Genomic DNA, 57431 nt, shown 5'->3' with positions numbered 1-57431 from the left:
CCCTGAAGCTGGACCTGCCCGGCCTCCAGATCGATCAACCCACCGGTGGCCTGGATGGTTGAACTTTTTCCGGCCCCGGTCGGCCCGAGCAGTCCGAAAATCTCGTTCGGGCGCACCTCAAGATCGATCCCGCGCAGAGCGGGCTTGCCCCGGTAGCTTTTCTTCAGGCCGCGCAGTTTGAGAAACGGCTCGGTCATTGCGCTGCCCCCGTCGTGCGAATTCGGTTTCCGTTGCGCGCATCGAAAAAGACAAGCCCCTCGGTAAACAGCGTGATCGGCTGATCGTCCACCCGGGTCCGGGCCCCGCGCACGACGCCCTGGGCAATCTCCTCGCCAAGGCGGAAGGTGAAGAACCGCTCGCGCCCGACAGAAAAGGTATCATCGACCGGCAGGTCGACGCGCAGCCCGCCCGCCGCATCGGTGATCCGCACATCGCGCGGGCGCACGCCCATGCGGATGGGAACGCCCGCCCGCTGTACTGCCTCAGGCACCGCATCACCTGGCAGCAGCGCCTCGCTGCCACCCAGCCGGAAGCCGCCGGCAACCGGTTCGAGATCGACAAAGTTCATGCTGGGCGAGCCGATGAACTGGCCGGCAAACTCGGTTTCCGGGTCAAAGAAGATCTGATGCGGATCGGCAACCTGCACGATCTCGCCATCGTTCATCAGCACGATCCGGTCGGCAAGCGACATCGCCTCGCGCTGGTCGTGGGTGACATAGATCGTGGTCACGCCAAGCTGGCGTTGCAGATGGCCCAACTCCCAGCGCATCTCCTCGCGGAACTGCTCGTCAATCGCCGAAAGCGGCTCGTCCAACAGCAGCACCGCCGGTTCGCGTACCACGGCCCGGGCCAGCGCAACCTTCTGGGTGGTGCCCGGCGGTAGCGAGGCCGGGTGGCGCTTCAACTCGTTGCCCAACCCGAAAATATCGACCACCCATTCCAGCTTGCGGGCAATCTCGGCACGCGCCATCCCGCGAGCCTTGAGCGGGAAGACGATATTCTCGGCCACGTTCAGATGCGGGTAGAGCGACACGAATTGGAAGACCATGGCGATGTTGCGCTCGCTGGCGCTCATCTCGTTGACCCGCTTGCCATCAAACAGCACGTCGCCGCGCGTCACATTCTGAAGCCCGGCCACCGCGCGTAAAGTCGTGGTCTTTCCGCAGCCCGAGGGGCCGAGATAGACGACGAACTCGCCATCGTTGATCGAGAGGTTCACGTCCTTGACCGCCTTGAAGGCGCCAAACTCGATTGACAGGTTGTTCAGATCCACCCGCGCCATATCAGTATTTCTCCCCCATCTTGTTGAGGTGACGCACCAGGATCAGCGACAGCCCGATAATGATGAACAGCAAGATCACCGCAAGCGCCGACGCCTCTCCGGTATAGAAGTAGTTGAAGGCGGTCTTGGCCACGGCGAACGAGACCGTCTCGGTGCTCGAGCCCGGCCCGCCCCCTGTCAGGGCGAAGAACAGGTCATATTGCTTGAAACTGTCGATCAGGCGCAGGATCAGTGCGATAAACAGCACCGGCGCAGACATCGGCAGCGTGATCCGGAAGAAGACATAGGCCGGGCTTGCGCCATCCACCTCGGCCGCTTCGTAGATCGTGTCGGGAATGCCGCGGAACGCCGCCGTGGCCAGCAGGATGATGAAGGGGGTCCACATCCAGGTATCCGCCGCCGCCGCGGCAAAAAGCGCCGGTGTGGTCTGACCCAGCCAATTGACTTTTTCCAGGCCGGTTGCGGAGATCAGGTAGTTCACGATCCCCCATTCAGAGTTCAGCATATAGCGCCACAAAAAGCCGACCACGACCGGCGAAAGCATCATCGGCATCATCAGCAGGGTGAAAAGCATGTCGCGTCCGCGAAAGGCGCGCTGCAACTGATAGCCCACGAAGATCCCGATCAGCATCTGCATGCTCACGCAGAGGAACACGAATTTGCCGGTGAAGATGAAGCGTTTCCACAGCCCGTCATCATCGAGCAGGTAGGCGTAATTCTCCAAGCCGACATAGTTGAACCCGTGGTTCGTATGGAGCGCCGAAAAATTGTGGAAGCTGTACCAGATCAGCGAAAAGATCGGATAGGCCACCATGAAGAGCAGGATCAGCAGCGTCGGCGAGAGAAAGCCCAGGATCATCAACTTGCCGCTGGATTTGCGCTTGTCACCAATGACGCGCCGCGTGGCCCGCCCGGTCTGCGCCGAAGTCGTATCAATTACCGTCATCGCCTCAGCTCCGTCCCAAGATGCCGAATGTCATGCCCATCAGCAGGTGACGCCGGATGAGGTAGAAGAACACCAGCACCGGCAGGATCAGCACCACTCCCGCGGACATGATCTGCGTCCACTCGATTCCGGTTGCGCCCGAGGCGGCCGAGATCTTCACCGGCAGGGTCTTGGCGTCGGTCGTGGTCAGGATCGATGCGAAGGCAAACTCGTTCCAGGCGAAGATAAAGCAGAACCCCGCGGTTGCCGCGATGCCGCCCCGCACCATCGGCAGCACGAGGTAGATGAAGGCATACATCCGGGAATAGCCGTTCACCTGCGCGATCAGTTCAACCTCTTTCGGCACCCCATCGAAGAAGCCCTTCATGATCCAGGTCGCCAACCCCACATTGGCGAAGATCGCCACGAGGATCAGGCCGGTGCGGGTATCGGCAAGCCCGAGCCGGGCAAACATCAGGTGATAGAACACCAGCACCGCAACCGGCGGCAGCATCCGCGTGGACAGCACGAAGAAAAGAAAATCGCCCTTGCCGCGAAAATCGTAGCGCGAGCAGACATACCCGCCCAGCGTGCCCAGAAACACCGCAAGCAGCGTGCCCACCGAGGAGACGATCACGCTGTTCAGCAGCGCGTCGGCCACCCCGTAGGCCGAGGCCGTGCCCCGCGCCGCACCCACGCCGAAGACGCTTTGGTAGCCCGACAGGTCGATGTCGAAGACCCATTTCGGCGGCATCGCGAACAGATCGGCACGGCTTTTGAAGGAAGAGATCATCAGCCAGAAGATCGGGCCAAGGCTGAAGAAGGCATAGGCCACAAGAAGGGCGATGATGACCCAGCGGGTCGGTTTTACGCGGTGCGCCTGGTTATGTGCCATGGATTCCAACTTTCAGGTGATCTGCCAGCCGCCGCTGTCGGGGCGGCTGGCGGAGGTTTGGCAGGCGGGCCACAAGGTGAGCCCGCACGCCTTGCCTGGTGATCAGGGCGTTCAGTTGACCGGGACGACCTGATCCTGGCCCACCGGGGTGATCTCCTGATCGGGCACTTCCGGAGTGCTGTCGCTGCGGCTGATCTCGTAACCGGCGCGCTGAAGCGTGCGCTCATGCTTCTTGGCGGCGTCGGTCAGCGCTTCTTCGACGGTTTTGCTGCCGGTGATCGCGTTGGAGATCTCTTCCTGCAGCTGATCCAGCAGCACCGGGTATTCCGGCAGGTGCCAGTAATCATTGAGATATTGCAGCGCCGTCGAGAACTGGGCGTTGTAGCTGTTCAGCCCCTGCCAGTCATCGCTTTCAAGCACCGCCTTGAGACCGGTCTGGCAGACCGCGGCATAGCGCTCCTGCTGCTCGGGCTGGAAGTACCATTCCATGAACTTCACCAGTTCGGGGAGCTTCTGCGAGTACTTGTTGATCCCCATGCCCTGGCCGCCCACGGAAAACTGGCGCCGGAACTTGCCATCGCGCCCGATCGCGCCGGGCAGAATGCCGAAAGAGGTGGATTCAGCAAACTTGTTCACTGCCGGATCCGCGTTCGAGCCGTTGAAATAGAACCACTGCATCGCCATGGCCAGCTGGCCCTGCTGGAACGCCGCGTTGACCTCGTCAAAGCCCCAGCTGCCCGATCCGGGCGGTCCATATTCAAACATGTCGACATAGGCCTGAACGCCGTCGATCGAGGCCGGCGAATTCAGATAGCCCAGCACCTCGTAGGTTTCGGGGTTGTAAAGCTCGCCCCCAAAGGACCACAGGAAGGAATTGGATGCGGTGGTGGCAAAGTCATATTCGCGCCCGCCCATCTGGCCCCAGCCATAAAGCCCCTCATCGGGGCGGGTAAAGAACTCGGCAACCTCCTTCGCCTCTTGATAGGTCTCCGGAACCGTCAGATCGCGGCCGTATTTCTCTTTGAACGCCGCCTGCTCTTCCGGGTCGTCAAAGAGATCCTGGCGATACATCAGGCCATAGGCGTCCTGGTTCATGGGCAGGCCATAGAAATCGCCCGAGTTATCCGGATACTCTCCATACTGCGAAAGCGATGCGGCCGGGAATATTTCGGACGAAAGCACGTCCGAACTGTCAAATATATCGTTGATCTTCACCGCGTGGCCGCCGCCGGCAAACTCCGCGGTCGACTGGCTGTCCCACATCGCGAAATCGAATCCGTCTCCCTTGATGGCGAATTCCGAGGCGATCTTGTTGTGCCACTCCGGCCCATAGGGCACCAATGCCGGCACGATGGTGACGGATTCATCGGGATAGTCTTTGGCGATTTCAAGCAAGGCATCGGCACAGGTGCCGGCGTGCCAAACAAACGTGAGTTCGGTCTCGGCCTTGGCTGACGCAGCCCCCAGGCACATCGTCAGCGCCGCAGCCGTCGAATACATTCCTGCTGTCAGTTTCACTTGGTTTTCCTCCTCCGCTGCGCGGTTGCCCTGTTTGATTCGGACCCCCGACCCGCACAGATAACACTTTTACTAGTATATATAGCAATGATTTTGTTATCTCTGCGCTGCGGAAAATATGCTGCATATGCATCGTAAAACTTAGAAAAATTGAAGTTTTCTGTATATATTACCGGCTATTAGAGGCAGCCCGTCAGAAGAACAAGCATCGCTCCAGGATCAAGTCAAACAGGCCGACAGCTGTTCTATCCCGATATTCTCACACTATTTCGAATTTCGTATCACACTTTTTGTTATGAAACTCGAACGCTTTGAGATAAGACTTCTGCCTAGGCCCGCTCCGGGGCAAACGAACAAGCTGGACAGACCCATGAACAAGAGCGCATCCAAGAGCGTTCTGCGCCGCTCCAAAATCCTCGACCTGCTGCTCGGCGGGCGTGAAGTCCCGATCAAGGAGATCGCCGAGAAGCTTGATGTCAGCATCATGACGGTACACCGCGACCTTGCCGAACTTGAGCGCAATGGCGCGATCACGCGGGTTCGGGGAGCGGTTTCGGCGGAACGGTCGGTGATCTTCGAAAGCAGCTACCACTTCCGCAGCCAAAAGCAGATCGACGAAAAGCGCCGCCTGGCCCGCGCCGCGATCAAACATATCGAACCCGGCAACGCCTTGGCATGGGATGACAGTACCACCGCCTATCAGATGACCGAGTTCATCCAGGAGATCACCCCGATCACCGTGCTCACCAACGGGCTCCCCGTCATCGAGCGGCTTTCGAATGAACCCGGCGTCGAGATGATCGCGCTGGGCGGAAAATTCAGCCGAGGCTTCAATGGCTTTTTCGGGCTGCAATGCGAGCAGGCCATCGCAAGCTATGTTGTCGACGTGGCGGTGATGTCCTCCACCACGATCCGCGGCATCTCGCTCTACACGCAGGACGAACAGGTGGTGCGGATGAAGCGCGCCATGCTCAAGATCGCCAAGAAATCGGTCCTGCTCGTCGACTCGAGCAAGTTCCAGTTTTCCGCGCTGAACTACATCGCGGACCTGACCGATTTTGACCACGTCATCATTTCAAAGGATCCCGGCGAAGAGGCCCTGGCCACGCTGCGCTCTGCCGGAATCGATTTCGAACTCGTTTGAAGCCCCAAGAAAGGATCAATCATGCCCGGCAAATCCCGGCGCCTTGCGCGCCTCTTCAGCATCGGCTCCGGCAACCTGTTCTGCATCCCGATCGACCATGGCATGCAGGTTGGCGTCATCGACGGCATCGAGGACCCGGAACGCCTGATTGCCACGCTTGCCGATGGTGGCGTGGGCAGCGTGATCGTGAATCCGGGCATGTTGCGCAAGCACTATAAGTTGCTCGAACGCATCCCCTCGGTCATCCTGCGCATGGACCAGACCACCATGTGGCGCACAGGCGGGCCCTTCGGCTATGACGGCACCCACACCCGCCGGGTCAGCGATGTGCGCGAGGCTGTCGAACTCGGCGCGGACGCGGTGATCACCTATCTTTTCACCTGCGCACGGGATCCGCTGGAAGAGACCCGCTGTTTCGAGATCAACCGCGAGATCGGCGCGCAATGCCGCGAACTCGGCATGCCTCATGTCATCGAAGCGATGGCCTCGAACGGCGGCTTCGCGCGCGCTGACGATCCGGATGTCGTCTCGATGAACTGCCGGATCGCGGGCGAATTCGGGGCCGATATCATCAAAACCGACTGGTGCGGCGCCGAGGGTGTTGGCCGGATCGCGGGTCAGTCCCTTGCGCCGGTCTGCATCGCCGGTGGCGCGCGTTCCGGTTCGGTAGACGATCTTGCCCGGACCGCGAGGGCAGCCATCGAACATGGCGCCCGCGGTGTCTTTTTCGGGCGCAACGTCTTCCAGCGCGAGGATGTTGCCGGCACCTTGGCCGAATTGCGCAAGGCACTGGAATAGGGGTTTCCCCGTCTGCGGCCTTCGATACGCCACGGCTGTTCTGCAAACATGGCGCGGGGGCAGTATTTGGGACGTCAGACTCGCCTTGCGGCGGCAAATGACAATGCCCAAGGCCCCGCGCCTTCATCACACCGTTCGCGTTCGCAGCGTGTCGTCACACATCACCGGCCGGCCGGCCGGCCAGCGCGCAGGCCGGACCGTCGGTTTCGGCGCGCCTGTCAGGGTCTCATCGTTGGTGGTGCCAAAATTGCGCCACCGCGACGGACACCAAGCGTGATCCGACAAACATTCGCGCGGTTCCATGCCCAAATCCTTCGCGTCAACCACGCCGCTTGACGATCCTCCTATGCGCGGCGCAGCATCAAGACCGATGAGCCAGCATTTCAGACCGTGCACGAGTCCGGTCGCACGACTTCATTTGACGTTGAACAAATGCACAAGGTGGCGAAATCGACGCTATTCGGTAACAGATCTGCTTAAAGTCTCAGCAAACGAAGTCTTCGGGCGGCACAAGTCAGACCTGCCTCTGCTACAGCTTGGATATTGATTTGGCCTTGGATTTCAAATGGGTGGCTTACCAGTTGAACATTCAAACCTAGCGGCGACCGCGTCGCCCGCCTCGGAACCCGTCTGTCGCCCGATGGAACCGGTGCTGATGGTTGCGGCCTGTCCGTTTCCCTGCCGGCGCGGCACGCCCATCCGCATCGAGAGACTGGCAGAGACCATTGCCAGATCGGGCCGCGAGGTTCATGTCGTGGCCTATCACTATAGCGGTGAAAACGACGGTGCTCCGTTCTCCGACAACCCCGATGCAGGCCCCGCCTACAAGCTGCACCGGATTGCCAACGTGCCCGGTACCTGGGATCCGGCGCCCGGCCCCGGGCTCGGGAAGATGCTGCTGCTGAACCCCTTGCTGTTCGCCAAGACCCTGAAGGTGGTGCGCAAGCACAATATCCGACTGCTTCATTGTCACCATTACGAAGCGCTTCTCGTCGGGCTTGCCGTGCGCCGGTTCCGGCCGGTCTCGATTGTCTATGATGCGCATACACTTCTGGGCGACGAGCTTTCCTATTATGCCGCGCCGATCTTCGAAGGGACGCTGAACCGGTTTGGCAGTTTGCTGGACCGGGTGCTTCCGAAGCGGGCCGATCATATCATTCCGGTGACAGAGGAAATTCACGACAAGCTGGCGGCCACGAAGGTCGCGGCCCCGATGACGATTGTCGGCAACGGCCTCGAAGAGGCTGCGATAGATTGGTTCCGCCGGCAGACGGGGGCGGTAATTGCGGGACGCGTGGTCTATGCCGGGAACCTCGCCGCCTATCAGGGCATCGATCTGCTGCTCGACGCCTTCGCCCGGGTGGCAGAAACACATGCACATGCCCGCCTGGTCCTGGTGATCCCCCAGCCGCACGAGGCGGTGCTGGAGCAGGCGCGCGCGCGGGGCATCGGCGACCGGGTCACCGCGGTCGATGCAGACCGCGCCGAACTTGCGCACGAGCTCTGCACCGCCGACGTACTGGTGAATCCCAGGATCGAATGTCCGGGCTATCCGCTCAAGCTGCTCAATTACATGGCTGCGGAGCGCCCGATCGTGTCGTTCAAAAGTTCGGGCAAGAACCTGAAAGATGGCATCGATGCCTGTATCGTGCCCGATGGCGATGTGGCGGCCTTTGCCGAGGCCATATCGCGCCTGCTGGGCGACCGGGCCCGCGGCGATACGCTTGGACAGACCGCCCGTGACACCGTGTTTAACCACTATTCATGGGAGGCAATCGCCCAGCGGGTGCATACCGCCTATGATCAGGCCTGCGCGGCGCGTGGCATCGGCGAGCGCGACAATGCGGATGGCTGAGACCGGGGAATATGGCCTGACCGCTGTTGTAATCAACTACAACGGCGGCGAGCGCTTGCTGTCCTGCCTCCAGTCGCTGGTCGACCACGCCCCCTTGGTCGACGAGTTTATCCTGGTGGACAACGGCTCGCAGGATGGCAGCCCTGAAGGTGCGGAACAGATATGTCCAGGTCTTGTGATCATTCGCCTACAGGAAAATCCCGGGCCCGCAACCGCGCGCAACCGGGGCATGAAAGCAGCGCGGAATCGTCGCGTTCTGCTTGTCGATGCGGATACCCAGGTGACGCCGGGTGCCATCGACGAGTTGCTGGCGGCGCAGCAGGCGACCGGGGCGGCGATTGTCTGCCCGCGTCTGGTCTTTGCCCCCGAAAACAAGACGATCCAATGCGACGGCGCCTATCCTCATTTCCTCGGCACCCTGGTTCTCGGCAACGCCAATGCGCGGCGCGACGCGGGCAGCGCCGCACATTCGGTAGACGGGCTGATCAGCACCTTCCTGCTGGTGGATCGCGATGCGGCCCTGTCCGCGGGTGGCTTCAACGAGGCGTTTTTCTTCTATTTCGAAGATCTCGAATTCGGTCTGCGGATGCGCCTTCTGGGCCATACCATCGCCTGCGCGACGCGCGCCGTCGTCTTGCATGACCGAGGCGCGGGTTATACCGGGCTGTCCTTCCGGGGGGCTGGCAACTATCCCAAACAGCGCGCCTATCTGTCGATGCGCAACCGGCTGCTGACAATCGCGATCTGTTTCCACTGGCGCACGATCCTGGTTCTGGCGCCGGCCTTGCTGGCCTATGAATGCGCTACGCTGGGGCTGGTGGTGATACGCGGATGGATCCCGCAATGGGCCCAGGGCTGGGCCTGGATCATCGCCAACCGGCATGAGCTTCGACAGATGCGCAACCAAGTGCAACACCACCGGCGCCTGCGGGACGGCGCGGTTCTGCATGGCAGTCCCCTGCCCTTTGCGGACGGGCTGTTCCGGGGCCGGGTTTCCGGCGCGCTGGTAAGGCTGCTGTCCGGGAGTTTTGCCGCCTATTGGAGGATTGCCCGTGTCGCAGTCCACTGACACCCGCGTGCGGGCACATGGGCGCGCCGGGGCGGAAACGCTGATTGCCCGCGTGACAGGATGGGAACGCGACCTGGTGCTTTCGGTCGCGGCCCAGCTGGTTCAGAAGCTGCCCGGCCTCGTCGCCGCCATCGTGCTTGCGCGCTATTTCGACAAGGATCTGATCGGGCAGTTCTTCTTCTGCGGCGTGGTGGGTGCAATCGCGGCCACCGCCAGCCATCTGGGCACCGACCGCGAATTGCGCCGCTCGTCGGCGCAACGGCCGGGCGAGGCGCTGGCAATGCTGGGACAGGCCCTGCCGCTGCGGGTGGTCGCAACGGTGGCGCTGTGGTTCGGCATAAATGCGGTCGTGGCGTTGGTACAGCCGGAGCTGCTGCTGATCTGCGCGCTCACCACGCTCTACATGCTGGTGGGTGACCTGTTCTTTTCCTTCTCGGCGATTTTCGTCGGCTTCCGCTGGACCGGTCTGCGGCTTGCCGTCGGCGCCATCGGACCGCTGCTGATCGCGCTGTCGTCGCTGGCGGTGATATGGGGCTGGTCGCTTCCGGCGGTGCTGGTGCTCTATGTGGCTGCGAACACGGTGATGGTGGCTGTCGCCATCCGGGTGACCCAGGCCCGGCTGGGCACACCGCGCTTGCAATGGACGTTTGTGGCCGTACGGCCGATGCTGTTCGCCGCCCTGCCCTTTTTCTTCACCGAGATCGTCCTGTTGCTGCAAAGCAGGATCGACATGCTGATGCTGTTCAGCCTCTCCACAACAACATCCGTCGCCGAATACGGAACATCCTATCGCTTGCTTGAAGTCACGCGCACGCTGATCCGGCCGTTGATGATGGTTTTCGTTCCCATCGCGGCGGCGATGGCGGTGACACGGAACCGGCCCGAGCTTGCGCGCCTGACCCGCCGGCTTCTGACCGCGGTCAGCCTTGCCGGGGTTCTGCTGGCCGCGATCTGCATTCCCCTGGCCGCCCCGATCGTGACCACCGTCTGGGGCGAAGACTATCGGTCGAGCGCGGATGTGTTTGCCATTCTGGCGCTTTCGACCGTTCCGCTGTTCATCGGCCTTGCCTGTCTTAACCTCGCCGGGGCGCTGCATCGCGAAAAGGATTGCCTGGGCATCCTGATCGTGACCGCCCTGGCCAATGCGGCGATGAATGCCGTGGTGATCCCGGCCTATGGCGCGCCCGGCGCGGCCTGGACAACCTTTGCCACCGAATGCCTTGCGGCCACCGCGCTGCTGGTGCTGATCCTGCGTGCAATCCGCAGTGGCGAGACGACCGAGGCCGGCGATGGTTGACCCGCGTATCCGCCCTGCGACGAACCGGCCGGACACGCCCGAGGTGTCGGTCATTATTCCCTGCAAGGGCCATCCCGATGCCCTGCTGCACCTGCTGCGCGATCTGAGGGAGCAGCAGACGGATCGCGCATTCGAGGTGATCGTCGTCGACGCCTGGTCGGATGACGCGATCAGGACCGCCGCTCAGTCTCAGGGTGTCGTGGTGGTCCGCAGCGGCAGCGGACACCTGCCCGGCGCGGCGCGCAACCTTGGTGCCGACGCCGCACGCGGCCCCATCCTGGCCTTTATCGATGCCGATTGCAGGCCGGATCCGGACTGGGTTCAGGCCGCGGCCGATGCGCTTGAACACGGCGCCCGGCTTGCGGCGGGTCCGGTTGCGGATCTCGCTCCCTGGCATCCGGTGGCGCGCGCCGACAATCTGCTTCAGTTCGCGGATCTGCCGCGCGCGCGCCCTGCCGGCCCTATGCATATGGCACCCTCCTGCAACCTTTCGATCCGAAAGGAAGATTTCAACCGCCTCGGCGGCTTCCGGCACCGCGACGGGATTGCCACTGGCGAGGATGTCGATTTTTGCGAACGCGCCACGGCGCTGTGGCGGGACGGCATCCAGTTTTCACCGCGCATGGCGGTGCGCCATGCCGGGCGGCGCAGGATGGCCGACATGATCCGGCATCACCGCACCTTCGGCTATTCGCGGGGGCGATTGCGCCTGCTGCTGAGCGACCGCCAGGCCCGCCTGGCACGGATGCGCATCCTCGCGCCCGCCGTCGTCTTGCGGCGGCTTGTCTACATCATCGGCAGGGTGGCGCGGCTGAGCCCGGCCAAGCTGCCGATGACCCTGATCATCAGCCCGTTGCTGTTGATCGGCGCCTTTGCCTGGACGGCAGGGTTCCGCAGCGGGCTGATCGACAGTTCTCCCGCGGGTGCAGACACCCCGGCATCGCCTGGACGCCGATTTGAATGAACGAATGAGACACAGCCAAATGCCCCTGAAGCCCAAGAAACTGATGCTGCTTGCCATCGATGCCTCGCCCGAGGATCGGATGCAGCAATGGATGGATGCCGGTGACCTGCCGAACCTCGCGCGTCTGCGCGCCAAAGGGGCGCAGGGCGCGATTGAATCGACGGCGGATTACATGGCCGGGACGCCTTGGCCGTCCTTCTTCACCGGCACCTACCCTTCCGAGCATGGCTGGATGTTCTACCTGGTGTGGCGGCCCGATCTGATGAAGTTTCTGCGTGCTTCGCCGGAATGGCAACCGGTCGAACCCTTCTACCGGAATTTCCCCCAAGACGGCCCGCGGGTGATCGCCGTGGATGTTCCGATCACTTATGGCCCCAAGCCGTTCAACGGGGTCGAACTGACCGGATGGGGTACCCATGACAAGATCGGGGCGCCCGGCGCATACCCGTTGGGGCTGATCGAACGGATCAAAAGGGAAATTGGTCCGATGCCCATTCCCGATGAATTTGCCGGGGCCCAAAGCGCCAGGGCGCTGCTGAAATTGCGCGATGAACTGATCGCCGCTGCCGATTGGCACAGTCGCGCCTGCAGGCTGCTGATGAAAGAAAACGCATGGGATCTGCTGCTGCTCGCCTTTGGCTCGGTCCACCGGATCGGGCATAAGGCGTGGAACCGCTATGGCGCGACCGGAGAATTGAGCGAACAGGAGGGCAAGGCGCTTGACGATGCGATGCGGCAGGTCGCCATTGCAACCGACAAGGCGCTGGGCGAGATCATCGACGCGGCCGGAGAGGAGGTGAACGTCATCGCCTTTTCGCTGCACGGAATGACGGAAAACTACTCGGTCTACCCGATGATCAGCCGGATGCTCGACCGGATCACTCGGGACGAGAAACGGGACGATCCGGAAACGGTTGCAAAATCCCCCTTCGCGCGCCTGCGCGAGTCCCTCCCTCTGGAACTGCGCTCGCGGATCAAGGCGAAACTGCCTTTTGCCGTGCAGGACGCGATGACCATGTTCTGGCGCACCGATGCGCGCGACTGGTCAAAGACCAAGGCCTTCGCCCTTGCAGGCGACCTCGAGGGGCTGATCCATGTCAATCTCAAGGGCCGCGAGCGCGATGGCATCGTAGAGCCCGGCGCCGAATACGATGCGCTGCTTGGGAAGATCCGGGCGGGGTTCGAAAGCTTCGTGGATATCGAAACCGGCGAACCGCTGGTGCGCGACATCACGCGCGGCTCGGAAATCTGGCCGGAGGGCGTGCAACGCCGAGTGCTGCCGGATCTGGTGATGCGCACCACGGTCAGAAGCGCGCGACAGATCCGCGGTTTCCGATCGGAACAGTACGGCACCGTATATAATCACGATTATGGCGGCTATGTGGATGGACGGCCCGGGCACCATATCGGCGATGGTTGGTTCGTTGCCGCCGGCCCCGACATTCCGGGGCGCGGCGCGCTGCCCAAGATCCACGAATTCGACCTTCTGGCAACGGTTCACACCCTCGTCGGACAGCAAATGCGACCGGAAATGCGCGGCACCCCGGTGCCCGGCCTGGTGCCCAATGACCCGGCGGTGGAAGACTGACGATGCACAACCGCGTTTTGGTGACAGGTGCTGGTGGCTTTATCGGACGACGGCTGGTGTCCGCGCTCTGCGGCTCGGGCATGCAAGTACGCGCCTTGCTGCGGCCCAGCCACGACGCCTCGGAGATGGAGGCGGAAGGGATCGAGATCGTGCGGGGCGACGCCGCGGACGCTGCCCTGATGAAATCCGCCGCCGCGCAGTGCGACGTGATCTATCACCTGGCCGCCGCCCGCGGTTTCAAGAAGCTTTCCGGGCGCAACTTTGCCAAGGAAAACACCGCATTGATCGAGGCCGCCGCCGGCGCCGCGCAGGACAATACCGCGCGCCTCGTCCTGGCCAGTTCGGTGGCCGTCATGCGGGGACGGCCGCCCCTGACCCCTGCGCGCTCCGAGCCGCGACCCACCTCGCATTACGGGGCGTCTCGGATGCTGAATGAAAAAAGGCTTCACGAGGTCTGGCGGAACCGACAGCTGGACTATCGGATCGCCCGCATCGCCGAACGGGTCGCCGGACCGGGGGCGAAGGACTGGCAGAAAATCGTTCGCGCGGTGCGTGATGGTCGCTATCGGCTGCTTGCACGCGGCGGGCAGATCCATAGCTGCGACGTGGACGACGTGGTGGCCGGCCTGCAGCTGTGCGCCGGTGATCGGGCGGAACCGGGCGCGACCTATATTCTCGTCGCCCGCGACCCTGCCGCGTTGAAGGACGTTTTTGCTAACATTGCCGACGAGCTGGGCGTTGCCTTTGCGCCGCGCATGGTCAGCGGCTGGCCCCTGCGGGCCTACAAGCGGATCGGCGATCAGGTCTTTTCGATGTTCGGACTGGAACTGCCCCATGCCTTCACTGCAGGTTTCCACGCCTGGCCCAGCCACTACGATACCGCCGCGACGTCCGAACGCCTGGGGTTCGCCCCGCGCTATGATGTCCTGCAGGCGGTGCGGCGCACCGTGGGCTGGATGCGCGCCGAGGGGGCGGTGTGATGGCGGACCGTTCCTATCAACCGCTTGCAATGATTGCCTTCGACGGGGCCGAGATCACCATGATCGAACGCGGGATATCGCAGGGCTGGCTGCCCAACCTGGCCCGCCTGCTGGATGGCGGCGATTTGCTGCGCATCCGGTCGGAAAGCGACGTGATGGTCGGCGCAGTCTGGCCCGGTTTCTACACGGGCAAATTACCGCCCGAGCACGGGATCTCCGGCGTGCTTCAGTGGCGCGCCGACACGATGCGGCACGAGCGCCCCGACGATCAGGACTGGATCGACACCGCGCCGTTTTACCGCAAGTTCGGGCCGGACGGGCCGCGGGTTCTGGCCATCGATGCCCCGTTTGCGCCCTCGGCGAAACCCTTTGGCGGCACCGAGGTGATCTCGTGGAATGCACATGCAACGCGCGGGCGCCGCGGCACCTGGCCGCAGGATTTGGCGGCCGAGCTGCGAAACCGCCACGGCCGGCCCGAGATGCGCGACGAGATTTACGGCCCGCAGACCGCCGCGGGCTTGTTAAAGCTGCGCGATCAGCTGGTCGCCAGCGCGCGTCAGCAATCCGCCCTGGCCTGCGATCTGGCCCGCAACACCCGGTGGGATTTGTTGCTGCTGGGCTTCGGAGCCGTGCACCGCGCCGGGCACAAGCTGCAGATGCCCGTCATCCTGCGGCGCCCCAGCAATGACTCGGCCCTGTCCGAGGCCTTGCCCGAAGTCTATCGCGCCTGCGACACGGCAATCGGCGAGGTTGTGGCGGCTCTTCCAAAGGATTGCCGGGTGATCCTGTTCTCGCTGAATGGGATGGTGCCCAACACGTCCAAACATTTCCTGTTGCCGGAAATGCTGCGGCGCGTACTGGAGAACGACACCTCCGACACGTCCGACGCCCCTTCCCCCGCGCCCGCCCTGCTGCCTCGGTTGCGCAATGCGATCCCGCTTGAATGGCGCAGCGCCCTGAAGGAACACCTGCCGGTTGCGGTCAAGGATGGCCTGGGGCGGTACTGGCGGCGCGCCGAGGCGACGGATTGGTCGAAAGTGCGCGCCTTCCGCCTGGTCGGAAGCGATTTCGAAGGGCAGATCCGCATCAACCTGCGGGGCCGGGAACGCGAGGGCATCGTTGCGCCCGGCGAAGAGTTCGAGGCGCTGTGCACCCAGATTGCAACCGGCCTGCCCACCTTCGTCGACGCAGCCTCCGGCGCGCAGTTGATCAAGGCCGTTGTGCGATCATCGGACCTGTGGCGAGAGATCCGGGATCGTGCGGATCTGCCGGATCTCCTGGTGCAGTGGTCCGACAGCCCGCCGCTCAGCCTGAACACCATCACGTCGGCCAGGTTCGGCGCGTTTCGCAACTTTTGGCAGAGCATGCCACCCGATGGCCGCTCCGGGCACCATCAACCCGTGGGCTGGGTGTTCTGTGCCGGTCATGGTGCCGCAACCGGTGGCGCTGAGGGATCGGTCCAGGACCTGACCGCGACGGTGTTTGCGCATTTCGGCCTGCCGGCGCCGAACGGTCTGCGCGGCGCCCCGCTCGACGCCCTGCTTGAACCGACAAGGGCGCTCTGATGGGGCGCGCAAAACTGCTCATGATCGCGCTGGACGCGGCAGATCTCGGCCTTCTGGACCAGCTCGTCGACGAGGGCCTGACCCCCGTCTTCGGACAGCTTCGCAGGCAGGGCCGCCTTGGCATGCTGTCTTCCCTTGGGCAATGGCTGCCGGGATCGGTTTGGCCAAGCTTCTACACCTCGACGCCGCCCTCCTTCACGGGGTTTCACCATTACCTGCAATGGTCGCCCGAGGCGATGGCGCTCCGGCGGCCGGATCCCCGGGCTATGGGAGAGCCGTTTTGGCGCGGCCTGACCGCCGACGGCGGCAAGGTCATTGCGCTCGACATGCCCTTTGCCTCCGCCCCGCGGTCCGGCATCGAACTCACGGGATGGGCCACGCTCGACAGCCTCGAACCGCCGCATGCCCATCCTGCCGGGCTGCTTGCCGAGATCGAGGCGCGGCACGGCGCCTCACCCATCGTGGCCGAGATGCATGCGCTGCAATCGGTGCAGGCGGTGCTGAAGCTGAGGGACGAACAAATCCGTATCGCTGAAATGCTGGCCGATATTTCAGAACAGATACTGGCGCGGGAAACCGCCGATCTGTTCCTGCTTACCTTTCCCGGCCTGCATCGGGGCGGCCACTGGCTGTGGGACGAGACCGGCCTGAAATCGCCGCCGCTGGCCTCGGAACGCGCCGAATTCGACCGCGCGCGTCCAGAGGTCTATGCCGCAACGGATCACGCGCTTGGCCGGATTATCGAGGCCGCGGATGCCGACGAGGTGATCCTGTTTTCACTGCACGGCATGGGGCCGAACACCAGCCGGGTGGAAATTCTCGATGATATGCTGCTGCGCATCCTGTCCGACAACGGCGCAGGTAAACGGCCATTGAAATATCTGGAGCGCCTGCGCCGCGCGGTGCCGCCAGCGTTGCGGCACGCGGTGAAAGACAGTTTGCCCACCGCCGCACAGGACAAGCTGACCGGTTTCTGGCGGACCGGAGGCCGCGACTGGCGGCAGACGCCGGCGCTGACCCAGGTGGCCGACCTGACCGGCTATATCCGGCTGAACATCGCCGGCCGCGAGGCCGCGGGCCTGCTGTCCGAGGATCAGGCCGGGGAACTGGCCGAACGGATCACCGAGGGCCTGGGCAGCTTTGTCGATGCGGATACCGGCGAACCGCTTGTCTCACGGGTGGCCCGGATCGCTGATGTGGTTCCCGAAGGGCCCTACCGCCCGATGCTTCCGGATCTGTTGGTGGATTGGAGCGGGACACCCGCCGCCCGTCACCGCGCCGTGGTGTCGGAACGCTTCGGCAAGGTCGACTGGCCCACACCGGGCCGTCATCCAAGCGGCAGATCCGGCAATCACCGGTCAAGCGGGTTCTACCTTGCCTGCGGTCGCGGCCTGTCTGCAGGCGATGCACCGGCCGGCGACATCATGGACCTGGCCCCAACGGTGCTGTCGCGCCTGGGGGCCGCCATCCCCGAACAGATGCAGGGAACCGCACTTCTGGGAGGACGTGATGACGATTGAAACGCCACCGCGCTCCGGTTCCGCTGCCCGGATCGAAACCGACATCTGCATCATCGGCGCAGGGGCCGCCGGGCTTGCCATCGCGCGCGAGATGATCGGCAAGGGCGTAACCGTATCGGTTTTGGCCGGCGGCGCGAAAACCTTCAGCCACCGGGCGCAGTTTCTCTACCACGGCCGGAATGTGGGGCGGGAAAGCTTTGCACCGGGCAAGGCCCGGTTTCGCATGTTCGGCGGCAGCACGACCCGGTGGGCCGGGCAATGCCGCCCGTTCGACCCGGTGGATTTCGAAGCCCGGCCCAACATGCCGGGGACCGGCTGGCCGATCGAGCCCGGCGTGCTGGAGCCCTATTACCGCAGGGCGGCAGCGCTCTGCGATCTCGACGACTGGCGATTTGATCCGCCCGTCTGCCCGGGATTGGCGGTGCCCGACGCTGGCGACGTCGAACCGGTGCGCTATCGGCATGGCCAACAGGTGGATTTCGCCCAGGCCTTGGGCCCGGAACTGGAGGCCTGCGACACTGTCCGGGTGTTCCTGGACACCCATGCCGTCGAGATCGTCGCCATTGGACAACAGGTTTCTCATATCGACGCGCGCAGCACCGGCGGGCACCGCCTGGTGTTCAGTGCCAAGACCTACATCCTCGCCTGTGGCGGCATCGAAAACGCGCGGCTTCTGCTGGCGTCACGCGCGTCCGGCGCAAACGGTCTTGGCAATGCCAATGACCTTGTCGGGCGATACTTCATGGATCACCCCTTCTTTTTCGGTGGCTCGCTGGACCTTGCCGCTGGCATTGGTCCCGAGGCGGTCGGCGCCCTGGAAGGCTATGAGCAGGCCGGTATCGCACAGCGGAGCCACGGCGCGTTTGCACTCAGCGAGCGCCTGCGCAGGGAAACGGGCGTGAACGGCGCGGCGGTCTTCTTCGTCTCGCGCGCGGCGCATAAATCTTCACCCAGGTTCCTGTCGCGTGGCGGCGTCGCGCTCACGCGGGTGGTGGATGTGCTGATGCATCGCGAACTTCCCGACGGGCGCATGCGACGGCACCTGCCGGCACTGCTTCTGCGCCCCGGCGAGGTCGGCGCCAGCGCGCTTGAACGCGTCAGGGGCGCCATCGTCAAACGCCGGACGCTGGCCGCGCGGTTCACGCTCGAAACCGCACCGAACCCCGACAGCCGGGTCCGCCTCGACCCGACGCGGCGGGACCGCTTCGGAATGCCGCAGGTCACGGTGGACTGGCGGTTGCGCGACAGTGACCTGCGCGGGCTCGACCTGCTTCAACGCGGCCTGACCCGGCTGTTTGCAGATGGCAAGGTCGGCCAGCTTAACCTGCATGGCGCGAGGGATGCAGACGGGTATCCGGTCAGCATGGAGGGCGGCAAACACCATATGGGAACAACCCGCATGTCGCATGACCCGCAAACCGGCGTGGTCGACAGCGACTGCCGGATGCACGCGGTGCACAACCTGTATGTCGCGGGAAGTTCCGTTTTCCCCACCGCCGGCTATGTGAATCCGACGCTGACAATCGTCGCCCTTGCCCTCCGTCTGGCCGATCACCTGCTGTCCGCGGATCGGAGCAAACGACCGGTGCAAGATAAGGCACCCACCCGATCTGATCGAAGCCAGACGCTCAAGACGTTTTGACGGTGCCGGCGGACCAATGCGAACCGGAAAACCGACAGGCGGACTGCTTTCATGACACACAGCGCGCGCAGGCAATCTCGCAGAACCAGCGGGCCAATTGTTAGAGGTCAGCCAAGGGGTTGGTCATCCGGCAAAATCTCCGTAAAAGCCCGGCGATCGCAGCCGCCTCGGGCGGCGTTGTGCCGGCGGGTTCGAGCGGCGCACCGCGTGCCGCGCAAATGTTGCCGACGTTTTCTCCTGCGGTCCAGTTATCCGGGCAATATGCAACACCTGCATATTGATCCCTTCAATTCGCATTTGAATTCAGTGCATGTTGCTGCAAGATTTCTCGTTAGGTGCATACGTTCAGAACCTGCCTCGACCATTTTTGTGACGGAACCGAGGCATGGCCAGACGATTAGAGGAACCCAATACTGCAATGAGAGTCGCGATCGCCAGCTTTGAATTCGAAGGCAACAGCCTGTCGCTCCGCGTGGCCCGAAAAGAAGATTTCGCCCGGTTCGGCATCTATCACGGCGAGGATGTCATCAAGGTGGCAACCGGCAAACAGCTCTCGGTGACCGGCGCGCTCGACACGCTGAATGACGCCGGGGTTCAGGTTTTGCCGCTCTTCATGTCACGCTGCGTCTCGGGCGGACATGTGGACGACGCCTTTTACGACGAGGTGATCGAGATCATCGCAGAGGGAATTACCGCGGCGCTGCCGCTTGATGGTGTTTACCTCTCGCTGCACGGCGCGATGATCTGCGCGACCGAAAAAGACCCCGAGGGCGGCGTTATCCAGGCGGTGCGGCAACGGCTTGGCGACCCGTCAATTCCGATCGCGGTCAGCCTCGACCTGCACGCGCATGTCACGCAACGGATGGCCGACATGGCCCAGATCATCGTCGGATACGAGACCTACCCGCATGTCGATGCCTATCGCACCGGCGCCTGTGCTGCTGACCTGCTGGTCCGCGCGATGAGGAAAGAAATCGCGCCGGTGACGCGCATCCGCAAGTATAACGCCATTGTCCCCGTTCTGGGTGGCGCGACGCTGGGCGACGAACCGATGGCGCAGGTCGCCGCCCTGTCCCGTCAGATCGAGGCCGAGGGGCGGGCGCTGTCGGTAAGTTTTTTTCCCGTCCAACCCTGGCTCGACATGGCGGATGTGGGCGTCACCGGGCTTGCCATCACCGACGGCGACCCCGCCGCCGGCGACGCGGTTGCGCAGGAGGTGCTGGACGCCATCTGGGAGCGCCGCCGTCTTTTCGAACTGCCGGCAATGACCCCGGCCGAGGCGGTGCGCGCGGCGGTCGCGGCGCCGGGCCGCACCCTGATCGTCGACGCCCCCGACTCGATGGGCGCCGGCGCACAGGGTGACAGCCCGGCGCTTCTGGCCGCGCTGCTTGAAATCGCACCTGACACTGACGCCGCCCTCTATATCGTCGATCCCGACACCGCGGCGCGGGCCTTTGACCTGGGCGAAGGTGCCGAGTCAGACTTCCACATCGGCGCGAAACAGGATGACCGCTGGTTCAAGCCCGTCCCGGTCACCGCACAGGTGGAAAAGCTGTGCGACGGGACCTTCACCTATTCCGGCGGCCCGGCCGCCGGTGCGAAAACCGGCACCGGTCAGACCGCGCTGTTGCGCGCGGGCGGCATCCGGATTCTCGTCGGCAGCTTGCCCTTTTACGAGCACATGGATGAACATTACGCAGCCTGCGGCATCGACATTGCCGAGATGAAAATATCCTCCTTCAAGAACCTGATGAATTACCGCAAGCTGCTGGGCCCCGGTGTTCAGTACATCCCGCTGCACGGCCCCGGCGGCGCGCCGCTGCGGCTTCAGGACGTGGCGTGGGAAAACCGGCAGAGACCGTTCTGGCCGGCAGACGATACCGCCGAACCGCAGCCGATCCCGCGCGTGGCATAGAAACAAAAAACAACGAAACGTAAGACCTTCAGGAAGGAAAACAAAATGATCACAAGACGTTCCCTGCTCGGCGCCGCGGCGGCGACGCCGCTGTTGTCGCTGCCCTCGATTGCCCAGAACAACACCAAGGTGCTGCGCTATGTGCCCAGTTCCAACCTCACCATTCTTGACCCGGTCTTTACGCCTGCCGCCGTCTCCATCACGCATGGCTACTGCGTCTTCGACACGCTGTATGGCATGGATGCGAACTTGCAGCCGGTCCCGCAGATGGCGGCGGGTCATACCGTGTCCGATGACGGGCTGACCTGGGAAATCACCCTGCGCGACGGGCTGATGTTCCACGATGGCGAACCGGTCCGTGCCCAGGACTGTGCCGCAAGCCTCGATCGCTGGTCCCGCCGCGACGGCTTTGGCCAAGCGCTGGGCGCCGCGACCGAAAGCTTTTCGGCCAAGGATGACAAGACCATCCTGATCAAGCTGACCCGTCCCTTCGGCCGCCTGCTGCACGCCATCGGCAAGCCGCATTCCTCGCCGGCGATGATCATGCCGGAACGGCTGGCGCAAACCGATATCTCCGAGCAGGTGACCGAAATGATCGGCTCGGGCCCGTTCAAATGGGTGGCAGACGAATATGTCTCGGGCGACCGCATGGTCTATGAGAAGTTCGAAGGTTACGTGCCCCGTTCGGAACCGGCAGCCTGGACTTCGGGTGGAAAGGTCGTGAACTTCGACCGCGTGATCTGGCAGGTCATCCCCGACCCCGCCACCGCCGCCGCCGCCATCCAGGCGGGCGAGGTCGACTGGGTCGCCTCGGTCCTGCCTGACCTTGCGCCGCTGATGGAAGCCAGCCCGGATGTTGACCTGTTCCGCCAGGACCCCTTTGGCCTGGTCTCGGTCATGCGCTTCAACCACCTGCAGGCGCCGTTCGACAATGTCGACATCCGGCGCGCGGTGATGAAGGCCGTGAACCAGACGCCCTATATGCAGGCCGTCACCGCCAGCGATGCCAACCGGCAGGAATGCCTGTCGTCCTTCCCCTGTGGCCTGCCGGGCGTGAACGAGCTGGGTGAAGAACTGATCAACTCGCTCGACATCGAAGGGGCCAAAGAGGCGCTCAAGGCCGCCGGCTATAACGGTGAACGCGTCGTGATCCTGAACCCGACCGATATCGCCTCGATCCACCCCCACGGGCTGATCACCGCCGATATCCTGACCAAGATCGGCATGAATGTCGATTTGCAGGACACCGACTGGGGCACCGTGGTCCAGCGCCGGGTGTCGAAAGAACCCGTCGATAACGGCGGCTGGAGCATCGCGCACACCAACTGGCCGGCGATCTCGATCGACAACCCGGCAACCAATGCCACCACCCGTGGCCTGGGCGAAAAAGGCTGGTGGGGCTGGTTCAAGGACGAGGAGATGGAAGAAACCGTCGCCTCCTGGCTTTCCGCCCAGTCCGAAGACGAGGCACAGGCCCTGTTCGACAAGGCGCATGCGCGCGCGCTGGACCAGGTGCCGACCGTGCCGCTGGGCCAGACCTTCCAAGACGGCGCTGTCCGTAAGGACCTGACCGGCCTGTTGCAGGCCTCGGTCAGCCTGTTCTGGAATGTCGACCGCGCCTGACACGCCCGGGGCATCCGCTTTCAGGGTGCCCCTCCCACCCCAGGTCGCTGCTGAGGTCGGCCTTTCCTCCCAAGGTATTCATCCGCATGAGCGCCTATATCTTCAGACGCATCCTGTCGACGATCCCGGTCGTCCTGTTCGTGATGGTCTTCGTCTTCAGTCTGCTTTACCTCGCCCCGGGCGACCCGGCCGCGATCCTGGCAGGTGATCAGGCGACGCAGGAGGATATCGAAGCCATCCGCAGCCAACTTGGCCTCGACCGCAGCTTTCCGGTGCGTTTTGCCGAATGGGCGGGCGGTGTCCTGCGGGGTGATTTCGGCAATTCGATCTTCACCCGCGAACCCGTGACCGAGATGATCCTGCAGAGGGTCGAGCCGACCGTATCGCTGATGATCGTGACCCTGACCATCGCGCTGATCATCGCCATCCCGATGGGCGTGGCCGCCGCCTGGAAACGCGGTTCCCTGATCGACCGGGTCATCATGCTTTTCGCCGTCCTGGGCTTTTCGGTCCCGGTCTTCGTGGTGGGCTATGTGCTGGCCTGGGCGCTGGCGCTGAAACTGGGCTGGCTGCCGGTCCAGGGCTACAAGCCGATCGCCGAGGGCGTGCTGCCCTGGCTGCGCAGCCTGATCCTGCCCGCCACCACCCTGTCGGGCGTCTATATCGCCTTGATCGCCCGGATCACCCGCGCCACCATGCTGGAAATCCTGCAACAGGACTATATCCGCACCGCCCGCGCCAAGGGTGCCGCCGGTCACACCATCCTGTACGTGCATGCATTGCGCAACGCGCTGGTGCCGATCGTGACCGTCGTTGGCCTTGGCATCGCGCTGATGATCTCGGGCGCGGTGGTGATCGAGACCGTGTTCGCCCTGCCCGGCCTCGGCCGCCTGACGGTGGAATCGATCCTGCGGCGCGATTACCCGGTGATCCAGGCCATCATCCTGATCTTCAGCTTCGTCTACGTGATCATCAATCTTTTGATCGATCTCTCCTACACCCTCATCGATCCGAGGATCCGCTATTGACCGCCCCCTTCCCCGAAACCGATGCGCATTACGCGGCGGCCTCCGAACGGCCGCAGATCCTGACGCCCCCGCCGCAGCGCAGCCGCTTTGTGACCCTGCTGATCGAACACCCGACGCTGTGGATCGGTCTGGGCCTGCTGGTGCTGGTGGCGCTGATCGCGGTCTTCGCGCCGCTGTTGGCCACCCATGATCCGGCCGCGCTGAATCCCGCTTTCCGGGTCAAGCCCCCCTCGGCCGAAGCCTGGTTCGGCACCGACATGCTGGGCCGCGACATCTATTCGCGCACCGTCTACGGCGTGCGCGTGTCACTGATCGTCGGCGCCGGCGTCGCGATCTGCGCCTCGGTCATCGGCCTGGCCATCGGCCTGATGTCGGGTTTCCTCAGATGGGCCGACAACATCATCATGCGGGTGATGGACGGGCTGATGTCTATCCCAGCCATCCTGCTGGCCATCGCCCTGATGACCCTGATGCGCGGCGGCTCGGTTTTCAACGTGATCCTCGCCATCACCATCGCCGAGATCCCCCGCGTCGCCCGCCTGACCCGCTCGGTTGTGCTGTCGGTGCGCGAACAGCCCTATGTCGAGGCCGGCACCGCCTGCGGCACCGGCACGCTCGGGATCATCTGGCGGCATATCATGCCCAACACCCTGGCGCCCCTGACCGTGCAGGCGACCTATATCTGCGCCTCGGCGATGATCACCGAAGCGATCCTGTCCTTCATCGGCGCCGGCATGCCGTCCTCGGTGCCCTCGTGGGGCAACATCATGGCCGAGGGCCGGGCGCTGTGGCAGGTGAAACCTTCCATCGTCTTCTTCCCGGCCATTTTTCTTTCGGTCACCGTGCTAGCCGTCAACCTCCTGGGCGACGGGCTGCGCGACGCGGTCGATCCCCGGCTTGCGAAACAGGTGTGAACATGGCGCTTCTCGAAGTTCGCGATCTTCAGATTCACTTTCGCACCGCGACCAGCGTAAATCGCGCCGTCGACGGGCTGTCTTTCGACATCCACGCCGGCGAAGCGCTGGCGGTGGTTGGCGAATCCGGCTGTGGCAAGTCGGTGACCTCCATGTCGATCCTCGGCCTGCTGCCGACCCCGCCGGGCAAAATCGCGGGCGAGATCAATTTTCGCGGCAAGGATCTGCTGAAGGCCTCGGAAAGCCAAATGCGAAAGATGCGCGGTTCCGAGATCGGCATGATCTTTCAGGAGCCGATGACCTCGCTCAACCCGGTCTTTACCATCGGGCAGCAGATCGGCGAATCCGTCCGGCTGCACGAAAAGGCCAGCCGGGCGCAGGCTCGGGACCGCGCCATCGAGATGCTGCGCCTTGTCGGCATTCCCTCGCCCGACCGGCGCGTCGACGAATATCCGCACCAGTTGTCCGGCGGTATGCGCCAGCGCGCGATGATTGCCATCGCGCTGGCCTGCAACCCGGCGCTGCTATTGGCAGACGAGCCGACAACCGCGCTCGACGTGACGATCCAGGCGCAGATACTCGACCTCATGCAAGACCTGCGCAGCAAGGTCGGATCGGCGGTGATGCTGATCACCCATGACCTGGGCGTGGTGGCGGAATTCGCCGAACGCGTTCTGGTCATGTATGCCGGCCGCAAGGTCGAGGAAGCCAAGGTCGGCGATCTGTTTCGAACCCCGCGCCACCCCTATACCCAGGGCTTGCTGAATGCGGTGCCCAAGCTGGGGTCGTCGCTCAGCGCTGCCGGATCGGTGCGGCTGGCCGAAATCCCCGGCCGCGTGCCCGACCTGTCCAAACCGCTGCGGGGCTGCGCCTTTGCCGATCGCTGCCCGCTGGTGCAGGATGTCTGCCGCCGTATCGATCCCGCACTGGAAACCAAGGCCCCCGGCCACCTAGCTGCCTGCCATTTTGCCCGCCGGGAGGCGACCGCCGCATGACCGACGCACCAGCTCTTATCGAAGTTCGCCACCTCGTGAAACGCTTCCCCCTTGGGCGGGGTGCGCTGTTCTCGAAAGCCGACAAGGCCGTGCACGCGGTCAGCGACGTAAGCTTCCACATCGCCAAGGGCGAAACCCTGTCGCTGGTCGGTGAATCCGGCTGCGGGAAATCCACCGTTGGCAAATGCCTGGCGCAGCTGATTCCGCTCACCGCGGGCGAGATCACTTTGGACGGACAGCGGATCGACGGCCTCAGCCGAGCGCAGATGAAGCCGGTGCGTAAACGCATGAACGTCGTCTTCCAGGACCCGTTCTCGTCGCTCAACCCGCGCATGTCGGTGGAACAGTTGGTGGCCGAGCCGCTGCGCAGCCATGGCCTGGCGCGAACCCGTGCCGAACGCCAGGCCCGTGTCGGCGATCTCTTGGAAAAGGTCGGCCTCCCGCGCGAGGCCATGGTGCGTATGCCGCATCAGTTTTCCGGCGGTCAGCGTCAGCGGATCTGCATCGCCCGCGCGCTGGCCTCCGAACCCGACATCATCATCTGTGACGAGGCTGTCTCGGCGCTCGACGTCTCCGTGCAGGCGCAGATCATCAATCTGCTCATGGACCTGCAGAAGGATCTGGGGCTCGCGCTGCTCTTCATCTCGCACGACCTTGCCGTTGTTGAACATATGAGCGACCGGATCGCGGTGATGTATCTGGGCCGGATCATGGAGATCGCCGACCGCGAGGCCATGTTCCGCCATCCCCGGCACCCCTATACCAAGGCGCTGCTGTCGGCGGTCCCCCTGCCCGACCCCGAAGCCAGTCGCGACCGCGTGGTGTTGAAGGGCGACGTGCCCAGCCCGATCGATCCGCCAAGCGGCTGTTTCTTCCGCACCCGCTGTCCCATGGCAACCGATCGTTGCGCCGCCGAGGCACCCAAGCTGCGCGACATGGGGCCCGGCCACCAAAGCGCCTGCCACTACGCCGACGAGGTCTGACGCCTGGCCGGCGGCGGGCTGGCCTGCCCCGCCGCGATCACCCGATTGCACCGGCGCCGGAGGCTGGCACTCTGCGACTTGGAGGGGGATGGCTTGGCCGGCACCGGGTTCTGACGGCTCTGGATCAGCCTGGATTTTCCAACAAGCACGCCCCCGCCAAGATCGGCAGGGGCGGGTCGGACGCAGGCGTTGCAGCGGGCCTTCAGCGGCGTGGCGAGAGCCGGATATCCGCGGTGCGGGCATGGGCCTCCATGCCTTCCAGCCGGGAAATCCGTGCGGTGACCTCGGCCACCCGCTGCGCCGCCTCTTTGGTCGAGCGCTGCCAGGTGACGGTCTTGAGGAACTTGTGCACCGACAGCCCGCCGGTATAGCGCGCCGCGCCAGAGGTCGGCAGCACGTGGTTGGGGCCGGACGCCTTGTCGCCGAAGGCGACCGTGGTCTCTTCGCCGAGGAACAGCGAGCCATAGGCCTTGAGCCGACCCAACCACCAGTCGAGGTCCTCGGCCTGCACATGCAGGTGCTCAGGCGCATAGCGGTCAGCCATCTGGGCCATTTCCTCGCGCGAGTTGCAGACGGCGATTTCCGCCAGGTTGTCCCAGGCGGCCTGGGCCGAACCCGCGTTCGCCGCGGGCAGCGACCCGATCAGAACCGGGATCATGTCGACCACCTGCTGTGCCATTTCTGCGTTGTTGGTGACCAGCCAGACCGGCGAGTCCGCGCCATGCTCCATCTGACCGATCATGTCCCAGGCAACGACCTCGGCATCGGCGGTGCCATCCGCGAGGATCAGGCTGTCGGTCGGCCCGGCGACCATGTCGATTCCGACCCGGCCAAAAAGCTGCCGCTTGGCTTCGGCCACCCAGGCATTGCCGGGCCCGGCCAGCGTATCCACCGCCGGAATGTCAAAGAACCCGAAGGCCATCGAGGCGATCGCCTGCACGCCCCCCATGCGCAGGATCCGGTCCGCTCCGGCCAGGTGCATTGCATAGGCCATCTCGTCCGAAATGCCCTGCGCCCCGCGCGGCGGCGAACTGGCGGCCACGAACTCCACCCCCGCCGCCTTGGCGGTGGTGATCGTCATCAGCGCCGAGGCAACGTGGCTGAACCGTCCACCAGGTGCATAGCAGCCTGCGCTCAGCACAGGGATCGACTTCTGCCCGGCGAAAAAGCCCGGCGCCATCTCGATCTCCATATCGCTCAGCGTGGCGCGCTGCGCCTCAGCAAAGCGGCGGATGTTGTCATGAGAGAAGTCGATATCGGCACGCACCGAGGGGGACAGGCGCTGGGTTGCGGCCGCAATCTCTTCCGGTGTGACGACGATGTCGCCCTCCCAATTGTCGAACTTGCGGGCAAAACGCAGCGCCTCGGCCTCGCCGCCCTTCTCGATGGCCAGCAAGATGTCCGTCACCTGGTCGCGGAGCTCGATCTGGCGTTCGGGCGCATGCGGAATGGCGGTTTTAAGATATTGGACAGTCATTTGGCCGAAATGGCTCCTTGGTTGGATGGGGCGATGGAAGCCGCCGCATGGGTCACGCAGGCGTTCACCAGCACGTCAAGGCTGTCGACCAACACCAGCGGCGCCGCCGTCAGCCGCGGTGCGACAATCGAAAATTCCGAGCAGCCGATGACCGCGACAGGCGCACCCGCCGCAGCAAGCTCGGCGGCGGCCTCCTTCAGGATTGGCAGCGCGGCGTCGACCTGCCCGCCCTTGATCGCACGGATCGCCGACAGCACGCGCTGCCGGTCGGCCGGATACATGACCTCGCGGCCCAGAACCGAGAAGGCACGGGCAAACACGCCGGTGATCTCGACCGCCGGCGAGGCCAGGATGCCGACCGGCCCGTCGGGATACGCGCGCGCCACTGCCTCGGCGGTCAATTCCACCATGTTCAGCACCGGCACCTGCACCGCGCCGGCAATCGCCGGGTAATAGCTGTGCGCCGTGTTGCACGGCATCACCAGCAGCCCGGCACCCGCCGCGACCAGTTTTTGCGCCATCCCGACAAGGACGGGGGTGGGATCTTCACCGGTCTTGTCGATCAGATGGGCAATGCGGGACGGCACCTGGGTGTTGCTGTCCACGAGCAGCGGGATGTGATCGGCATCATCATCGGCCGGCGTGGCGGCCAACAGGCGCGACATCAGCAGGATGGTTGCCTCTGGCCCCATGCCGCCCAGCACTCCGATCACCTCGCGCATTTGCCCCTGGTCCTGTCTTTGCTCGGTTCTATCAAGCGGCCAGCGTCACCAGCCGCGGTTCCTCGAAGGTCGCGCGGTAGCCGAAAAGGCCAGCCGAACCGCCGGTGTGCAGAAAAACAATGTTCTCTGCGGCGTCGAACGCGTTTTTCCGCACCAGGTCGATCAGCCCTGCCGCCCCCTTGCCGGAATAGACCGGGTCCAGCAGAATTCCCTCATAGCGGGCAAACATCTCGATCGCCTCGACTGTTCCCGCATTCGGAATGCCATATCCCTCGCCGACATAATCGGTATTGGCAACCACATCCTCGCGCGAAACGATGCCGGGACATCCCAGTTTCTCTGCAGTTTTCTGAGCAAGGGCAAACACGTTTGCTTCCTGCTTTTCCTTCGGCGCCCGCACCCCGATCCCCAGCAGCGGGATGCCGGAATTGAGCGCGCGCAATCCGGTGACCAGCCCAGCCTGCGTCCCGGCCGACCCGGTGGCGTGGATCAGGCGGGAAATCTTCAGGCCCATCTCGTTGGCCTGGTTCACCAGTTCCAGCGCGCAATTGGCATAGCCAAGCGCCCCGACCGGGTTCGAACCACCACCGGGAATGATATAGGGCGTTTTGCCTTTCGAGCGCAGCTCGGCCGCAGCGGTTTCACAGGCCGCCACCATATCGGTATCGGCGGGCACATGTTCCACCGTCGCGCCATGCAGCGCGTCGAGCAGCACATTGCCATTCATCCGGTAGTCCGGGTCTTTGGATTGAGTCCGGTCCTCGAGGATCGCATGGCACTCGAGACCCAGCCGCGCACAGAAGGCGGCGGTCTGGCGGACGTGATTGGACTGGGTCGCGCCCTGCGTGATGACCACATCGGCCTTTTGCGCCAGTGCCTCGCCCATCAGGAACTCAAGCTTGCGGGTCTTGTTGCCCCCTGTCGACATGCCGGTGCAGTCATCCCGCTTGATCCAGAGGCGCGGACCGTTGAGCGCGTCGGACAGCCGGTTCATCGGTTCCAGTGGCGTCGGCAGGTGGGCCAGGCGAATACGGTCAAAACGCGCGAAATGCATAGTAGAAACTCCGACATAGTGTTCCAGCAAAGAATACAATGAAGATTTTCGCTTCTCAAATGCCAAGTTTCCGACCTATTATGCATCATGTGCATATTTCAAGGACATTTACATGAAACTGGAATGGCTGGAAGACATCATCGCGATCTTTGAAAGCGAGTCGCTGAACGAAGCGGCCACCCGCCGCTATTTGACCCAGCCGGCCTTCTCGCGCCGGGTGCGCAGCATCGAGGAATATCTGGGCGTCGAATTGATGGACCGCAGCCGCAAGCCCGCCCGCCCGACCGGGATGCTGGTGGAACAGGAAGACCGGCTGCGCCGCCTCTCGACCGACCTCAAGGGACTGGTGATTGATCTGCGCAAGGCCGACCGACAGGTCCGAAGCCGGGTCGTGATCGCCAGCCAGCACGCCATCACCACTTCGCTTCTCCCGCCACTGATTGCAACGCGTCTTGACGCACTGGGCTACAGGCTGCGCCTGCGGTCGGCCAACCGGTCCGAATGCTGGGGCATGCTGATCACCAAGGAGGCGGATCTGGTTTTGACCTATCAGTCGATCAGCGAACTCTCCAATCCGCCCGAGGAATATGTCGAGCAACTCGTGATTTCAAAGGAAGATCTGATTCCTGTCGGCACCGCCGCGCTTCGCGACCAGATCGACGCCGGCCGACTGCCCGTCATCGCCTACCCATCGGATGTCTTCATGGGCAAACTGATCGATAGCGAGGTGCATCCCTATCTCTCCGACAGCATGTCGCGCGAAATCAAGGTCGAAACCGCCCTGACGGTCGCGGCGATGCAACTGGCGGCAAACGGGGTGGGAATCGCCTGGATTCCCCGGTCGATGCTGGAAAACCTGCCCGCAAAGAATGGCCTTTTGAGCTTTTCCGACATCCTGCCCACACCACGGATCGCGACGGTGGCGACCCGGCTGATCGGCAAGAAATCGAACGCCGAACAGGCGATTTGGAAAGAACTTGAAACCGTCCACGGCAAATAGGCGCGTGCCGTCCGCCCCTTTCGCCCACGCACCCTTAGCCAGTGACCCGAGCCGTGCTTGCTGATCTCTGGCCCGCAGGGAGGGCCCGACCGAAACCGGTCGTCCACTAACGAGAGAACTCTCTGGAAAAACGGTGGCTTTTCGACATGAGCTTCATGGCGATCGGTCGGTGGCGGAGAGACAGGGATTCGAACCCTGGAGACGGTTTCCCGCCTACACACTTTCCAGGCGTGCGCCTTCGACCACTCGGCCACCTCTCCGTAGAGGCCCTCTTAACGCCCCTGGGGGGCTGCGCACAAGAGGAAGTTGGCCATTTTGCAGCGGGAATTCGTGCCAAAAAGACCGGCGCCGGAAGGCCGGCGCCGGAGGGGGGTCATGCGGGCAGCAGACCGGCAGGGCGCCCGGCGGCCGCCTTGAGCGAGCGGCGGGCAACGGCGCCAGCAGCCAGCAGGACGGTTCCAAGCAGCAGGCCGGTGGCGGGCACCGGCACCGGGCTGGCCGTCTGGAACGAGACGGTCACGCCGACAGGGTTCTTGATTCCGCGCTCTTCAAAGAAGATCGAGAAAATCGTGCCCTTGGGGAAAATCGTTCCGACCAGGAAATCACCCGCAAACGAGGCTTTCCCGACGGTAACGACGGTGTCGAAGAAATCGGAGGTCGGGGTCGTGTATCCGAACGTGACCTTGTTCAGGTCATTGCCCGAATTCGTGCCCGTGGCCGACAGGCTGAAAGCGTCAATGAAGAGCGCCTGCAGGGCCTTGAATTTGAACTCGAGAGTCTGGCCGGAAAGCAGAGTTCCTGTCTTGGAATAGGCGGCGTTCACGGTGATGTCGGAAGACACCACAGCGGCCCGGCCATTCCCCGGCAATGCCGTGGCAATCGCCACAGCGAGCAAGAACGCACTAATCTTAGCGAACATGATTGATCCGAAGATAAAGGTTGGAGCCCTTGCCACCATGGTCCCGTCGTGCCGGTCGGACGCGACGAATTTGACCGAAAAGCCGTAAAGGAACACAGCGCAAGTGATTTCTCATGCCCGGCTTTCGTGAAGCCGTCAAATCACTTCGTTGAAGGAAATCGAAAATCGGTAACGGTATGGCAGGGTGTCACAAATTCCGCTGCGAAACGCGGCAAACCTCAGTCCAGATGCAGGTAGACCCGACGGTTCTGCTTGCCCTTCTTTTCGATCTTGCCCAGCCGCACGGCGCCGATTTCACCGGTGCGGCGCACATGGGTGCCGCCGCAGGGCTGCAGATCGACCTGGGCCGCGCCCTGCCCGATGCGCACCAGCCGGACGCGCCCGGCGCCGCGCGGCGGGCGGACCGACATGGTTTTGACCAGGCCGGGATTGGCGTCCAGCTCGGCATCGGTGATCCAGCTGTCGCTGACCTTCAGGTCGCGGGCGATCAGGGCCACCAGTTCCGCCTCCAGCGCCGCCTTGTCGGCGGGCGCCTCGGGCATGTTGAAGTCCAGCCGTCCGCGCCCCTGCGAGATCGCCCCGCCGGTCACCGGCAACGGGATCACCACCGACAGCAGGTGCAGCGCGGTATGCACCCGCATGTGCCCCCAGCGGCGCTCCCAGTCGATCTGCTGGGTCACCTCGGCCCCCGGCGGCGGCGCCACGGCACCTTCGGCCGGCACCAGCGCGATATCCTCGGGGCCAGCCTTGACGGTGTCGGCCACCGCCATCCGACCGCCCGACCACTCCAGCCAGCCGCTGTCGCCCGGCTGGCCGCCGCCGGTGGCGTAGAACAGGCTGCGGTCCAGCAGCACCGCGCCGTCCGCTGTATGGCCCACCACCCGGCCCGAGGCGCTACGCGCGTAGGCGTCAGCGAGGAACAGCGCCTCGGTCATCGCGGCACCTCGGGGTTGTCGGGCGTCTCCGGCGCCTTGGGCGGATCGGTGGTGTCATCCGGTGCGCTGTTGGCCGGCGTGGCGTCACCGCCGCGCAGCGCCTCGGGGTTGCGCAGCCAGACGTCGCGCTGGGCGAAGGGAATCTCGATCCCCTCTTCGGCAAAGCGCTTGGCAATCAGGTGGTTCATCTCGGTCTGCACCGCCAGCACCCAGTTGACGTCGCGCAGGATCGCCCGGATCTCGAAATTCATGCTGTCGGCGCCGAATTCCTTGAAGGCGATAAAGGGGGCCGGATTGGCCAGCACCATCGGGTGCGAATTGGCAATCTCGGTCAGGACGGCTTCGACCTTGCGGGTGTCGGTGCCATAGGCGACGCCGATGCCGACGATCACCCGGCCGATTGTGTTGCCGCGGGTATAATTGGTGACCGTACCGCTGATCAGGTCCGAATTCGGCACGATCACGTCGGTGCGGTCGAAGGTTTCGATCCGGGTGGAGCGGACCGAGATGTCGCGGACATAGCCCATCTGCGAGCCCACCGCGATCCAGTCGCCCTTGGAGATCGGCCGTTCGATCAGCAGGATGATGCCCGAGACGAAGTTCGACACGATGTTCTGCAGGCCAAAGCCGATGCCGACCGACAGCGCCCCGGCGACATAGCCCAGCGCGGTCAGGTCGATGCCGGCGCTGGTGATGGCGATCAGCCCGGCCAGGAAGATACCGACATAGCTGATCCCGGACAGCAGCGCGGTCTGCCCGCCGGCGTCGATCCGGGTCTTGGGCAACACGACCGAGCGCAGCGCCCCCTGCACCAGCCGCGTCGCCAGATAGCCCAGCATGAAGACGATGACGAAGGTCAGGAAATCGACCGGCGAGATACGGCTGTCGCCGACGGCAAAACCCTCCTGGAACCGCGCCCACAGCTCGGTCAGGTCGGCGACGCGGGCGCCCCAGATCAGCGCCAGCACCGGCAGCGCCGCCAGGCTCAGGGCAAAGCCCATCAGCACCGGGATCAGCCCGCCGGTTTCGGCATCGCGTTCGCCGGTGATCAGGAAATAGATCTCGTAGAACAGCCGCTGGAACACCACCAGCAGCGCGAACAGAAGCAGCGATGACACCGCCGGATAGACCAGCGCCGTGGCCGCGGCGCTATAGCCGATGGCGCCCATCACCGGGCCGACCACGCCGATCAGCATCGCCGCCTTGCCGACCAGCCACATCAGCCGCATGCCAAAGACCTGTTCGGTCTCCTCATCGGTGTTCGGGTTCACCGAGGACAGGATCTGCCCCATCCGGAACAGCGTCAGCCCGACCAGCACCAGAACCGGCAGTTCCAGCACGTTGGTGACATTGGAAGAATAGGATCCGCTGATGCTGGCCGTGCCGATCAGATCATGCGCCACCAGGCCGATGCCGAAAACGATGCTGTAGAACCGCGCCTCCTTGCGGCGGGCCGGTTCCAGCTGAAACGCGGCGGTGCGATCGCTGCGCGAAAACACCCGTTCGCCCACCCACCAGGTCAGCAGGATGGTCGCCCCCCACCCGGCCAGGTGCTCGATCAGCGGCTGGCCGTGAATGCCGATCAGCCCGGTCAGCTGCGCGGCGATGGTCAACAGCAGCAGCCCCGCCAGCGGCACCACGATCTGCCCCAGCGAGGCGATAAAGCTGGACACTTCCGATCCCGGCCGGGTGCGGCTGCGCAGGAAATTGACCAGCCGGGTGACCCAGCGGCGGCCGCGCGCGATCAGCACCAGGCCCAGCACCAGCAGCAGCAGAACCACCGGAAGGTTGGAATAGAGCTGCCGACGTTCAACGGGCGATTCCCAGGCAGTGCTGGTCTCGTCGACAATTTCCCCCAGGGTTTGCAGCAATGCCTGGCCGGTTTCGGTCCAATGCGCCGGGTTCAGCGGGGTGGGCCCCAGTTCCAGCAACCGGTTGGTGCGCCGTTCCCGTATCAGGTTGTCGATCTCGCGGATCAGCCCGTCGGCGCGGGTATAGGCCTCTTCGGCCGACACCACCGGTGCGCGCAGGCGCGACAGCTGTTCGTTCAGCTCTGCCCGCCGAGCGGCGACATCTGTACTTTCGGGTTGTTCGCCGGCCTCGGTATCGGGCGCCGGACCCAGGGCGGCAATCTGCTGGCGCAGGGTGTCGATGCGCTCGCTGTTCTGGCTTTGCGCCGACAGGAAGCTTTCCCGCCAGGCGGCCAGGTCGCGGCGCAGCACCTCCAGCGCCTGGTCCGAGGCGCGGCCGGTCTCGATGGTGGTTTCGGCACGGTTCGCGGTGCGCGTCCAGTCCTCATAATTGATCGGCTCCTGCGCCAGCGCGGCGCAGGCCCAGAACACCAGGCCCAGCACCAACAGCCATGTCCGCAGAATCGCGAAATGCGGATATGCCATGGCGCGCCGGCTCAGCTGTCCACGAAAACGCCGGGGATCGACGCGGGGGCGCGGGTCATCCAGCCCGGCACCGGCAGGCCCTTTTCCTTCAGGAATTCGGGATTGAACAGCTTGGACTGATAACGCGTGCCATAGTCGCACAAGATGGTCACGATGGTATGGCCCGGCCCCAACTCGCGGGCCAGCCGGACCGCCCCGGCCACGTTAATACCGGTCGATCCGCCGACGCACAGCCCCTCGTCCGACAACAGGTCGAAGACATAGGGCAGCGCCTCTTCATCGGGGATCTGGTACAGGAAATCGGGGCGGAACCCGTCGAGATTGGCGGTGATCCGGCCCTGGCCGATGCCCTCGGTGATCGAACTGCCTTCGGGTTTGGCCTCACCCTGGTCATAAAGCGAATAGATGCCGGACCCCATCGGATCGGCCAGGCCGATCTTCACCCCCTTGGGCTGCAGCGCCATGCCGACCCCGGCCAGTGTCCCGCCCGAGCCGACCGAGCAGACAAAGCCATCGACCTTGCCGCCGGTCTGTTCCCAGATTTCCGGGCCGGTGCCGTCGATATGCGCCTGCCGGTTGGCGACATTGTCGAACTGGTTGGCCCAGATCGCGCCATTTTGTTCGCTCTTGGCAATCTCTTCGGCCAGACGCTGCGAATAGCGCACGTAATTGTTCGGATTCTTATAGGGCGCCGCCGGCACCTGGACCAGCTCGGCCCCGGCCAGGGTGATCATATCCTTCTTTTCCTGGCTCTGGGTTTCCGGGATCACGATCACCGTGCGAAACCCCAAAGACGCCCCCACCAGCGCCAGGCCGATGCCGGTATTGCCGGCGGTGCCTTCGACGATGGTGCCGCCGGGCTGCAAATCGCCGCGTGCAACCGCATCGCGGATGATCCACAGCGCGGCGCGGTCCTTGACCGATTGTCCGGGGTTCATGAATTCGGCCTTGCCCAGGATCTCGCAGCCGGTTTCCTCGCTGGCCCGTTTCAGCCGGATCAGGGGTGTGTTGCCGACTGCCTCGGCCAGGTCGCGTGCGATGCGCATGGGACGTCCTCCAATATCTTGACTAAGCTGTAGCCGGGCATCCCTGCAACCACAAGCGGCTGAGGGCAAACAGCGGTCCTGCACCGGCGCCGCAATGCCAGTTCCGCGCCTGCGGTGCGGCGGCAAATGGAACGCCTGTCGCGCCTGCCCCGGCGTCGCGCGGGATGTTATCCCTGTTTGCGCAGCCGCTCGCGATGCCGCGCCAGCCACAGCGCGCAGGTGACCAGCGGCATGTCGCGATAGAGGTGCCGGTCCACCCCGTCCATCAACGCGTCATAGCTGAGGATCGCGCTGCGGATGTCCTCGCCTTCATGATCCAGTCCGCCACCGCCATTGGGCTGGCCCGACAGGTCGGCGATGCCGATGAAAAGGTTGAGGAACTCGTTCGACGAACCGGTCGAGGAATAGACCCCGCCGGCCGGTTCCAGCCGCCGCAGGTTCAGCCCCGCCTCTTCCTCGGCCTCGCGATGGGCCGAGGTCTCGGGTGTTTCGCCGGGATCGACCAGCCCCGCCACCGGCTCCCACACCCAGGGCGCCCGGTCGCCGGCCATGAAAACCGGCGCGCGGAACTGTTCGACCAGCAGCACCCGGTCCAGCACCGGATCATAGGGCAGCACAACCACCGCCTCGCCCACGTTGATCATGCCGCGGTTCAGCACCGCGCTCATGCTGCCGTCATGGCGGCGAAAGCGCAGCTCGATCTCTTCCATGCCAAAAAAGGACAGGTAGGCGCGGCGATGGTCGACAACCTCGACATCGCGGGTCACGTCACGGTCGGGATCGGCGGGGCGCGACCGGGCCGAGACCCAGGCGGTGGCGTGAATGCCGATGGGAGTGAAGTTGCGGGCGATCTGATCGAGGGTGAAGCGCCCGTACCAGGCCATGATTTCTTCCGCCGCGCGCATGTTGATTGCCGCCCAGCGCGCCTGCCAGTCGGACAGGTTCCAGGGCGCGCCAGTTGCCCAGCGGCCCGGTTCGGGAAAAAAGACATTTGCACAGGCCGGGCCCTGCGCCGTCTGCACCGTCACTTGCTTGTCGCCGAACGCGAAGCCGCCCTCGTAGAACCGCAGCCGCGCCTCGTCCTCGGCGCTCAACTCCCGCGCCAGCAGCCCGGTGGCCTGCTGCCCCGGCGCGGGCTCCAGCAGGGGAAAACCTTCGCCCTCGGCCCAGAAGGCCGCATGGTCGGGCAAGGTGGCGGGCTGCAGGGAAATCCCGCTGCGCCCGAGCACACGTTCCAGCAGCGGCACATGGCAGAGCGTGCCGTAGAAAAACAGGTCAGCCACGTTTGCTGCCTTTCAGATCAAGAAACCCTCAGCGCCATCGGCGCCATGCAAATTCTGTCGCCAGCCCCGCCAGCACCCCGCCGATCAGCAGCGTCGCGATGATATGCGGCGCCAACAGAACCGCCCCGTCCTTCAGCCCGATGCGGATGATCGCACCAATCGCCTCGAATGGGCCGTCATAGCGGTTGCGCAGCGCCTGGCGCCACATTTCATAGGCGCCTTGCACGAAAACGCCCCAGAACACCAGAACCACGATGCCGGTCAGACCGTTATTGATGGCCGAGGTGATCCCCCGGCCCGCCCGCTTGCCCATCACGATCCAGCCGGTCAGCACGCCGAGGGCCATATTGACCCAGGTGAAATAGCCGAAATCCATGCCCTCGGGCATCAGCGGCATGATCTGGCCTGAAACGATGAAGGCGATCAGGGCAAGGCCAAGTGCGGCAACTAGACGGGCGGCGTCGGGCATTTTCGTTCCATGCTTCGGGTCCGCGGCTGAAAGGGCGCGACATCGGCGGCGCCGCAATGTCACGGGCTGGCACCGGCGAAGTCAATTGGTATTTCCACATCCTTTTGACTCTGTTGTCAAAATTCATCTGTGCGGAACATGGGCCCGGTCAGGACCGGCGTTGCTGATAGGCCGCCAGCGCCGCCTCGCGGCCTTCTTTCAGGCCGACCACCGGCTCGGAATAAGGATCGTCCGGCGACAGGTTCCAGCTGCGCGGCACCGCGTCGAAATAGCTCAGCGCCTCGGCGCCGGGATCGACCTGGCCCTCGGCGATCCAGCGTTTGAGATAGGTTTCGTCGGGGTCGAATTTCTGCGCCTGCGTTTCCGGATTGAAGACGCGGAAATAGGGCGCGGCATCGGGGCCGGAGCCGGCCACCCATTGCCAGCCCATCGCGTTCGAGGCCGGATCCCAGTCGATCAAGCAGTCGGCAAACCACTCCATGCCGATTTTCCAGTGGCACATCAGGTGTTTGGTCAGATAGCTCGCGACAATCATCCGGGCGCGGTTGTGCATCCGACCGGTCACGTACATCTCGCGCAGCCCGGCATCCACCAGCCGCACCCCGGTCCGGGCGTGTTTCCAACGCTGGACCTCGCGGAACCGTTCATCCTCGTTCCAGGGAAAGCCGTCCCATTCCTCGCGCCAGTTGCCGCTGAGGATGCGCGGGGTGTGGTACATCAGCTGATAGGCAAACTCGCGCCAGGCCAGTTCCTTGCGGAAGGTCTCGGCCCCCTTGCCGCCGTCACGCTGGGCCACGGCCCAGCAGCGGCGGGCGCTGATCTCGCCCAGCGACAGGTATTCGGACAGGCCCGAGGTGGCATCCTGCGCAACCATGTCGCGCCGCGACGCATAGCGTTCGGCGGCTTCTTCCATGAACCAGTCGAACCGTTCCTGCGCCGCCGCCTCGCCCGGGCGGCAATGGTCCTGCACCACCGCCGCGCCGCGATTCATCGCCGCGCCAAGCTTCCAGTCCTCCAGGGCATCGGAACCGGGCCAGCTTTCGGGGGCGTTCAACCTTCCCGGTTCGGGCAGTGGCGCGTCGATCTCGCGGTTGCGCACCGATTTCCACATCGGCGAGAACACCTTGTAATGGCCGCCGCTTTCGGTTTCGACGGTCCAGGGTTCGAAGACCAGATGCCCGGCAAAGGACCGCGCCTCGATCCCGTCATCCTCCAGCGCCTTTTTCACCGCGCTGTCGCGGGCGATGCTGTCCGGATCGTATAGCCGCGACCAATAGACCGCCCCGGCGCCGGTTTCGCGGATCAGCTTGCGCAGCACCTCCTGCGCCTTGCCCCGCCGCAGGATCAGACGGCTGCCCTTGTTCTCCAGCGCCGCGGCGAAACGCTCCAGCCCCTGCCCCAGCCGCCATTTCGGCGCCGCGCCCAAGGCATCGGTTTCATCATCGAGGATGAATACCGGGATCACCGGCCGACCGCCTTGCGCCGCCGCGGTCAGGGCGGGATGGTCGGCCAGCCGCAGGTCGCGGCGAAACCAAAGGATGATCGGTGCGCGGTCGCTCGGCAATACGGCCTCCTGTTGTCGTCCGGCCCGCGCGGGTCAGGCGCAGGTCACAGCAGATCGTCGAACGCGTCGATCAGCTTCTCCACTTCCTCGGCGCTGGTGTAGTGGGTGAAGCTGACCCGCAGCACCCCCTGCCCCGCGGGCACCCCCATCGCCTCCAGCGCGCGGCAGGCATAGAAATCGCCACCACCGGCCATGATGCCACGCTGCGCCAGCGCCTCGACCACCGGTTCCGGATCGCGGCCCAGGTCCAGCGCCACGGTCGGCGCGCGCCCCTTGGCCACCGACGGCCCGAGAAGGCGTAAGGTATTGCGCGATTTGACCGCGTCCAGCAGCGGTTGCAGCAACTCCTCTTCCCGCGTGCGCATCAGGTCGTGCACGAAGGCGCCGCGCGCCGCCGCGCCCTCCTTTGGCCCGCCATGGTGATCGGCCAGCGCATCGACATAGTCGGCCATGCCGGCACATGCGGCAATCTGCGCGTGGTCTGGCCCCGCCGGTGTAAAGCGTTTGTACAGCGGTTCGGCGTTGAAATAATGCGCCTGGTTCGGCAGCAGCTTGCCCAGTTCGCGCCGGATCACCATCAGGCCCTGATGCGGCCCATAGGTCTTGTAGGCCGAAAACAGGTAGATATCCGGCCCCAGATTGCCGACATCCGGGAAACCGTGCGGCGCGTAGGACACCCCGTCGACACAGGCAAAGGCGCCGGCGGCATGGGCCATGGCGGTGATCTCGGTGACCGGGTTGATCTCGCCCACCACGTTGGAACAATGCGGAAAACAGACCAGCCGCACCGAGTCATCCAGCAGCGGTTCCAGCGTTTCGGGGTCAAGATGGCCGGTGTCCGGGTCCATCTTCCATTCGCGGATCTCGATCCCTTCAGCCTGCAGCCGCCGCCATGGGCCGCTATTGGCCTCGTGATCCTGGTTGGTGACGACAATCGCCTCGCCTGGCTGCAGCCACTGGCGGAAGGCCTGCGCCAGCACATAGGTGTTCTGCGTCGTCGAGGGGCCAAAGCTCAGCTCGTCGGTCGCCACGCCAAGCAGCGCCGCCATCCGGCGGCGCGCCTCGTCCATCTCTTCTCCGCCCAGGCGGCTGGGCGTGGCCGGGCCATAGGGCTGGATCTTGCGCTCGGTGTAAAAGCGGGTCAGCCGGTCGATCACGAAGCCGCAGGCATAGGAGCCGCCGGCATTCTCGAAATTGGCCAGCCCCTGAAGGCCGGGCCGGCGAAAGGCAGGGAACTGCGCGCGGACATATTCGGTATCTAGAGCCATGCGCGCAGCAGAATATGAAAAACCCCCGGAGCGCAAGCGCCGGGGGTTCCGATCATCGCGTCGCGCGATTCAGCTCTGGCGTTCGGCCACCAGGCCGCGCCAGATCGCCCAGCACATCAAAAGCAGGACAACGGTAAAGGGCAACCCGGTCGAGATCACCATGGATTGCAGCGATTGCAACCCGCCCGCCGACAGCAGCAGCACGATGGCCACGGCGCCTTCGAAGATGCACCAGAACACCCGCTGCGGCACCGGCGCATCGACCTTGCCGCCGGCGGTGATGGTGTCGATCACCAGCGACCCGGAATCCGACGAGGTGACGAAGAACACGATCACCAGGATGATCGCGATCAGCGAGGTGATGCCCGCCAGCGGCAGCTGGTTCAGCATCTTGAACAGCTGCAGCGGCAATTCCGCGTCTTGCGCGGCGGTATAGCCGTCCTGCACCACCTGCTGGATGGCGACGCCGCCAAAGACGCTCATCCACAGCACGCAGACCAGCGACGGGATCAGCAGCACGCAGGTGACGAATTCGCGCACCGTGCGGCCCCGGCTGACACGGGCGATGAACATGCCGACAAAGGGCGACCAGGAGATCCACCAGGCCCAGTAGAACGAGGTCCAGCCCTGTTCGAAATTAACATCCTCGCGCCCGACCGGATTCGACAGCGCCGGCAGGTATTGCAGATAGGCCATCAGATAATCGCCAAATCCGGTCAGGATCGCCAGCGTCGGGCCGGCCAGCAGCACGAACAGCAGCAGCAGGAAGGCCAGGCCCATATTGATCTCGGACAACACCTTGACGCCGCCGTCCAGCCCGCGCAGGACCGAGATCAGCGCCACCGCGGTGATTGCCGAGATCAGCACCACCTCGGTGGTGGACCCGATCGGCACGCCGAACAGCTCGTGCAGCCCGGCATTGGCCTGGGTCGCACCAAAGCCCAACGAGGTGGCCAGGCCGAACAGCGTGGCAAACACCGCCAGCGTGTCGATGACATGGCCCCACCAGCCCCAGACCCGGTCGCCGAGGATCGGGTAGAAGGCCGAACGGATGGTCAGCGGCAGACCCTTGTTATAGGTGAACAGCGCCAGCGCCAACGCCACCACCGCATAGATCGCCCAGGGATGCAGCCCCCAGTGGAAGATGGTCGCCGCCATCCCCAGCCGGATCGCGGCCTGTTCATCGCCAACCGCCGCGCCCAGCGGCGCCCAGTCGGTGCGCACGCCATCTTCGACCGCGGTGCCGCCGAAGGACGAGGAGAAATGGCTCATCGGTTCGGAGACGCCGTAGAACATCAGGCCGATGCCCATGCCGGCGGCAAACAGCATCGCGAACCAGCCGGCATAGGAGTAATCCGGCGCCGCCTCGGCCCCGCCCAGCCGGACCGAGCCCAGCGGCGTGACGATCAGCAGCAGGCAGAAGATCACGAAGATATTGGCGGCGCCCAGGAAGAACCAGTCGAACCCCTTGGTGACGAAGGAAAACAGCCAAGAAAAGGCCGCCCCCGCCTGCTCCGGCAACGCCAGCGTGTAGAACACGAAGGCAACGATGGTCAGCCCCGAGATCGCGAACACCGGGTTGTGGATGTCAAAGCCGATCGGACCGACCTGGCCATCGATATTATCCTGACCGATCTCATAATCGGTATCGATGATATCCGCCGCGCCCTCGGGCTCGGGGATACCCTGGTTGTTGGTTGTATCGGCCATCTCAGCCCCTCCCACGGCGTTGCGCCTGTCGGCTGGGGGCACCGGCCCGCCGCCGCGCACGGCCGGGTCGGCGTGCCGGCCCATAGCGATCCGCATGGGCGAGGCCCACCGGAGTTTTGTATGTTGTGAACACGTCTGTCCCTCCTGTCCCGCGCCGGGTTCCGGGGGCCTTGGTGCAGCCCTCTGGTCGAACGCCGGCGCGTTCCGCTTGGTCAATCAGGGGGCCCTTGCGGCGTCTCCGAAGGGCGTCCGCCTGGGACAAGGGTAACGGGAAAAGCGGGGCAAGATCAAATCGGCACGGCGCAAGGCGTTACGAATACGACACAAAGCGGTGTGCCCGGCCCCCGCCGGAACCGGGCAGAGAGGCCTCAGGCGTTGACGTCCACCACCACCCGGCCCTTGACCTGTCCTTTCAGGATCGCCGCGCCCAGGTCCGGCAAATCGGACAGCGTGGCGGGCTGGATCATCGCGTCCAGCTTGTCCCGCGGCAGGTCGCTGGCAATCCGCTCCCAGGCGCGCAGCCGGTTGGCATAGGGCTGCATCACGCTGTCGATTCCCAGCAGGTTGACGCCGCGCAGGATGAACGGGGTGATCAGCGCGCCTTCGATCGCCGCGCCCCCGGCCAGACCGACCGCCGCGACCGAGGTGCCGTATTTCATCTGCTTCAACACCCGGCCCAGCATGGCGCCGCCCACCGCGTCTACGCAGCCCGCCCAGCTTTCGCTTTCCAGCGGCTTGCGGGTCAGTTCGGTCAGCTCCTCGCGCGGCACGATGGTGGTGGCGCCCAGCCCCTTGAGATAGTCCGCGGTTTCCGGACGACCGGTGACGCCGGCCACGGCATAGCCCAGATGGGCCAGGATCGCCGTCGCCACCGAGCCAACGCCGCCGGCCGCCCCGGTGACCAGCACCGGGCCGCGATTCTTGTCCAGCCCGTGATCCTCCAGCGCCATGACCGACAGCATCGCGGTCAGGCCGGCAGTGCCCACCGCCATCGCGGTGCGGCTGTCCAGCCCGTCGGGCAGCGGCACCAGCCAGTCGGCCTTGACCCGCGCCTTCTGGGCATAGCCGCCCCAATGTGCCTCGCCGACGCGCCAGCCGGTCAGCACCACGCGATCGCCGGGTTTGTAGCGGTCGTCGTCCGAGGCTTCGACGGTACCGGCAAAATCGATGCCCGGCACATGCGGATAGTGCCGCACCAGCCCGCCGCCCGGGCCGATGCACAATCCGTCCTTGTAATTGACGGTGGAATAATCGACCGCCACCAGCACCTCGGCCCCCGGCAGATCGTCCTCGCCGATCTGTTTTACCCCGGCGCTGGTTTTGCCGGTCTCTTCATCCTTTTCGACGACAAGCGCGTTGAACATGGTCTCTCCCCTCGATTTTACCGACCATCCGGTCTCTCAGAACGAATCTGGCATGAAGGCCAGGTCACTGACAGGGGCTTTCGACCCTGCGGCTGTCAACATCGCGTGCACCTGGCCGCGGTGATGGGTCTGGTGGTTGAAGAAATGGGTCACCGCCATCGCCATCGGCTTGCTCATCTCGCGGCCCGAAATGCCGGAAAACCAGATCAGGTCTCCGGCCAGATCGACGCTGCGCAGGTTCTCGGCCCAGATGCGGATTCGCCCGTCCATGCGGAACCGCTCGGCGCTCCACACCGCCAGGGTCGGGAACAGCGTGGTACTTTCGCTGGCGGACTGCGTTGGCTTGCTGCCGCCATCAAAACGCGACATCCACATGTGATCGCCCCAATACAGGTGGCTGATGGTGGCGAGGATCGAGCCGAAAAATGCCCCCCGGTCGCGGGTCAGCTCGGCCGGGTCCAGCGCCTCCAGAAACCCGGTCAGCTGCTTGTTCTGCCAACTGTTATAGCGTGCCATGGTCACGCAATAGTCGCGGTTGATCATCCGCCCCGTATCCTTTCCCACCCGTCTGCACCGGCCCCGCCGCGGATCGGCGCGAGCTCTGGATTCGTCACATAGTGTCTTATGTTTGCTGGCTATTCCACCAAGGGGCAAGACCGCGACGGCAGCCAAGCCCAGATCACGGCCAGCGAGCTACTGGTCGATTTTTCGGCACGTCCCCTCTTTCAAGGCGCGCGCAACTTGCCTATATTGAATGCTGTCCCTCGGGACTATGGACATAAACGCGCTCGTAATAAGCGGATCGGACCCGGGGGCGGTACCCGGCGGCTCCACCAACCATCCTTCATTTGGGGATCATGGGGCCGAAACAGGATCGACGAACGTCTAAAGGGGTTAGCTTTGTCCCGGCTGTCTGCCACCGTTATCGGCGAAAACAGTACAATTGCAAATGACAATCGTGCTCCGGTTGCCGTTGCTGCGTAAGCAGTAACCAGACCGAAACTTAAGCCCTTACGCCTAGCCGCGTAAGGCGGGGTTCGCAGGCACCTGGCAACAGAAGCCTGCACTTCCATTCCGGTTCTTGACAACGACAGCGGCCAGGCGCATTTTCCGCGCCATGGGGACGACCGCGAACGCCCCGTGAGGCGTCAGCTCAAGGTTCGCATGTTTGCCTTGCCAGAGGAGACATGCCCATGGCCGCCCCGAACGAAATCACCGTACCGCAACTTCTGCGCCTGATCGGAACACCGCAGGCCCCGGTGATCGTCGACCTGTCGATCGACCCCGATTTCGATGCCGATCCCTTCCTCATCCCCGGCGCGTTCCGGCACCCGCATACCGATGTCGCCGGGCTGAAGGCCCGGCTGGCCGGGCGGGCCTGCGTGCTGGTCTGCCAGCGCGGCATCAAGCTGAGCCAGGGCATGGCCGCCTGGCTGCGCAATGACGGCATTGCCGCCGAATACCTTGCCGGCGGCATGTATGCCTGGCGCGACCATGCCGGGGCGCCGCGGATTCCGGCCAAAGCGCTTCCCGAACCGGTGGACGGCAGCACCTTGTGGGTCACCCGCCACCGCCCCAAGATCGACCGCATCGCCTGCCCCTGGCTGATCCGCCGCTTCGTCGATCCGCAAGCGCGGTTCCTTTACGTGTCGCCATCCGAGGTGGCCGGCGTGGCCGACCGCTATGGCGCCACTCCCTTCGATGTCGAGGGCGTGTTCTGGAGCCATCGCGGCGCGCTGTGCACCTTCGACACCATGCTGGATGAATTCGCGCTGCGCAGCGAGGCGCTGGACATCCTGTCGCGCGTGGTGCGCGGCGCCGATACCAACCGCCATGACCTGATGCCCGAGGCCGCCGGCCTGCTGGCGATCTCGGTAGGTCTGTCGCGGCAGTTTCGCAACGATCACGACCAGCTGGAGGCCGACATGGTGCTGTATGACGCGCTGTATCGCTGGGCCCGCGACGGCCAGGGCGAAGGCCATGACTGGCCGGCGGGGCAAAAAGCATGACCACCCCGTCCTGGCACGACATGACCCGGGTGTTCGGCCGCATCGGCGTGCTGAGCTTCGGCGGGCCGGCGGCGCAGATCGCGCTGATGCACCGGGAACTGGTCGAAACCCGCTGCTGGCTGGATGAACAGACCTATCTAAGAGCGCTATCGCTGTGCATGCTGCTGCCCGGCCCCGAGGCGATGCAGCTGGCCACCTATGCCGGCTGGCGTCTGCGCGGCGTGCCCGGCGGGCTGCTTGCGGGCGGGCTGTTCGTGCTGCCCGGGGCGCTGATCATCGCGGCGCTGGTGGCGCTCTATGTCGGGTTCGGGGCCGTGCCGCTGGTGCAGGCGGCCTTCCTCGGCATCAAATCCGCGGTGATCGTGATCGTGCTGCAGGCGTTGGTCAAGCTGTCGCACCGGGCGCTGAAACGGCCGTCGGCCTGGGTCATCGCCGGGCTGTCCTTTGTTGCGATCTTCGCGCTGGACCTGCCCTTCCCGGCGATTATCGCGGTTGCGGCGCTGTGGGGCTTTGTCACGGCCCGCCCAAGCGAAACGGTCGAGGCGCCGCTGCCGGTCCGGGCGCAGCCGCTGAAAACGGCGGCGATCTGGCTGTCGCTCTGGCTGCTGCCGCTGGCGGCGCTGTCGCTCTGGGGGGCTCCGCTGCTGGCCGATATCGGCTGGTTCTTCGCCTGGCTGGCGGTGGTCAGTTTCGGCGGCGCCTATGCGCTGCTGGGCTATATGACCCAGACCGTGGTGCAGACCTATGGCTGGATCAGCACGCCGCAGATGATCGACGCGCTGGGGCTGGCGGAAACCACGCCGGGGCCGCTGATCCTGGTGACGCAATTCGTCGCCATGCTGAGCGGGCAGCTGGCCGGTGGCGCGGGTCTGGCCTTTGCCGCCGGCGTGGTGGCGCTGTGGGCGACCTTCATCCCGTGTTTCCTGTGGATCTTCCTGGCCGCGCCCTATCTCAGCCGGATCGCCGCGCAACCGCGCCTGTCGGCGGCGCTGCAGGCGATTTCGGCCGCGGTGGTGGGGGTGATCCTGAACCTGTCGCTGTGGTTCGCCATCAACGTGCTGTTCACCCGCGTAACCAGCAGCGACGGGCCCGGATGGCTGCGCCTGCCGCTGCCCGATCCGGCGACGCTGGTGCCCGAAACCCTGGCGCTGACGCTGCTGTCGGGGCTGTTATTGCTGGCCGCCCGGTGCGACATTGCCCAAACAATTGCCCTGATGGCGCTGGCCGGACTGCTGCTGGGACTGGTGTAGGATATTTCTGGCCTTTGCAGGGCTTTCGTTTCTCTCCGAATCCCCTATGCTTACCCCACTTGGTTGAGGGAAACGCGAATGGGTCGCGAGATCGACTATGGGAACCTGATGCATTCGGCGATGCGCGGTCTGATCAAGACCGTGCTGAAGGATGTCGCCGAACTGGGGCAACTCCCCGGCAAGCATCACTTCTTCATCACCTTTGACACGTCGCATCCGGATGCCGAACTGGCTGACTGGCTGTCCGACCGCTATCCCGAAGAGATGACGGTGGTCATGCAGCACTGGTACGACAATCTGGACGTGGGCGAGGACGGATTCTCCGTCACGCTCAATTTCGGCGACGCGCCAGAACCGCTGTATATCCCCTATGACTCGATCAAGACCTTCGTCGATCCCTCGGTCGAGTTCGGGCTGCGCTTTGAATCCGCCGAGGACGAGCAGGAGGAGGACGCGCAGGACCACGCGGCCGCCAGATCCGACCCGCAGCCGGAGGACGACCTGACTCCGCGCGCCGATGCCGAGGTGGTCTCGCTCGACAGTTTCCGCAAATAGGTCAGTTGCGGGTCAGCAGCGTCGACACCGCCCGTTGCGGCACCCCATTGCGGAACCGTTGAAATTCCAGTTGCAGACCTTCCGCGACCAGGGTCCGGTCATATTGCTGGATTTCGTAACCGCCGGCGGCATCCACGAACAGCGAAAACACCGTCAGCGTATCACCGCTGACCCGTGCCCAGACATAGGGTTCGCCCTTCATCGGATCCAACGGCACCGCGTGGCCGAACACGTTCCGGGTCATCGCCGCGGCATAGACGTTGGGACGGTCGGTCGGCACAAACGCGATCTCGTAGGATTTCTGCCGGGTGCCGGCCTGGTGATAGGAGACCGACAGCCATCGCACCGTAAACCCGTCCTCGGACATCCGGATCGAAACGCTCATGTCCCGCTTGAGCGAGGTGCCATCTGCCAGCTCAACCGCGGCCGAGCCGGAATAGTCGCCGACAAAACGCGCCGGCAGCCCCTCGGCCACCGCCAGCCCCGCCGACAGGACCAGCCCGAAGCTCCACACCAGCAGCAGGACGGGAAGGCGGATATTGGCAGGAAGATGCATGGTAAACCCCTTGGCACATGACACGCGGCGCGCAGGGCGCCGGCCCTCATCTTACCGTCGATCCCTGTCCGCACAATAACCGTCCGCCGGCGATTGCGGTAACACCGCGGATGCCGCGCACTGGCCGGTTGCGCGGCGGTCCGCGGACGGCTAGACGGCATGGGACCATTTTCTGACGGAGAGACCGCCGATGTCCGACACCCGCACCGAAACCGACAGCTTTGGCCCGCTTGAAGTTCCGGCCGACAAGTACTGGGGCGCACAGACCCAGCGGTCGATCATGAACTTTCCGATCGGCTGGGAAAAGCAGCCGGTGCCGATCATCCGGGCGCTGGGTGTGGTCAAGAAGGCCTGTGCGCAGGCCAACCTGGAACTGGGCACCATCGACGCCGAGATCGGCAAGGCCATCGTTGCCGCCGCCGGCGAGGTGATCGAAGGCAAATTCGATGACAATTTCCCGCTGGTGGTGTGGCAGACCGGGTCGGGCACCCAGTCGAACATGAATGCCAACGAGGTGATCAGCAACCGCGCCATCGAAATGATGGGCGGCGAGATGGGGTCGAAAAAGCCGGTGCATCCCAATGATCACTGCAATATGGGGCAAAGCTCGAACGACACCTTCCCCACCGCGATGCATGTCGCCATCGCCATGCATGCGCGTGACACGCTGCTGCCGGGGCTGACCAAGCTGCACGATGCGCTGGCCGCGAAATCGGAAGAATTCAAGGACATCATCAAGATCGGCCGCACCCATACCCAGGACGCGACGCCGCTGACGCTGGGCCAGGAGTTTTCCGGCTATACCCACCAGGTCAAGAAGGGCATCGAACGGGTCGAGGCCTGCCTGGGCGATATCTATGAACTGGCCCAGGGCGGCACCGCGGTGGGCACCGGCCTGAACACCAAGCAGGGCTGGGCCGAGATGGTCGCGAAGAACATGGCCGAGATCACCGGCCTGCCCTTCGTGACCGCGCCCAACAAGTTCGAGGCGCTGGCCGCCCATGACGCGATGGTGATGTTCTCCGGCGCGCTGAAAACCGTCGCCGCCGCGCTGTTCAAGATCGCCAATGACATCCGCCTGCTGGGCTCGGGTCCGCGGTCGGGCCTGGGCGAGCTGATCCTGCCCGAGAACGAGCCCGGCAGCTCGATCATGCCGGGCAAGGTGAACCCGACCCAGGCCGAGGCGCTGACCATGGTCTGCGCCCATGTCATGGGCAATGACGCGGCGGTGGGCTTTGCCGGCAGCCAGGGCCATTTCGAGCTGAACGTCTATAACCCGATGATGTCCTACAACGTGCTGCAATCTATGCAGCTGCTGGGCGACTCGGCCTCGGCCTTCACCGACAACATGGTCAGCGGCATCCAGGCCAACGAGGCGCGGATCGAAAAGCTGATGAAGGAAAGCCTGATGCTGGTCACCGCGCTGGCGCCGACCATCGGGTATGACAATGCCACCAAGGTCGCCAAGACCGCGCATAAGAACGGCACCACCCTGCGGGAGGAGGCCATCGCGCTGGGCTTTGTCGATGAAGAGACCTTCGACCGCGTGGTGCGCCCGGAAGACATGATCGGGCCGAAGTGATGGCGGAGCCGGTCAATCTGAACCGGGTCCGGAAACAGAAGGCACGGGCCGAGAAAAAGGCCCGTGCCGACGCGAACGCAGCGAAATTCGGCCGCAGCAAGGCCGAGAAGACGCGCGACACGGCCGCGGCGGCGCGTGCACAAAGGCATCTCGACGGCCACAAGCGCGACGAATGAGCCGGCCGGTCAAACGCTCGCTCACCCTGCGCGGCCACCGCACCAGCGTGTCGCTGGAGGACGAGTTCTGGCGCGCCTTCCGCGAGATCGCGGATTTGCAAGGCAAGGGCATCAACGAACTGGCCGCCGAGATCGACATCGCGCGCGGCAGCGAAAGCGGGCTGGCCTCGGCGATCCGGCTTTACGTGCTGCGGCACTACCGCGGTTAATCGGCTGTTTACCGGCATGCGGCCATGATCGGCGCATGAGCGAGACCCGACATTTTCTGCCCCCGTCCATCTGGATGCAGCGCCTGTTCGATGCCAAGGCGGCCCGCCAGGGCGGCGTGGTGCGCCGCAAACTGCGCGATGTCGAACTGATCGTCGGCAAGGCCGCGTTCGAGGCCGAACTCCGCCGCCGCGGCTATCACGCGGTGCAGAATGGCGACCAGATTGTGGTGTTCTGCAACAATGAGCCGGTCCGGGTGCTGTGCTGAAGCAAAAGTTTCCAGGAAACTTTTGCCAAGACTTTCCTGGAAAGTCTTGGCCCGCTCAGTCCCGCCGCGCCACTTGCAGCCAGATGCCGTCCCGCGCCCGCACCGTCAGATGTGCCACCGGCACCGGGTCGCGCCCCTCGACCGGGGCAAAGCGACAGGCCCGCACCAGCATCGCCAGCAGCAAGGGCCCTTCCACCATGGCAAAGCCCGCGCCGGTACAGACCCGCGCACCGGCGGAGAACGGGATATAGGCCGCGCGCTGGCAGGTGCGGCCGTTTTCCGTCTCCCAGCGGCCGGGATCGAAGCCGTCGGGATTGTCCCACAGCCGTTCATGCCGGTGCAGGTGCCAGGGGCTCAGCACCAGCTGGCTGCCCCGTGGCACCGCCCGGTCGCGGAACCGTTCCGGGCAGCTCGCCTCGCGCACCATCATCGGCACCGGCGGATAAAGCCGCAGCGCCTCGCGGAACACGTCGCGGGCAATCTTCAGCCGGGAGACCGCGGCGAAGTCAGACAGGTCGAGCGCTGCCGCCTCCTCGGCCAGCCGCGCTTGCCAGTCCGGGTACAGCGCCAGCAGATACAGCGCCCAGGCCAGGGCCGAGGCGCTGGTCTCGTGCCCCGCCAGGAAGAAGATCGCCACCTGGTCCACCATGTCCTGCGCATCGAAGCCTGCGCCGGTTTGCGGGTCGCGCGTGGTCATGATCTTGGTCGCCAGATCGTCGGGCGCGGTTCCGGCATCGATCTCCTGCCGGCGGCGTTCAACCAGCCCGGTGATCAGCGCCCGGATGTCGCGCGCCGCGGCGCGGGTGCCATGGCGGTGAAACCGCGGCAGCCAGCGCGGCAGCGGCAGGAAGGCGGCCAGGTTCAGGATCGGCTGACTGCGCTGATAGTCGCGAAAGCGGGTGAAGACCTGCGCCGCCACCGGCGCATCGATCGGGATGGAAAACAGCGTGCGGAAAATCACGTCGGCCGCGGCGTGGCTGGTCACCGCCTCGATCTCGGTCAGCCCCGGCTGCAGCCGGTCCACCGCCGCCTGTGCCGCGCCATACATCGCCGGATAGGTGTCGCGCAGCCGCCCGCCCTCAAAGGCCGGGTCGATGATGCGCCGCTGGCGCTGCCAGGTGGCGCCATTGGTCAGGAAGACCGAGTTGCCGAGCAGCGGCCGCAGCCCCTCGCCGATGCGGTTCGACTTGGGGAAATCCTGCGGCCGGTCTTTCAGCACCTGCGCCACCAGGTCGGGCTGGTTCAACAGGAAGGAGCGGAAGAACGGCGTGCGGAACTCGGCCATCCAGGCCCGGTACAGCCGCGCCGGCTGGGCCGACAGGATGTCCTGCCGGAACAGCCGCGCATAGCGCCAGAGCGACACCCGGCCGGGCCGCGACGGGGGTTTAGGCGGGATCATGCGGCCTGCACGGAGGTGTATTTGCTGACCGCCACCTCGATCCGCGATTTCGAGGCCGGGCGCCCGTCATAACGCGCAGCCAGAGTCTGCGGCCCGGCGGTGACCCGGAAATAGTCGTAATCGCCCGGCCGGTCGAAGGCGCAGAGATACTGGAAATGCAGCCGGAAGAACCGCCAGCGCAGCGCCTTCCAGCGTTCGGGCGACAGGGTCTGGGTGAAGGCGGCAGAGATCACCAGCGGCCAGCGCTTGGCCTCGGGCGCCACGCCGCTGACCGTCACCGGATCGCAAAGCGCAAAGGAACAGCCGTCGCCCGGCGCGGAGATGTCGATCCAGGCCAGCTCGTCCCGAGTCGAGAGAAAGCGCAGATCGCCGCGCAGCCGCGCGGCGCGCGGCAGGAAGGACAGCATCGGCACCACCTGCCCCAGGGTCAGCAGGCCCAGTGCCGGGCCATCGGATGGCACCCGGCCGGCGCGGATCAGGGCGGACAGCACCGACACCGCCAGATGTGCGCCCGAGGAATGGCCGACCACCAGCACCTCGTCGGCCTCCCCGGCCAGCGCCGCGGCGATGCGGTCGCCCTCCATCCTCAGAGCCGCGGCCGCCGAGACCAGCGCAAAGGCAAACGAGGTCCGCTCGCGCAGCTTGAGATAACGGGCATGGTCCCGGAACGCCGCCGCCCCGGCAGGCAGGCACAGGGCCAGGATCAATTCGCCCGGTGCCAGCGCGGTTTCGATCTCGGGCGTATCCCCCGGCAGGCGGTGGAACGCCGCGAACGGTATCTCGCGCCCGCCATCGGGGCCCTGCACCTCGACCACCGCGTCCAGCGCGGCCAGGGCGACGCCGAAATCCGAAGGGTTGGTGGCGATGCAGGAATCGCTCCAGCCCAGCACCGCCAGGCCAGAAGCCTCGCCGCCGCGCGCGGCGCAGCCGGCACCGGGGGCGCGACGGTTGCAGGCACTGTGCGGGTCCTGGAAATAGGCGCAGCGGGGGCGTTGCATCAGGTTGCCCCCCACGGTCGCCATGTTGCGCAACTGACCCGAGGCACCGGCCAGCAGCGCCTCGGCCACCACCGGAAACGCGGCGGCAAAGGCTGGGTCATGGGCCAGATCGGCATTGCGCACCAGCGCGCCGATCCGGGCGCCGCCATCGGGCCGCATCTCGATCCGGTCCAGGCCCGGCAGCCGGCCCAGATCGATCAGCCGGTCGGGCTGCTGCACGCCGATCTTCATCAGGTCGACCAGGTTTGTCCCGCCGCCCAGATAGGCGGCGCCGGGCGACCAGGCGGCAATGGCATCGGCCAACGAGGTGGGCCGGATATAATCGAATTGTCTCATGCCGTTGTCTCCGCCTGGTCGGTCGCCATACGGCGGGTTGCGTCGCATACCGCCTGGGTGATCCCGTGATAGGCGGCGCAGCGGCACAGGTTGCCGCTCATCCCCTCGCGAATCCGCTCGGGGTCGTCACCGGCCTGGCCCTCGGCGATCAGGCCGACGGCGCTCATGATCTGGCCCGGCGTGCAATATCCGCATTGGAAGGCATCATGATCGATAAAGGCCGCCTGCACCGGGTGAAGGGTTTCGCCCCGGGCCAGGCCCTCGATGGTGGTCACCTCGGCGCCGTCCAGCGTGACCGCGAGGGCGAGGCAGGAATTGGCCCGCCGCCCGTCGATCAGGACGGTGCAGGCGCCGCATTGGCCCCGGTCACATCCCTTCTTGGTGCCCGGCAGGTCTAGCCGTTCGCGCAGCAGATCCAGCAATGTGACGCGCGGATCATCCAGCGTCACAGCCTGCTGTGCGCCGTTGACCGTAAGGCTGATGGAGTAGGACATGCAGTCTCCATTGGCTTACTATGTTGTGAATCGACGGCCCCGGCAGCCTGTGCCAAGTGGGTCCGTTAGTCAGGGTCGGCCGCAGAAACGCTCTCCCGCCGATAAATGGAAATATACGGAGGCATCCTCCGTTTAACAAGAGGACTGACTCAGAAAATGGTCACGGCCCGCCGCAAACCCAGATCCGATGCGCTGCGCAACCGCGAGCGCCTGATCGAAGCGGCAAAAGAAATCCTGGGCCGCGGTGGCCCCGAGGCCAGCCTGGAAGCAGTTGCGCGCAGCGCCGGTGTGGGGATCGGAACGCTGTACCGGCATTTCCCGACTCGCGAGGATCTGTTCCAGGCGGTCTATCGCCACGAGGTCGAGCAATTGATCGAACTGGCCGGGCGGCTTGACGCCACCTCGGACGGGCCCGAAGCGTTGCGCACCTGGTTATACTCCTTGGTCGAGCTGGTCGAAACCAAGCGCGGGCTGCTGGGCGCCCTGGCGGTGGTTGCCAGCGATGAATCCAAGGCCATGTTCGCGGAAATTTCCGCCCGCATGGCCCGCGCGGTCGACACCCTGATCGCCCCGGCGCAGAGCGCCGGGCGCCTGCGCGCCGATATCACCGCCGACGACCTGCTGGGCACGGTCTATGCCCTGTGTTACGCGCGCCCGCCCGAACCCGGCTGGAAGGATGGGGTTCTGCGCCTGCTGGATATCTTTGTCGACGGTCTGCACACCGGGAAACCGCGCTAACACCCCCGATCTGTGGCATGATCCGCGCCAACCCTTGCGGCGGACCGCCTCGCAGGGGTATCACCGGATACAGGTTCTCATCCAAGGCGCTGTCCCGTGTCCCATCTGCTTTCCGATACCACCCTGATCCGCCGGTCCCGGTTGCGGCAGCTGAAATCGCGCGAGAATGCGTTTTACGACCTTGAATTCATCAAGCAGATGCCGCCGGAAAAACGCAGCGCCTGTATCGACCTGCTGGACAGCTCGGTTTCGCAAGTGCGCCAGGACATCTTCGCGCTGGCCCAGCTGGAGTTTAAACACAACGGTTTTTTCGTGGAATTCGGCGCCACCAATGGCACCGAACTGTCGAATTCCCTGGTGATGGAGCGCGATTTCGGCTGGACCGGCATTCTGGCCGAACCGGCGCGCGGCTGGCACGATGCGCTGAAGGCGGCCCGCAAGGCCACCATCGACACCCGCTGCGTCTGGAAGGAAAGCGGCCACACCGTCGAATTCACCGAGACCGCCAGCGCCATCAATTCGTCGATCTCCTCCTTCGTCAAAACCTCGCGCAAAATGCGCGGTCAAAGCTACCAGGTGCAGACCGTGTCGCTGAACGACCTGCTGGCCGAACATAAGGCGCCGGCAGTGGTGGATTACATCTCGATCGACACCGAGGGCAGCGAATACGACATCCTGAGCGCGGTGGATTTCGACCGCTGGTCGTTCCGGGTGATGACGGTGGAACACAATCACGAACCCCAGCGCGAGCAGGTGTTCGACCTGCTGACCTCCAAGGGCTATACCCGTGTCTGCCAGGACGTGTCGCGCTTTGACGACTGGTACGTGAAGACCTGAGCGCCGCAGTCCCGCACCTCTCCCGGTCTAGAACCTGGACCTCCCCGCCTCGAAAGGCGCGACGTCAGAACTGCTTGGGAAACGGCTTGGACCGCTGCACCGCGCCGCGCCAGCGGCTGGACTGTTCCGAGGCCGCGCCCAGTTGGGGAACAAAGCCATCGCCCAGGATCATGTCGACCACCTCGGCCGCGCTCAGAACGGTGTTTTCGCCGTCGATTTCGGTCTTTACGCGGAAGCTTTGAAGTTTTGACTTGGCTTTGGCCCAGCGCGCCGCCAGGCGTTTGCGGCTGACATCTCCGGCCCCGGCACGCAGCACCTGGTCCAGCGCGCCCTCGGCGCCGCACTGCGTGGCATAGGCGCGCAGACGGGCGACGACATCGTCGTGTTCGGCTGCGCTGTGCCCCTTGCGGTCGGCCAGAATAAAGCGGAACCAGGCGGCGTAATCCGGGCGTTCCTCTTCGCCCAGGATCTCGCGCACGGTTTCCAGCACCTGGAAGAATGCGCCGCGCACGCTGGTGCCCAGGTCGACCACGTCGCGCACCGGATCGGCCTGGTTTTCCTGCGCGAACCGGGTCGCTGGGTTTACCGCATTCTTCTTGATCGCCTTCGAGTTATGCGCCGCCCCGGTGCTTGCGGCGCTTTTGCCGCTGATGGTGACCGGGTGGCGCAGATCCATGTGCCGGGCGCCGGAGAGGACCGCCAGATAGGTGAAATACAGATCCGGGCTGGTGCCGTTGAAGAACAGCCCGTTCGGCGCCCGGTGCCGCTCCATGAAGGCCCGCGAGGCGGCGCCGTGATAGATCGTCGGGGCGCGGAACTCCTCGAAATCCGCCGCCATCAGCTTGCGCCGCATCAGCCCCATCTCGATGGGGTCGAGCGCGCCGTACAGGAACCGCTTTTCCAGTCGCACGCCGCCAGCCTTGCCAGTGTAATCGTCCGACACCCAGCCGAAAGTGGGAATCGACCAGCTAAGCGAATCCGGCGCGTGGGTTTCCACCACGTGGCGGAACACCGGAAACTGGCCGGGGATCATCGCGTCGTCATCGCCGATATAGAGCAGGTAATCGCCGCTGGCCTCTGCCAGGCAGAATTCGAAATTGTGCCGCATCGACACCCGCGTGCCGGTGTTCAGCACCTTCAGGCGCGGATCGTCGAAGGCGGCCAGGACCTCGGCCGTATCATCGGTGCTGGCATTGTTGCTGACGATCACCTCGATATCCGGATCGTCAATCGCCAGAGCGGTTTGCAACGAATAATGCAGGTAAAACGCACGCTCGCGCGTCGGGATGATGATACTGATCTTCTTCGGCACGGCGGTCAGGCCACGCGCCGCAGAAAGCCATCAGGCGCCACCGAGACCAGCAGCTTGTGGTCGATGCGCTTGTCGATCTCGAATTCCGGGTGATCCTTCAGCCAGGCATGCAGCGCCGTCTTGGGGTTGTCGCCCGGCGCCCAGGGCCGGTCGCCGAACATCTCGGCGGGCAGATCCTCGATCACCGTGTCGAACACCACGCAATAGCTGCCCTTGGTGGTCATCGGCGCATAGGCCTCCAGCTCGGCCAGCACGTGGTCATGGGTGTGATTGCTGTCGAGGCTGACCAGAACCGTCTTGTAGCCGCGCGCCGCATTCTTCACCTTTTCAATGGTTTCCGGCGCAATGCTCGACCCTTCGATCATCTGGATCCGGCTGGCCATCGGATGGGCCTCGATCGCCGCCTTGTTATGGGCACGAATGTCGATATCGATCCCGATCACCTTGCGCTCGGATTTCGACGGGTCGATGTTCTTGCCGGCCGAGATGGCGTCGCACATGTCCAGCATCGCCAGTGCCGCGGCGCTGAGGATCAGCGACCCGCCATGGGCGATGCCGGTTTCGATGATCAGATCCGGGCGCACTTCCCAGATCAGTTCCTGCATCGCGACCATGTCCTGCGGGTACTGGATGATCGGCCGACCCAGCGCGGTATAGGTATAGGAATATTTCTTGGCGTTCACCAGCCGCATCCAGGCATTGCTGGCCGCGGCGATCTCGGGGTCGGCGCCCAGGTCGCGGATGATGCCCTCGCGCTCTTGTTCGAATGCCTTGATCGGGTCCATGGGCCAGCCTCCTGCTGTTATCCTGTGCGCGGCCGCGCGGGGGTGCCGGTGACGACCGCGCCAGGGGCGAGGTCGCGGGTGACAACTGCGCCAGCGCCTATCACAGCCCCGGCCCCGATGTGAAGCCGGGGCAGCACCGTGGCCCCGGCGCCGACAAAGGCGTCGGTGTCCAGGGTGACGCAGCCACACAGCGTGGCGCCGGGGGCGACGTGCACGCCGTCG

52 protein-coding genes, 1 tRNA gene, 1 other RNA gene and 1 pseudogene (1 of these 55 running past the window's edge) are annotated in these 57431 nt (G+C 64.6%); 28 read left to right on the top strand and 27 right to left on the bottom strand.

Going from position 1 to position 57431, the window contains the following annotated elements; genetic code table 11:
• From CVM52_RS03195 to CVM52_RS03175, 5 genes are all read right to left on the bottom strand, one after another.
• Positions 1-197 carry the start of an ABC transporter ATP-binding protein gene (locus tag CVM52_RS03195; protein WP_100161154.1) on the bottom strand. 910 nt of this gene lie to the left of the window's left edge, so the window shows 197 of its 1107 coding nt (coding positions 1-197); its start codon is at positions 195-197; its stop codon lies off the left edge, out of view.
• The gene (locus tag CVM52_RS03190; RefSeq protein WP_100161153.1) at positions 194-1282 is read right to left on the bottom strand and encodes an ABC transporter ATP-binding protein; all 1089 of its coding nucleotides are present in this window, start codon (positions 1280-1282) and stop codon (positions 194-196) included. The genes CVM52_RS03195 and CVM52_RS03190 overlap by 4 nt, the downstream gene beginning before the upstream one ends.
• 1 nt (position 1283) lies before the next feature.
• Entirely contained in the window at positions 1284-2228 is a 945-nt protein-coding gene (locus tag CVM52_RS03185) for a carbohydrate ABC transporter permease (protein WP_100161152.1), read from the bottom strand.
• Between the two features lie 4 nt (positions 2229-2232).
• Positions 2233-3102, bottom strand: coding sequence for a carbohydrate ABC transporter permease (locus tag CVM52_RS03180; RefSeq protein WP_100161151.1), 870 nt, complete (start codon positions 3100-3102; stop codon positions 2233-2235).
• Positions 3103-3213: 111 nt separating this feature from the next.
• Complete coding sequence (locus CVM52_RS03175) at positions 3214-4620, bottom strand: ABC transporter substrate-binding protein (RefSeq protein ID WP_133119776.1); 1407 nt, start codon at positions 4618-4620, stop codon at positions 3214-3216.
• Between the two features lie 295 nt (positions 4621-4915).
• Here CVM52_RS03175 and CVM52_RS03170 point away from each other — a divergent pair, with 295 nt between their 5' ends.
• From CVM52_RS03170 to CVM52_RS03085, 17 genes are all read left to right on the top strand, one after another.
• The gene (locus tag CVM52_RS03170; RefSeq protein WP_100161149.1) at positions 4916-5764 is read left to right on the top strand and encodes a DeoR/GlpR family DNA-binding transcription regulator; all 849 of its coding nucleotides are present in this window, start codon (positions 4916-4918) and stop codon (positions 5762-5764) included.
• A gap of 21 nt (positions 5765-5785) precedes the next feature.
• Complete coding sequence (locus CVM52_RS03165) at positions 5786-6562, top strand: class I fructose-bisphosphate aldolase (protein ID WP_100161148.1); 777 nt, start codon at positions 5786-5788, stop codon at positions 6560-6562.
• 655 nt (positions 6563-7217) lie between these two features.
• On the top strand, positions 7218-8417 hold the full coding sequence (locus tag CVM52_RS03155) for a glycosyltransferase family 4 protein (protein WP_172720893.1): 1200 nt from the start codon (positions 7218-7220) through the stop codon (positions 8415-8417).
• Positions 8410-9486 carry a glycosyltransferase family 2 protein gene (locus tag CVM52_RS03150; protein WP_172720892.1) on the top strand — a complete coding sequence of 359 codons (1077 nt, stop codon included), beginning with the start codon at positions 8410-8412 and terminating at the stop codon, positions 9484-9486. The genes CVM52_RS03155 and CVM52_RS03150 overlap by 8 nt, the downstream gene beginning before the upstream one ends.
• The gene (locus tag CVM52_RS03145) at positions 9470-10783 is read left to right on the top strand and encodes an MATE family efflux transporter (RefSeq protein WP_133119775.1); all 1314 of its coding nucleotides are present in this window, start codon (positions 9470-9472) and stop codon (positions 10781-10783) included. Before CVM52_RS03150 ends, CVM52_RS03145 begins: the two co-directional genes overlap by 17 nt.
• Positions 10776-11747: a glycosyltransferase family 2 protein gene (locus tag CVM52_RS03140; protein WP_100161143.1), complete on the top strand. Its 972-nt coding sequence runs from the start codon at positions 10776-10778 to the stop codon at positions 11745-11747. Before CVM52_RS03145 ends, CVM52_RS03140 begins: the two co-directional genes overlap by 8 nt.
• A gap of 19 nt (positions 11748-11766) precedes the next feature.
• Positions 11767-13335, top strand: a complete 1569-nt coding sequence (locus CVM52_RS03135) for an alkaline phosphatase family protein (protein WP_172720891.1) — start codon at positions 11767-11769, stop codon at positions 13333-13335.
• Positions 13336-13337: 2 nt separating this feature from the next.
• Positions 13338-14315, top strand: coding sequence for an NAD-dependent epimerase/dehydratase family protein (locus CVM52_RS03130; RefSeq protein ID WP_100161141.1), 978 nt, complete (start codon positions 13338-13340; stop codon positions 14313-14315).
• The gene (locus CVM52_RS03125; protein WP_100161140.1) at positions 14315-15880 is read left to right on the top strand and encodes an alkaline phosphatase family protein; all 1566 of its coding nucleotides are present in this window, start codon (positions 14315-14317) and stop codon (positions 15878-15880) included. The genes CVM52_RS03130 and CVM52_RS03125 overlap by 1 nt, the downstream gene beginning before the upstream one ends.
• Positions 15880-17400, top strand: a complete 1521-nt coding sequence (locus CVM52_RS03120) for an alkaline phosphatase family protein (RefSeq protein ID WP_100161139.1) — start codon at positions 15880-15882, stop codon at positions 17398-17400. The genes CVM52_RS03125 and CVM52_RS03120 overlap by 1 nt, the downstream gene beginning before the upstream one ends.
• Positions 17390-19042, top strand: a complete 1653-nt coding sequence (locus tag CVM52_RS03115) for an FAD-dependent oxidoreductase (protein ID WP_172720890.1) — start codon at positions 17390-17392, stop codon at positions 19040-19042. Before CVM52_RS03120 ends, CVM52_RS03115 begins: the two co-directional genes overlap by 11 nt.
• 418 nt (positions 19043-19460) lie before the next feature.
• Entirely contained in the window at positions 19461-20957 is a 1497-nt protein-coding gene (locus tag CVM52_RS03110; RefSeq protein WP_172720889.1) for a M81 family metallopeptidase, read from the top strand.
• A 45-nt stretch (positions 20958-21002) separates the two neighbouring features.
• Positions 21003-22580: an ABC transporter substrate-binding protein gene (locus tag CVM52_RS03105; protein ID WP_100161136.1), complete on the top strand. Its 1578-nt coding sequence runs from the start codon at positions 21003-21005 to the stop codon at positions 22578-22580.
• Between the two features lie 86 nt (positions 22581-22666).
• A complete protein-coding gene (locus CVM52_RS03100; protein WP_100161135.1) occupies positions 22667-23608 on the top strand; it encodes an ABC transporter permease in 942 nt (313 codons plus the stop codon).
• The gene (locus CVM52_RS03095; RefSeq protein ID WP_100161134.1) at positions 23605-24522 is read left to right on the top strand and encodes an ABC transporter permease; all 918 of its coding nucleotides are present in this window, start codon (positions 23605-23607) and stop codon (positions 24520-24522) included. The genes CVM52_RS03100 and CVM52_RS03095 overlap by 4 nt, the downstream gene beginning before the upstream one ends.
• A gap of 2 nt (positions 24523-24524) precedes the next feature.
• On the top strand, positions 24525-25517 hold the full coding sequence (locus tag CVM52_RS03090; protein ID WP_100161133.1) for an ABC transporter ATP-binding protein: 993 nt from the start codon (positions 24525-24527) through the stop codon (positions 25515-25517).
• Entirely contained in the window at positions 25514-26500 is a 987-nt protein-coding gene (locus CVM52_RS03085; RefSeq protein WP_100161132.1) for an ABC transporter ATP-binding protein, read from the top strand. The genes CVM52_RS03090 and CVM52_RS03085 overlap by 4 nt, the downstream gene beginning before the upstream one ends.
• A 202-nt stretch (positions 26501-26702) precedes the next feature.
• Here CVM52_RS03085 and hisD read toward each other — a convergent pair whose 3' ends face one another.
• Genes hisD through cuyA form a run of 3 tightly spaced genes read right to left on the bottom strand, consistent with a single transcriptional unit; the run spans position 26703 to position 29753 of the window.
• Entirely contained in the window at positions 26703-27977 is a 1275-nt protein-coding gene (gene hisD / locus CVM52_RS03080) for a histidinol dehydrogenase (RefSeq protein ID WP_100161131.1), read from the bottom strand.
• A complete protein-coding gene (gene cuyB, locus CVM52_RS03075) occupies positions 27974-28699 on the bottom strand; it encodes a cysteate racemase (RefSeq protein WP_100161130.1) in 726 nt (241 codons plus the stop codon). Before cuyB ends, hisD begins: the two co-directional genes overlap by 4 nt.
• Before the next feature lie 31 nt (positions 28700-28730).
• On the bottom strand, positions 28731-29753 hold the full coding sequence (gene cuyA, locus CVM52_RS03070) for a D-cysteate sulfo-lyase (protein ID WP_100161129.1): 1023 nt from the start codon (positions 29751-29753) through the stop codon (positions 28731-28733).
• Positions 29754-29865: 112 nt separating this feature from the next.
• On the opposite strand from cuyA, the gene CVM52_RS03065 reads away from it, so the two are divergent.
• A complete protein-coding gene (locus CVM52_RS03065; protein ID WP_100161128.1) occupies positions 29866-30753 on the top strand; it encodes a LysR family transcriptional regulator in 888 nt (295 codons plus the stop codon).
• Between the two features lie 170 nt (positions 30754-30923).
• On the opposite strand, the gene CVM52_RS03060 is transcribed toward CVM52_RS03065, so the two are convergent.
• The 12 genes from CVM52_RS03060 to CVM52_RS03005 all read right to left on the bottom strand — a co-directional run bounded on the left by CVM52_RS03060 (position 30924) and on the right by CVM52_RS03005 (position 44250).
• Positions 30924-31013, bottom strand: a tRNA-Ser gene (locus CVM52_RS03060).
• Positions 31014-31126: 113 nt separating this feature from the next.
• Positions 31127-31672: a hypothetical protein gene (locus CVM52_RS03055; RefSeq protein WP_133119774.1), complete on the bottom strand. Its 546-nt coding sequence runs from the start codon at positions 31670-31672 to the stop codon at positions 31127-31129.
• A 218-nt stretch (positions 31673-31890) separates the two neighbouring features.
• Complete coding sequence (locus CVM52_RS03050) at positions 31891-32607, bottom strand: alanyl-tRNA editing protein (RefSeq protein WP_100161126.1); 717 nt, start codon at positions 32605-32607, stop codon at positions 31891-31893.
• Entirely contained in the window at positions 32604-35003 is a 2400-nt protein-coding gene (locus CVM52_RS03045) for a DUF3772 domain-containing protein (RefSeq protein WP_100161125.1), read from the bottom strand. The genes CVM52_RS03050 and CVM52_RS03045 overlap by 4 nt, the downstream gene beginning before the upstream one ends.
• Before the next feature lie 11 nt (positions 35004-35014).
• A complete protein-coding gene (locus CVM52_RS03040; RefSeq protein ID WP_100161124.1) occupies positions 35015-36049 on the bottom strand; it encodes a cysteine synthase A in 1035 nt (344 codons plus the stop codon).
• Positions 36050-36216: 167 nt separating this feature from the next.
• Complete coding sequence (locus tag CVM52_RS03035; protein ID WP_100161123.1) at positions 36217-37332, bottom strand: NUDIX domain-containing protein; 1116 nt, start codon at positions 37330-37332, stop codon at positions 36217-36219.
• A gap of 28 nt (positions 37333-37360) precedes the next feature.
• Positions 37361-37801, bottom strand: coding sequence for a TrgA family protein (locus tag CVM52_RS03030; RefSeq protein WP_100161122.1), 441 nt, complete (start codon positions 37799-37801; stop codon positions 37361-37363).
• A gap of 148 nt (positions 37802-37949) precedes the next feature.
• Entirely contained in the window at positions 37950-39365 is a 1416-nt protein-coding gene (locus CVM52_RS03025; protein WP_100161121.1) for a cryptochrome/photolyase family protein, read from the bottom strand.
• Positions 39366-39409: 44 nt separating this feature from the next.
• Positions 39410-40633: an aminotransferase class V-fold PLP-dependent enzyme gene (locus CVM52_RS03020; RefSeq protein WP_100161120.1), complete on the bottom strand. Its 1224-nt coding sequence runs from the start codon at positions 40631-40633 to the stop codon at positions 39410-39412.
• 69 nt (positions 40634-40702) lie between these two features.
• Complete coding sequence (locus CVM52_RS03015; RefSeq protein ID WP_100161206.1) at positions 40703-42343, bottom strand: BCCT family transporter; 1641 nt, start codon at positions 42341-42343, stop codon at positions 40703-40705.
• Between the two features lie 368 nt (positions 42344-42711).
• Positions 42712-43707 (bottom strand): acryloyl-CoA reductase, encoded by a 996-nt coding sequence (gene acuI, locus CVM52_RS03010; protein WP_100161119.1) that lies wholly within the window; start codon positions 43705-43707, stop codon positions 42712-42714.
• A gap of 36 nt (positions 43708-43743) precedes the next feature.
• Entirely contained in the window at positions 43744-44250 is a 507-nt protein-coding gene (locus tag CVM52_RS03005) for a DinB family protein (RefSeq protein ID WP_100161118.1), read from the bottom strand.
• Positions 44251-44426: 176 nt separating this feature from the next.
• Here CVM52_RS03005 and ssrA point away from each other — a divergent pair.
• From ssrA to CVM52_RS02985, 4 genes are all read left to right on the top strand, one after another.
• Positions 44427-44775: a transfer-messenger RNA gene (gene ssrA / locus CVM52_RS03000) on the top strand.
• Between the two features lie 125 nt (positions 44776-44900).
• A complete protein-coding gene (locus CVM52_RS02995) occupies positions 44901-45716 on the top strand; it encodes a chromate resistance protein ChrB domain-containing protein (protein ID WP_100161117.1) in 816 nt (271 codons plus the stop codon).
• Positions 45713-46966, top strand: coding sequence for a chromate efflux transporter (chrA, locus tag CVM52_RS02990; RefSeq protein WP_100161116.1), 1254 nt, complete (start codon positions 45713-45715; stop codon positions 46964-46966). The genes CVM52_RS02995 and chrA overlap by 4 nt, the downstream gene beginning before the upstream one ends.
• Positions 46967-47044: 78 nt before the next feature.
• Positions 47045-47521 (top strand): SspB family protein, encoded by a 477-nt coding sequence (locus CVM52_RS02985; protein ID WP_100161115.1) that lies wholly within the window; start codon positions 47045-47047, stop codon positions 47519-47521.
• A 1-nt stretch (position 47522) separates the two neighbouring features.
• Here the strand turns inward: CVM52_RS02985 and CVM52_RS02980 are convergent, their stop codons facing one another.
• Positions 47523-48077, bottom strand: coding sequence for a hypothetical protein (locus CVM52_RS02980; protein ID WP_100161114.1), 555 nt, complete (start codon positions 48075-48077; stop codon positions 47523-47525).
• 190 nt (positions 48078-48267) lie between these two features.
• Here CVM52_RS02980 and fumC point away from each other — a divergent pair, with 190 nt between their 5' ends.
• The 4 genes from fumC to CVM52_RS02960 are packed head-to-tail and all read left to right on the top strand — an operon-like array spanning position 48268 to position 50310.
• Positions 48268-49659 (top strand): class II fumarate hydratase, encoded by a 1392-nt coding sequence (gene fumC / locus CVM52_RS02975; RefSeq protein ID WP_100161113.1) that lies wholly within the window; start codon positions 48268-48270, stop codon positions 49657-49659.
• Positions 49659-49835 (top strand): DUF4169 family protein, encoded by a 177-nt coding sequence (locus CVM52_RS02970; protein WP_100161112.1) that lies wholly within the window; start codon positions 49659-49661, stop codon positions 49833-49835. Before fumC ends, CVM52_RS02970 begins: the two co-directional genes overlap by 1 nt.
• On the top strand, positions 49832-50044 hold the full coding sequence (locus CVM52_RS02965; protein ID WP_100161111.1) for a ribbon-helix-helix domain-containing protein: 213 nt from the start codon (positions 49832-49834) through the stop codon (positions 50042-50044). Before CVM52_RS02970 ends, CVM52_RS02965 begins: the two co-directional genes overlap by 4 nt.
• A gap of 35 nt (positions 50045-50079) precedes the next feature.
• Entirely contained in the window at positions 50080-50310 is a 231-nt protein-coding gene (locus tag CVM52_RS02960) for an N-(5'-phosphoribosyl)anthranilate isomerase (RefSeq protein WP_100161110.1), read from the top strand.
• A gap of 55 nt (positions 50311-50365) precedes the next feature.
• On the opposite strand, the gene CVM52_RS02955 is transcribed toward CVM52_RS02960, so the two are convergent.
• The 3 genes from CVM52_RS02955 to CVM52_RS02945 are packed head-to-tail and all read right to left on the bottom strand — an operon-like array spanning position 50366 to position 53537.
• The gene (locus tag CVM52_RS02955; protein WP_100161109.1) at positions 50366-51709 is read right to left on the bottom strand and encodes a cytochrome P450; all 1344 of its coding nucleotides are present in this window, start codon (positions 51707-51709) and stop codon (positions 50366-50368) included.
• Complete coding sequence (locus CVM52_RS02950; protein ID WP_100161108.1) at positions 51706-53043, bottom strand: FAD binding domain-containing protein; 1338 nt, start codon at positions 53041-53043, stop codon at positions 51706-51708. The genes CVM52_RS02955 and CVM52_RS02950 overlap by 4 nt, the downstream gene beginning before the upstream one ends.
• A complete protein-coding gene (locus CVM52_RS02945; RefSeq protein WP_100161107.1) occupies positions 53040-53537 on the bottom strand; it encodes a (2Fe-2S)-binding protein in 498 nt (165 codons plus the stop codon). Before CVM52_RS02945 ends, CVM52_RS02950 begins: the two co-directional genes overlap by 4 nt.
• Before the next feature lie 156 nt (positions 53538-53693).
• On the opposite strand from CVM52_RS02945, the gene CVM52_RS02940 reads away from it, so the two are divergent.
• Both CVM52_RS02940 and CVM52_RS02935 read left to right on the top strand, forming a co-directional pair.
• On the top strand, positions 53694-54275 hold the full coding sequence (locus tag CVM52_RS02940) for a TetR/AcrR family transcriptional regulator (RefSeq protein ID WP_100161106.1): 582 nt from the start codon (positions 53694-53696) through the stop codon (positions 54273-54275).
• Positions 54276-54371: 96 nt separating this feature from the next.
• Entirely contained in the window at positions 54372-55112 is a 741-nt protein-coding gene (locus CVM52_RS02935; protein ID WP_100161105.1) for an FkbM family methyltransferase, read from the top strand.
• 64 nt (positions 55113-55176) lie between these two features.
• Here CVM52_RS02935 and CVM52_RS02930 read toward each other — a convergent pair whose 3' ends face one another.
• From CVM52_RS02930 to CVM52_RS02920, 3 genes and pseudogenes are all read right to left on the bottom strand, one after another.
• Entirely contained in the window at positions 55177-56424 is a 1248-nt protein-coding gene (locus CVM52_RS02930) for a glycosyltransferase family 2 protein (RefSeq protein WP_172720888.1), read from the bottom strand.
• 5 nt (positions 56425-56429) lie between these two features.
• Positions 56430-57209 carry a cephalosporin hydroxylase family protein gene (locus CVM52_RS02925; RefSeq protein WP_100161103.1) on the bottom strand — a complete coding sequence of 260 codons (780 nt, stop codon included), beginning with the start codon at positions 57207-57209 and terminating at the stop codon, positions 56430-56432.
• A 17-nt stretch (positions 57210-57226) separates the two neighbouring features.
• Positions 57227-57431 (bottom strand): annotated as a pseudogene (locus CVM52_RS02920) (sugar O-acetyltransferase); the annotation flags it as partial.

This window comes from Pseudooceanicola lipolyticus, assembly GCF_002786325.1.
Classification (GTDB): domain Bacteria; phylum Pseudomonadota; class Alphaproteobacteria; order Rhodobacterales; family Rhodobacteraceae; genus Pseudooceanicola_C; species Pseudooceanicola_C lipolyticus.
Note: the sequence above shows the minus strand (reverse complement) of the source record. Positions and strands in the feature narration are given on the sequence as shown.

What these genes read in the sequence shown, in the direction of transcription:
- CVM52_RS03190 (WP_100161153.1), bottom strand. Translation starts at nt 1,282, where the DNA reads ATGGCGCGGGTGGATCTGAACAACCTGTCAATCGAGTTTGGCGCCTTC.
- CVM52_RS03185 (WP_100161152.1), bottom strand. Translation starts at nt 2,228, where the DNA reads ATGACGGTAATTGATACGACTTCGGCGCAGACCGGGCGGGCCACGCGG.
- CVM52_RS03180 (WP_100161151.1), bottom strand. Translation starts at nt 3,102, where the DNA reads ATGGCACATAACCAGGCGCACCGCGTAAAACCGACCCGCTGGGTCATC.
- CVM52_RS03170 (WP_100161149.1), top strand. Translation starts at nt 4,916, where the DNA reads ATGAAACTCGAACGCTTTGAGATAAGACTTCTGCCTAGGCCCGCTCCG.
- CVM52_RS03165 (WP_100161148.1), top strand. Translation starts at nt 5,786, where the DNA reads ATGCCCGGCAAATCCCGGCGCCTTGCGCGCCTCTTCAGCATCGGCTCC.
- CVM52_RS03155 (WP_172720893.1), top strand. Translation starts at nt 7,218, where the DNA reads ATGGTTGCGGCCTGTCCGTTTCCCTGCCGGCGCGGCACGCCCATCCGC.
- CVM52_RS03150 (WP_172720892.1), top strand. Translation starts at nt 8,410, where the DNA reads ATGGCTGAGACCGGGGAATATGGCCTGACCGCTGTTGTAATCAACTAC.
- CVM52_RS03140 (WP_100161143.1), top strand. Translation starts at nt 10,776, where the DNA reads ATGGTTGACCCGCGTATCCGCCCTGCGACGAACCGGCCGGACACGCCC.
- CVM52_RS03135 (WP_172720891.1), top strand. Translation starts at nt 11,767, where the DNA reads ATGCCCCTGAAGCCCAAGAAACTGATGCTGCTTGCCATCGATGCCTCG.
- CVM52_RS03130 (WP_100161141.1), top strand. Translation starts at nt 13,338, where the DNA reads ATGCACAACCGCGTTTTGGTGACAGGTGCTGGTGGCTTTATCGGACGA.
- CVM52_RS03125 (WP_100161140.1), top strand. Translation starts at nt 14,315, where the DNA reads ATGGCGGACCGTTCCTATCAACCGCTTGCAATGATTGCCTTCGACGGG.
- CVM52_RS03120 (WP_100161139.1), top strand. Translation starts at nt 15,880, where the DNA reads ATGGGGCGCGCAAAACTGCTCATGATCGCGCTGGACGCGGCAGATCTC.
- CVM52_RS03115 (WP_172720890.1), top strand. Translation starts at nt 17,390, where the DNA reads ATGACGATTGAAACGCCACCGCGCTCCGGTTCCGCTGCCCGGATCGAA.
- CVM52_RS03110 (WP_172720889.1), top strand. Translation starts at nt 19,461, where the DNA reads ATGAGAGTCGCGATCGCCAGCTTTGAATTCGAAGGCAACAGCCTGTCG.
- CVM52_RS03105 (WP_100161136.1), top strand. Translation starts at nt 21,003, where the DNA reads ATGATCACAAGACGTTCCCTGCTCGGCGCCGCGGCGGCGACGCCGCTG.
- CVM52_RS03100 (WP_100161135.1), top strand. Translation starts at nt 22,667, where the DNA reads ATGAGCGCCTATATCTTCAGACGCATCCTGTCGACGATCCCGGTCGTC.
- CVM52_RS03090 (WP_100161133.1), top strand. Translation starts at nt 24,525, where the DNA reads ATGGCGCTTCTCGAAGTTCGCGATCTTCAGATTCACTTTCGCACCGCG.
- CVM52_RS03085 (WP_100161132.1), top strand. Translation starts at nt 25,514, where the DNA reads ATGACCGACGCACCAGCTCTTATCGAAGTTCGCCACCTCGTGAAACGC.
- hisD (WP_100161131.1), bottom strand. Translation starts at nt 27,977, where the DNA reads ATGACTGTCCAATATCTTAAAACCGCCATTCCGCATGCGCCCGAACGC.
- cuyB (WP_100161130.1), bottom strand. Translation starts at nt 28,699, where the DNA reads ATGCGCGAGGTGATCGGAGTGCTGGGCGGCATGGGGCCAGAGGCAACC.
- cuyA (WP_100161129.1), bottom strand. Translation starts at nt 29,753, where the DNA reads ATGCATTTCGCGCGTTTTGACCGTATTCGCCTGGCCCACCTGCCGACG.
- CVM52_RS03065 (WP_100161128.1), top strand. Translation starts at nt 29,866, where the DNA reads ATGAAACTGGAATGGCTGGAAGACATCATCGCGATCTTTGAAAGCGAG.
- CVM52_RS03055 (WP_133119774.1), bottom strand. Translation starts at nt 31,672, where the DNA reads ATGTTCGCTAAGATTAGTGCGTTCTTGCTCGCTGTGGCGATTGCCACG.
- CVM52_RS03050 (WP_100161126.1), bottom strand. Translation starts at nt 32,607, where the DNA reads ATGACCGAGGCGCTGTTCCTCGCTGACGCCTACGCGCGTAGCGCCTCG.
- CVM52_RS03045 (WP_100161125.1), bottom strand. Translation starts at nt 35,003, where the DNA reads ATGGCATATCCGCATTTCGCGATTCTGCGGACATGGCTGTTGGTGCTG.
- CVM52_RS03040 (WP_100161124.1), bottom strand. Translation starts at nt 36,049, where the DNA reads ATGCGCATCGCACGCGACCTGGCCGAGGCAGTCGGCAACACACCCCTG.
- CVM52_RS03030 (WP_100161122.1), bottom strand. Translation starts at nt 37,801, where the DNA reads ATGCCCGACGCCGCCCGTCTAGTTGCCGCACTTGGCCTTGCCCTGATC.
- CVM52_RS03020 (WP_100161120.1), bottom strand. Translation starts at nt 40,633, where the DNA reads ATGGCTCTAGATACCGAATATGTCCGCGCGCAGTTCCCTGCCTTTCGC.
- CVM52_RS03015 (WP_100161206.1), bottom strand. Translation starts at nt 42,343, where the DNA reads ATGGCCGATACAACCAACAACCAGGGTATCCCCGAGCCCGAGGGCGCG.
- acuI (WP_100161119.1), bottom strand. Translation starts at nt 43,707, where the DNA reads ATGTTCAACGCGCTTGTCGTCGAAAAGGATGAAGAGACCGGCAAAACC.
- CVM52_RS03005 (WP_100161118.1), bottom strand. Translation starts at nt 44,250, where the DNA reads ATGATCAACCGCGACTATTGCGTGACCATGGCACGCTATAACAGTTGG.
- CVM52_RS02995 (WP_100161117.1), top strand. Translation starts at nt 44,901, where the DNA reads ATGGCCGCCCCGAACGAAATCACCGTACCGCAACTTCTGCGCCTGATC.
- chrA (WP_100161116.1), top strand. Translation starts at nt 45,713, where the DNA reads ATGACCACCCCGTCCTGGCACGACATGACCCGGGTGTTCGGCCGCATC.
- CVM52_RS02985 (WP_100161115.1), top strand. Translation starts at nt 47,045, where the DNA reads ATGGGTCGCGAGATCGACTATGGGAACCTGATGCATTCGGCGATGCGC.
- CVM52_RS02980 (WP_100161114.1), bottom strand. Translation starts at nt 48,077, where the DNA reads ATGCATCTTCCTGCCAATATCCGCCTTCCCGTCCTGCTGCTGGTGTGG.
- fumC (WP_100161113.1), top strand. Translation starts at nt 48,268, where the DNA reads ATGTCCGACACCCGCACCGAAACCGACAGCTTTGGCCCGCTTGAAGTT.
- CVM52_RS02970 (WP_100161112.1), top strand. Translation starts at nt 49,659, where the DNA reads ATGGCGGAGCCGGTCAATCTGAACCGGGTCCGGAAACAGAAGGCACGG.
- CVM52_RS02965 (WP_100161111.1), top strand. Translation starts at nt 49,832, where the DNA reads ATGAGCCGGCCGGTCAAACGCTCGCTCACCCTGCGCGGCCACCGCACC.
- CVM52_RS02960 (WP_100161110.1), top strand. Translation starts at nt 50,080, where the DNA reads ATGAGCGAGACCCGACATTTTCTGCCCCCGTCCATCTGGATGCAGCGC.
- CVM52_RS02955 (WP_100161109.1), bottom strand. Translation starts at nt 51,709, where the DNA reads ATGATCCCGCCTAAACCCCCGTCGCGGCCCGGCCGGGTGTCGCTCTGG.
- CVM52_RS02950 (WP_100161108.1), bottom strand. Translation starts at nt 53,043, where the DNA reads ATGAGACAATTCGATTATATCCGGCCCACCTCGTTGGCCGATGCCATT.
- CVM52_RS02945 (WP_100161107.1), bottom strand. Translation starts at nt 53,537, where the DNA reads ATGTCCTACTCCATCAGCCTTACGGTCAACGGCGCACAGCAGGCTGTG.
- CVM52_RS02940 (WP_100161106.1), top strand. Translation starts at nt 53,694, where the DNA reads ATGGTCACGGCCCGCCGCAAACCCAGATCCGATGCGCTGCGCAACCGC.
- CVM52_RS02925 (WP_100161103.1), bottom strand. Translation starts at nt 57,209, where the DNA reads ATGGACCCGATCAAGGCATTCGAACAAGAGCGCGAGGGCATCATCCGC.